Below are 57,671 nucleotides of genomic sequence, written 5' to 3' on the forward strand. Positions count from 1 at the left end.
TCTTGCGTCTCGTTCGATCCGCTTCGCAGTCCGTTGTGGTCTGCCGTGTCAGTGGGTGCGTATAATACGCATCAGGATTTTTAGTGCAAGCACTTTTTTAAACTTTTAATTAAAAAGTCATTCCCTTGTCATAAAACCTTAAGGGGATGTAAGTTTTAGTTCGTTTATTAATCAAAATCAAGAAAAAGGGGCAAAAACTTTGCCCCTTTCTAGAAATATCACAGCAATACACTGATTAGGTTGGCTGCTTTTGTTCTTTGCGCCGTTTAAGTTCATACGCAACCGCTAAAGCAACCGTGATCAGAATCAGAACTAAACCAAGTGCATTCACTGCAGGTGTCAGGCCTGTCCTTACTTTTGAAGCAATGTAAACGGTTAACGTCGTGTCATAGCCTTTCACAAACAAAGTCGTATTGTAGTTCTCGAATGACTGCAAAAAAGCAATCACTGCCGCGGAGTAAATCGCAGGATTAAGGTAAGGCAGCAAAATTCTTCTAAACGCCTGCCATTGCGTTGCCCCTAAACTGAGCGCAGCTTGCTCCAATGTTCTGTCAAAGCGTTGCAACCTCGCCAACACCATCAGCATCACATAAGCAGCAATAAATGTTGTTTGTGCAATTACAGTCAACACAATACCACCACTCACATCTAAGCTACGCCAGAATATGAGTGTTGAAATCCCGACAATTACACCTGGAGTTAACAGTGGAGACATCATTAAAGAGTAAAGGAATGTTTTCCCCTTCCCTTCAACTGTAGATAGAAAGAGCGCACAACTAACACCAATCGGAACCGCCACGATTAACACACCAATTGCCACAACAATACTATTACCCAATGCAGCCCACATAGCGCCATCTTGAGCGAGCGCTTCAAACCATTTTAAGGTGGCACCTTTCCAAGGAGATATAGTCGGAAAGCGACTATCGTTGAAGGTCGCCAATCCCATTACAATCAGTGGCGTAAACAGATATAAAAAGAAGACGCCTATATAAAAGCGTACACCTACTTTAAAAAGGGTTTCAGATTTCATCGCGCGATATCCCCCAACCCGACTTTAAAGACCTTCATGACTAAACCAATGAACCCAATACAAATCACTAGCAACAAGAATGCGTAAGCCGCACCTTGGTTCCAATCCCCCCCTTCAAAGAACCAGTTATAAATAATCTGGGTAAACCAGCGACTTCCAGGTGACCCTAACAATGCCGGCACAGCATAACTCCCCGCCGCTAACATGAATGTCATAATGCAGCCTGTTGCAATACCTGGTTTCGCATGAGGAATGATGACGCGATAGTGCGTTCTGATCCAACCCGCTCCCAAGTTACGAGCAGCTTTGATTTGATTGCCATCCAAGCTTTCAATCGCGTTATAAATAGGAAAGATCATAAACAGGATGTATGCGTACACCATCCCGATTAACACCCCGCCATCACCCGAAAGAAAGCGTATAGGTCTGTCGATCAACCCCAACCCTAGTAGCAGTGCATTCAAAGGACCTTTGTAGGCAAGAATGATGTACCACGAAAACGTACGTAATATTTCATTGATCCAGAACGGAATTAATAGCAGCAAGAGACACAATGCAGCCTGTTGTGGCGTAGCCACCTTGGCAAGATAAAAGGCTAATGGGTAACTCACAACAAGCGTTAAGAACGTCACTAGAACGCTCGACCATATCGTCTTAAAGAAAATGGTCAAATGAATCGTGTTACCGAACAGTGTTGTATAGTTTTCTAATGTGTAATGATCTTTGTCAGAACCTATTTCACTGGGCAGTAAATTAGGCTTGAAGGAGTAATCGACCATTAACAATTGCGGCAGAATAACCATGCCAATCAGCCAAACCGCAATCAATGCCACAACCCCAACAGATAAGGGCGCACCAAATCGAGCTTTGAGCTGACTAAACATCACCCACCTCCCCAGCAATCACAATAGCATCAACTGCACTATATGAAAGCGCGAGCTCTTTCCCTGAAACCATATCAGATTGATACTGATTAGCACCAAGCTGAACAGACAGCGCTCGTTGATCTAGCGTCCTACTATTAAGGGTTAGATAAGAACCTTCAAAATTAACTTCATCCAGCTGAGTCATGATTTGGCAATCACGCTGTGAATCCAAATGCAGAGATTCAGGGCGAATAAATAATGTCGCCGTATCACCAGTATTGAGCGGCTTATGCGCTTTCCCTACTAACTGCCCCAGCACACCCGCATCAATAACCGCCTCACCATTGGCATACGATACTACCTTCCCTGTGATGCCATTATTCTCTCCAACAAAGGATGCCACAAAAGCCGTATCTGGCTGCTTATAAAGAGAAATAGGATCCGCGACTTGTTGTAATTTGCCGGCGGACATCACCGCAACACGATCCGACATCGTCAGGGCTTCACCTTGATCGTGCGTTATGTAAATAAAGGTTATCCCTGTCTTACGTTGAATTTCTTTTAGCTCCGTGCGCATATGCTGGCGCAACTTTAGATCCAATGCAGACAGAGGCTCATCTAGCAGCAATACCTGCGGCTCGACAGCCAAGGCACGAGCGATAGCGATACGCTGCTTTTGACCACCAGATAACTCTGATACTTTCTTGGTTCCGCTACCTTCTAAGGCCACTAATTCAAGTAGACGATCTGAGGTTTTTCGACGCTCAGCTTTGGATACGCCACGAACCTCTAAACCAAACTCAATGTTCTCAGCAACCGTCATCAAAGGAAAAAGCGCCAAGTTTTGAAAGATCATTGAGGTTGGACGCTTATTCGCCGGCACACCACGCATGTCTTGACCACCTATGCGCACCGCTCCCTTTGTCGGCTCGAGAAAGCCACTTACCATGTTTAGAATCGTGGTTTTGCCACAACCAGAGGGGCCTAGAAAACTGAAAAACTCGCCTGACTCTATTTTAAGATCCATTTGCTGAACGGCGGTAAAGTCACCAAACTGCATAACGACATTATCTAAGTGAACACTGCTGTCCATACTTCCTCTCAATCTTATTTTTGAAACGCGAAAAGCCCGCTGAGTACTCAGCAGGCTTTATTGGGGTTAAAACAGCCTAGGCAGATAGGTAACGGTCTTGGTATTCGTTACGCAGTGCAACGTACCAAGGCTCCTGAATAGGCCACCACCACAGATTCGCCAAATCTTGTTGAGAGTATGAGTTGTTAAAGAATGCTTTCGTTGATTCAGGAAGAAGCTCTGAAGCACCTTTTGCTGTAGAGTTGTAGCCTGTTGCTTTGACGAACATCGCACCCGCTTCAGGCGTGTAATACCAGTTAATAAACTCGTACACCGCATCAACGTTGTTTGCATTTTTCGGAATAACAAAGCCTTCCATCCAGGCAAGGGCACCTTCTTTAGGCGCACCGTAGGCAATCGGCTCACCCTCTTCGCCCAATTTGAACGCAGTACTATCCCATGTTTGACCGATGACTGCCCCGTTGGTACGGAATGCACCCTGAGCTTCATTCTCTGTTGACCAGAACTGAGCAATCATATCTTTGTGGGCAACTGCCTCCTTAAGAATGACATCAAAGTTGGCACGCATGGCTTTTTCAGACTTGTATGACTCAAGCAATGGGAAAGGTAACTTACCCATTTTCTCTAACCACAAACCAATTCCAACCAAGGCAGAATGGCCACGAACTGTAACGCCACTCGCATGCTCAGGTTTCCATAGATCGCCATAACTTAAATTCTTAGGGTCTACATCAGCATAATCTTTGTGGTAAGCAATCGCCTCCGTTCCCCAATCAGATGGAGCAAAGTAACGCTTACCTTCCACAACACCGCCCACTTCTGAGCCAGACATAGCACTTTCTAGACAGCCATCCCATTTAATGCGAGTTGTATCAAGCGGCTGAACCAGGTCGTAGTCCACATAGCCAGGCACGCGGTCAACGGTCGGCATGATGATATCAAAGCCTGTACCATCCGTTGCTCGAAGGGAGTTCATCAACTCATCGTTCGTGCCATATGGTGTAAACGTTGCATTGATACCCGTTTTCGCTTTGAAATCTGCCAACATTTCATCAGTAATGTAGCCAGCCCACGCATAAATCTTCAGTTCTTTATTCGCAGCAACAGCCTTACTAATGGAAAAAGGGGTTGCGGCAACTGCGCCTGCAACAGAGGCCCCTTTGAGAAATTGACGACGAGAGATGCTCATGATTGCTCCTTGTATCCTTATGACATTCGTTTTCCAACCGGAATAAAAAGTCACCTTATTATTAAATAGTTGTTCAATTATTGGTGGCTAATGTGTCAATTTAGTGACGAAAAAATGAACAGTCAATCAAAATCTGAACCAAAAAGACAAGATTAACCCTTTCATAAGACATTAGAGAAAACTTACATAACGCTACATTAAAGGGATGAAACATACATTTCGCTACATTTAGCCGACTCTGAAACATAGCTGTCATATTTCAAGAATATTGTAGCAACCGATGTCTAAATCGCTTTAATAGAGAGTCAATCTTGAAAATATCCCACGTAACGCGCGCCACTACTGTTTGCTATCTTGTGATCGCTGTCGCTTTAGCGGCACTCTTGCTCTGGAGTACGCAAAACTACCGGATGGCTTTTGAGCAAAACAGTACGTTCAATAAAGTATGGGAAGCCTCTGCGATCAAACTAGAACAGAAAATTGAGCGTTATTTATCTTCTGGAGAAGCATCACTGCTACAAGAATCGGAAGCCTTTATCCTTGACGATATTCAGCCAATGCTTGCGACCCTTCCAGAGTCTTTGCAAACCTCTCTTAATGCTCGTTTTAGCGCCATTGTAGAGAGCCTTCAAACTGACGTACGCGCCGCAGGTAAGTTGTCAGGAAATTCATACGCTTTGATCGAGAACAATGAGCGCCAAATGCTGCTCTCTCTCGCTTATTTAAACCAAACCATTAACGATTCTGGTGATACGGTAGAGTCTTCCGTAGTGATGCAATACTTGACTAGCCAAGCTAACATTTTTGCCGCACTTGCCTCACTGCAACAGGCAACAAAGAATTACTTAAACAGCTCAACGAATGAAAACAGAGCACTTGTCGATCAAGCAAATCGCACCTTAATCGCTCAAGTGGAACGCCTTACTTCACTACCTGCTTGGCATAAAGCCAACTCGGATGAGGGCAGCGGCGCTGATGATCTTTCCGCATTAATGGGCTGGAGCAGTAACGAAGAAAGCGAGGAAGAATCCGATGCTTTTGAAGAAACAAAGAGCGAGCTAAATACTTGGTCAAACCGTTATCTAAAAGATGTTGATAACAGCCTCGCAGTCATTGAGCAAGCAAATCAAGCCAAGGCCGCCATGCGTGAGCTGATCGAAGGACTCAGTTCTGACTTAGAAAATGGCACAGCAACCATTCAAGCCGCCACTGCAGAAACTGAGCGAAACACCCTGATTGCTTTTGGTGCCTTCGTCATTGTCATGGTGCTCACCACTATTATTGCCCACCTATTCCAAAGCCGAGTGGTAGTGCAAAGTGCCAAAGACCTTTACAACGCAGTCAAAGCACTGGTTGAAAGCGACGATATTCATACGCTCACCGTCTCAAACAGTAAAAATGAATTATCTGATGTAGCACGCTACCTTAATCGCTATCTTGAGCAAATCGCTGTACAGCGTCAGCAACGAGATACTGAGCTTAAAAACATCTCAACATCGTTGAATGAAATGCTAAATGCTTTTGCGGAAGTACATAATATTAGCGTAGCGTCTAAGACTGCTTTAGAACATACAGTTGAACAAGCATCCCATGTGGATGTTCTGGCCAACAAAGCAGAGGTCAGAGCAAAAGAGGTAGAAAGCTACGCACATGATACAAGTATGGCTATGGAGTTGAGCTCTAAGCAGGTATCCACACTAGAGCAAGCAAACAAAGCCACTGTAGATCGACTGAACAATAGCAAAACTGCACTTGAAAGCTTAGAAAACTCTGTTTCAAGCGCAAACTCCATTGTCAGCGGTATCCGGGATATCGCAGAGCAAACAAACTTGCTCGCCCTTAACGCTGCGATCGAAGCAGCACGAGCTGGTGAAGCTGGACGAGGGTTCGCAGTTGTCGCTGACGAAGTACGAACGCTTTCTGGCCGTACTCAACACTCCCTAGAAGAAATCACGTCAATCTTTGACTCTCTGAATAGCTCAACCACCAATTTACGTAAAAACCTAGAGTTAATTGAATCAGCTTCTTCAGAACAACGTACACTAACATTAGAGTTAGGACATTCAGCTCAGGAAGTTCAAGAAAAGTCACATCAATCTACTGTCCTATCGCGTAAAGCATCAGGCTATGCCGAAGACCAAAAGCGCAGTGTGAGCTTATTGACTGAAGCGGTTGAAAAAGTGCGCTCACAAGCGGATGAATCAGAACGATTCTTAGCGCAAATGACCAGCAATGTAAGACAAAAAATCGATGACATCACCTCAACTCTGGGCATTCGCTAATATTTAGATATAAAAAAGCCAGCACTAATATGCTGGCTTTTTTCATCTTGCTACATAGAGTCGCTTAGAAAAGTACGCGGGCCTTAATCGTGCCGTCTACTTCTTTCACTTTCTCTAATGCAATTTCACCCATGTCCGCATCTACTTCCATCACCATGTAACCAAGTTTCTCGGTCGTACGAAGGAATTGGCCAGAGATGTTAATGCCATTGTCAGAGAAGATAGAGTTAATCTTAGACAATACACCTGGACGGTTTTCATGGATGTGAAGAATACGGTGCGTATCCGCTTGCGCAGGCAATGCCACTTCAGGGAAGTTAACTGCCGCAGTTGTTGTACCAATATCAGAGTACTGAATCAGTTTCACAGCTACCTCAACACCGATGTTTTCCTGCGCTTCCATTGTCGAACCACCAATGTGCGGCGTCAAAATCACATTATCCAAGCCACGTAGTGGTGATACAAACTCTTCCGCATTGCCTTTCGGCTCCACTGGGAATACGTCAATCGCTGCTCCAGCAATATTGCCTGCCTTGATTGATTCAGCTAATGCTTCAAGGTCGACTACCGTACCGCGAGAAGCATTTAAGAAGATTGCGCCCTTCTTAATTTGTGCAATCTCTTCCGCGCCAATCATCATCTTAGTGCTTGGTGTTTCTGGAACATGTAGAGAGATCACATCACAGGTAGACAATAATTCTTCTAGAGACTTCACTTGACGTGCATTACCTAATGGTAGCTTAGTGATGATGTCGTAGAAGCATACTTCCATCCCCAACGACTCAGCCAACACACTCAACTGAGTACCAATGCTACCGTAACCAACAATACCTAAACGCTTGCCACGTGTCTCGAAAGACCCAACCGCAGACTTCATCCAGCCACCGCGATGTGATACCGCATTTTTCTCGGGAATGCCACGTAAAAGCAAGATCAGCTCACCAAGTACCAATTCTGCAACACTACGTGTATTAGAGTACGGCGCATTGAAGACTACGATACCTTTGCTAGAAGCAGCATCTAAATCAACTTGGTTTGTACCGATACAGAAACAGCCAATTGCAACTAACTTATTTGCATGCTCAAGCACCTTTGATGTCAGTTGTGTACGGGAACGGATACCAATGAAGTGTGCTTCAGAGATTTTCTCGATCAACTCGTCTTCTGGTAGAGCTGTCTTGTGGTATTCAATGTTTTCGTAACCAGCGGCATTCAACGCCTCAATGGCTGATTGATGCACGCCTTCTAATAACAAAATTTTGATTTTTGCTTTTTCTAAAGAAGTGTTGCTCATGGCTTTTTTCGTATCTCTATGGTTTTTTGTGGGGGAATTTTAGACGCTATGGTATCACACTAGCTTGCGCCGCAAACCCAAAGATACTGGAAAGTCACTCATCTTGAGGGGAGTAATACTCAACTATACAACAATTTACACCTTAGCTACGCATTTTAACTGGCAAGAATAAGCTGGCAGCACTAGAATTGTGTTGTACAAAAGATAAGCAATGAGGTGAGCTATGCCCATCGAAGGTATTAATAACAGTTACATCAGTCCGTTTGATAATGAAACGGCGGTCACTGTCAACCCAAACACTGCAGTGTCTAGCAGTGCGTCAGAAGCCAGTGCAGCTCCTAGTTCGGTAGATGTTGCCGTTTCCTTATCGCCTCAGGCTCAGCAACTTGCACAAGATAGTATCTCTCAGCAAACTGTTGCTCAGACAGATGCATTAGATACTGGTGCAGATTTAACAACCGCCTCCCAATTTGGAGCCAATGCTACGGCTAACAATTCATCTGTTGCCGCCGGAGTCAATGGAGCGTCAGGCGACACTCTTAACGCGGCGCCTTCCAATTCCAGTCAAAGTGCTAGTGTTGCTTCGCAATACAATATTAGCCCTGAGTCAGCTTTAGGCCAAACGATTGACTTTTCTGCTTAGGACGCCGTATTTCTAGAACGTTTAGATACGTTCTAGAAATACCCCAGCTTCAACATGGTGAGTGTATGGAAACTGGTCAAACATGGCAAAGCGAGTCACCTTATGGGTAGTCGATAACGCCTCTAGATTCCGTTTCAATGTTTCTGGATTACAGGAAATGTATAGAATCTGATCAACTTTTCTCACTAGTTCTACAGTACCATCATCCAAACCAGCTCTTGGTGGATCCACTAAGACTGTTGAGGGAGACAACGTATCCATTCCCGCTTGTAATAATGCCTTTGGTAATTCACCTTCCCCATTCAATGCAGCAGACACATCTTCACTGGCCATTTTGACGACTTGAACATTATTCACACCGTTCATCGCGATGTTTAGAGAAGCTGAGTTAACGGACACTTTAGCGATTTCTGTACCAATTACTCTATCAAAGCGGCGTGCCAAAGGAATCGAAAAGTTGCCATTACCACAGTACATTTCCAGCAAATCGCCCGAGCAGCCTTGTGTAACATCAAGTGCCCACTCAAGCATTTTTTCACTGATGCCTGCGTTGGGCTGAGTGAAGCTGTTTTCAACTTGCTGGTAATGGTACTTGCGACCATTTACCGTTAGAGTTTCCATGACGAAATCGCGGGTTAAAATTTGCTTACGCTTGCGACTACGACCGATAAAGTGGCACGCAGGAAAGAGGCCATTCAGTTCGTGAGCGGCTTGGTTCCATACGTCATCAATGGGTTTGTGGTAAAGCATACTAATCAATGCTTCACCTGTTGTGGTCGTCAGAAAGTCGACTTGGAATAGTTTATGGCGCAGTACAGGAACATCTTTAATCGCGGCCAGCAACTTTGGCATCAGCTCATTGATAAGAGTAGACGCTGCTAAAAACTGGTCGACCCGAATCGGGGTACGAGGGTCTGCGGAGTCAAACATTGCATAATAGAGGTCATCCCCTTCATGCCAAACACGAAACTCAGCACGCATACGGTAATGGCTTGGCGCACTCTCAAAGATTTCCATTGATGGCAACTCTAAGTCTGCCATCAATTCAGATAAAGAAGCCTGCTTAGCCTGTAACTGTGCCGTGTAGTGTTCAGGATGTATTTGGTCGGGTCTCATGCAAAAGTCCACTAAACTAGTATTCAAAAAGGGCGCGAATTATACAAAGAGTTCGTCTATTTTGCGAACAATGCCTTTTATAAAAAGCTGGGACCCAATAACACTTCTAACGACGCAGTTAAGGATAACTCTGACTGGTAATCATTCTCTCGCTCATAGGTCACCTGAGGCTTCAACTGACCAATCAGCCAATTGCTATATAAAACTTGCTGGTATTCTACATAATATAGAAAACTTTCGGCCTTAGGCTTTGATCCTTCTTGTAGGTAACTCACTTGATAACGCAGTTTACTTCGATCAGATAAAGCATGATTTAAATAAAGGTTCTGACGCCAGTACGTTTCCGAATCCAATTCAAGATAAGTCGTACCGAACTCCGCACCAAATTCAAACCGGTCTGAAAAGGGCCTTCTTGCGGCAAGGCTATAGCGCCCCCCATAACCAAGAGAATAATAACTAAACAAAGCTTCATTTTGCTCAATTAGCCACTTACCCAGCTGATAATCTTGATCAAACTTGATACGCACAAATGGATCCATCGGCATTCGCACCAAGAGTCCCAAATCGATGTTTGCATTCCACTCGTCCTTTACGTAACGCAACATGGTCGCAAAACGCGTATTTTGAGCAGACTGTAGAATATTCTGTCCAGGCTCGTTATCCATCAAACGATTATCTTGTGTTAACTCGTCAGCGTCCGACTCGATAATTAAGTCCAATCTATTTTCGGTATTCGGCAAATGCAATCGAGCATCCAAATTAAAAAAGCCAGACACCCCATCTTCACTTTCTAAAATGGTACCAAAGCGTAGACTCACAAAACTTTTTTCATCGTTCTCATGACGTTGTCCGGAAAAAAATGCATCCAAGCCGTTGGACCATTCTCCAACTTTGTAGGACATGGTCTCATGGGTACTCAACCACCAGTCCTTGCTATCCCCGTCCTCTGGCAACACATCCGTCGCATACAGTGGAGAACTTAGCATAAGTCCCCACAGTGATGCAGTTTGCAGCTTTCCTAGGCACAAACGCCATACATGCCATTTCATAGTCCGTGCAACATTTCTCGAATCATCAATGATGAGTTCTGAGCAGCCACACTTAGATACTCCTCAAAACTAGCAGGTGATTCTTTATCGGCAACATCCGAAAGAGATCGAACCACAACAAAGGGAATAGCAAACTTATGACAGACCTGCGCCACTGCAGCGGCTTCCATCTCAACCGCTTTCAGACTTGGAAAGGCGGCGCGAACTTGAGCCACACGGCTCGCTTCACACATGAACACATCACCCGTTCCAATCAAGCCAACTTTTGCATTCACTTTACCGATTTTAGCGACAGCATTCTTGGCAGCCTCTACCAATGCAGCATCTGCAGTAAATGTTTCTGGCAAACTTGGTAATTGCCCCAAACTGTAGCCAAAAGCCGTAACATCGACATCGTGATGCACAACTTCATCCGAAATAATCACGTCCCCTACTTCTAATTCAGGGTCAAACCCTCCTGCTGAACCAATGTTAATCACGACAGAAGGAGTAAAATTTGCCATTAACAATGTCGTTGACACTGCAGCATTCACTTTACCAATACCAGATTTAAGAAGTACAACTTCCTTGCCGTCTAATTGACCAGTGAAGAAATCACAGCCTGCAATAGAGGTTTCTTGAACATTGGTCATCCACTCCTTGATTACGGCAACTTCTTCATCCATTGCACCAATTAAACCCACTACACTCATAATGATCTCACTCTAAATTTTTAATGTTTGAAGCAAAGAAGCGACCACAGTACTATCAGGGATTCGCTCATCCATATCCATAAAAAGCATTGTATCAGGTCGTCCAGAAAAGTCCTCTAGCACCACCCATCTAGTATTAACGAGTTGCACTAAATGAAGCTTGTTAGCACGTAAAGCCGTTTTATCATCCAACACTATAATAATCACAGGACTAGTATGACGTAGAACAGAGACTAAATTCTCGACATCCACCTCTCGACGCACGACATAGCCATGCGCACTTAACTCTGACTGCCAAATAACTTGGCTAATCGAAGAGCCTCCAGTGATGATAAAATTCGTCTCTTGGGTTGCCCACTCACCCATTCGAATTGCAGGTAGGTGGTTCAACGCTTTGATATGTTCTAATAAACTAAACGCCATTAGCTGATGAGAACAAAGCCAATTGTTTCCTGTATGATCTGCAAGATGATCCGCCAAATACAAGATAGGCAGCTCATCCTCTTCACTCACATGCACTAGCTTCTGCACATAAGTTTCCGCTAAATCGATATCACCAAGGCCTATAAGCAGTAAGTCATATTGACAATGGTAAGGAGCACTTGCTGAAGAAAACTCCGCAAACGAAGCATAACAGTCGTATTCAATAGCAAGCGATGTAAGCAATTGGTGGACTCGGTCAGTGTCAACAAAATCATTTGTTATAAACGCGGCGTTCACATTAAGTGCTGCTTCGGATACATCAGAAACGACAGTATCAACAGCAGACGTCATTTTAATATAACCGCCCTTCGATACTTCATATCGCCCTTTCAGCAATTTAGGGTACTCCTGACAAAGCCAAGTTACGCTGGGACTACTATCATCAGCCCCATACACTTTTATCAATAACCCCTTCTTATCCCAGCCAAATACAAGATGCCTACCCGTTGTTGAACCATGCATACAAAGTAATAATGCTGTTTTAATCATATGCGCATGGTCTGTTGTCCACCGCCCATGCAATACAGCATCTTCTAACGATAGCTCAATCTGATACTGGCGATCTTGCGCTATTAACTTCTGTTCTAGCCAATCCTGCTGCTGCAGAATTAAATGCCCTAACGAGCACTCTTGTACTAATTCCTCTGGTTGCTCTGCAATACTTTTCAGTAACTCCCCCACCACGACAAGCCAACTAACGGTTGCTTCAGGGTACTTTGTTAACAACTCAGAATGCGCAGACATTTCCTGAAAGATGAGCTGAGGAAGAGGTTGTGGGCGATCGAACGCTTGCCGGGGGAAGCGATGGGTCAGATGCCAACGCAATCTTCGAACTTCACTCACATCTTTACCTACCAACATAACACTTCGAAAACCATGCTCATTTACAAAGGTATGCGTTTGAAAAGCGTACACTTTAGGGTGATCTTTCAACTCCAGCTCAAACCCTCCACCATACTCACCTTTTAAGGCTCTTTGTATAGGCTGATGGCAGGCAATAGGCGTCATATCGAAAATAGTTTTTGCTGTCGCAGATTCGGGGAAGATCGTTGCAGCTTCTTCATTTATGTCCGTTACTCTGGCAGATTCATCGCAAAATAAAATGGCTGCTTGAAGAGAGTTTAATAATAGATCTAAGTGTTGATCTCGTGCTTTTAGCCTCACTTGAAAATGACTGAGTTGCGCTAAAAGAGGCTCAAACTCCTGATAAGTTAAGGTGTCTATACGGCCTAAAGCAGGGAGTCCTGCAATAGGCATAAAAAGTGTTCGTTGCGCATGCCATTGGACAAACCAATACAGCACCATCAGGCCAATCAAAACAGAAAGACTGCCAATGATCGCCCAACTACTAAAGGATTCAACCAGTGGCCTTGAATACCTAACTTCAACAGCTAACTTGTCTTCCAACGTTGGTAGCGACAGGGTACTTTCGTGCTTCACATACGGAGCATCATCCGAGAAGCTGTTTAACTGTTCAATCAGCAGCGGATGCCCCAACACATTATTAATTTGTAAATAGTCCGCTTCCGCGCTTCCAATTAAATCACTCGCTAATGCCAAGTTGTTATTAAGAGAAATAAAGCCATAAAAAAAGCCTTTACTGAGCCCCTCCGAATCCGCTTCAAGTGAGTACTTATATACAAGAAACTCGCCATTATCAGAGCTGGAAATATGCTGCCAAACATCTGTTCCAACGCCTTTAGTCAGGCCTGCCACCTCATCTCGAGTGTATAATCGAATCCTTGGGTCTTCCATGAATCGGCCATCCGTCAAAGAAGCATAGAAAAAGTCCAAGCCGCCAAAAAACAGCACATCATGTAACTGGAATAAACTGTCGATGGTTTCACCATCGCCAATCTGCTCTGACAAGAACTTAACTTCAAAGTTGGCACGATCGAGATAAGCAGCAAAACTTAAATGGATTGCTTCCGCACGTTGTTGTTTCATTTCCTCTGCGTAATAACGTTGAGTGAAAAAATCCATTAGCCATATCACGGCACAGATCAAAACCCCAATCAATAGAAAGGAAGGAGCAATACTACGTGAAAAGTGTTTACGTAAACTCAGCGTGGCCATAGTGCAAAGGAATATTGAAGCGCTTGTTGAAAAGTTAGTTGACGAGTTTGCTGATCCATATCGCGCGTTAAAAATGTGACCGTTTCTGTGTAGACCCTTGGAAGTAGACGCAATTCTATATCCGCTTTAATCGCTTCCGCAGCAGCTATAGCCATATAATCCTTCATATCTAGAACTGTAACCATCACAACCCCTTGCTGATGCGCTGCGTCGAGGCGCCTTTGGCCTAACCAAGCGTTTGTACTCGCTGACATTGACGGGTTCGTCATTAACACGTCAATTACACGCTCACTGATCTTAGGTGTACATGAGAAGATAAAGTGCTGGCGCTCATCAGGCTGTTTTGCAAGCAAAGCATCTAATACAGGCTCAATACCCTCTTCTAGATCCTTTACACGATAACGATATCGCACAGAACGACCTAATCCAGCTAACTCATTCAAGAACATCTGGCAATCACTTTGCCCGCTTGTCGGACTTACCTCAGATATAGCGTCAATCACAGCATTGCTATCCAAGCCTCTATCTAACAAACTCGCCAGACGATGCATCATAAGCGCCTTATCAGTCCCAATATATAGCAAAGGAGGATGTAAATGCCACGCTGGAAAAGGTGCAAAGCTATTCAAAATAATGACTTTTGACCCATCTTGGAGAAGTAAGTGCTCAATTAATGGTCGATTATAGTCATCGACACCATCTACAATGACATAATCAAAGCTGGTTGCCTGAATACTTTGATACTTATAGAACATGGCAAGCGTCCCCTCGTCACGAGGAACATAAAAAACGTCTAAACGAAAGTCCATGTTGAGCTCTTGCATGCGTCGTTTGAACGCAAAAAACCAAGCTTGGTTTTGAGGTATTTCTGGGTCAGTCCGAAGTATTACAGCAATTTTTAAGGTTTCAGGATAGATACTAGACAGGCGAATGGGCTGTGAATGAACTCGAACAGAAAGCTGTTCAATCAACGGAAGTTGGTTTGGATTATCTTCTAGATAACGCTGTAAGCTAGTAGACGGCTGATTAAAGCCATATGCCCAATCTATCGGCGTTAGCAGTAATGCAAAACAGATGAGAAGAAAACGCTTCAAATACTATCGCCTCATAAAATCTTACCTTAAAGGGACATTCTAACGATAAGACTCAACAAAGGTACATTGAAAGCATCAAAAAGGCATAAAAAAAGCCGAGTCACTAAGTAACTCGGCTTTCTTTAATTTGGTGCGGAAGGAGAGACTCGAACTCTCACGCCGTGAAGCACTGGAACCTAAATCCAGCGTGTCTACCAATTCCACCACTCCCGCTTTGGAATGGCGAGCATTATAGGTGAACCATTTTTCAGGTCAACACTTTTTTAAAATAAATTTAAAAAAGTCACTCGCTCATTCTATTTATTAGAAACGACGGCCGTTTGAGTACTCACCGTGCTCGTAACGAATTGCCATTTCTTCCAGATCAATCGTATGAATACGTGATGCTTGACCCGCTGAACCGAACGCTTCGTAACGATCAATACATACCGCCTTCATCGCTTTGATGCTTTCAGTTAAGTATTTACGTGGATCGAAGTTACCTTTGTGCTCTGCTAGGCTACGACGGATCGCACCCGTTGCCGCTAGACGCAGGTCTGTATCAATGTTGACTTTACGAACACCGTAACGAATCGCTTTCACGATTTCTTCTACTGGCACACCGTAAGTTTCTGGAATCTCACCACCGAATTCGTTGATGATTTCTAACCAGTCTTGTGGCACTGATGAAGAACCGTGCAACACAATGTGTGTGTTAGGCAGTCGTTCTGCGATGCGGTTGATACGTTCGATGTCTAGAATGTCACCGGTTGGTGGACGAGTGAACTTGTACGCACCATGACTTGTGCCGATCGCTACCGCTAGGGCATCAATACCTGTTGCTTCAACAAAATCAAACGCTTCGTCTGGATCCGTCAACATCTGTGAGTGGTCTAGAATACCTTCTGCACCCACACCGTCTTCTTCACCTGCTTGGCCAGTTTCTAGAGAACCTAGACAGCCCAACTCACCTTCTACAGAGACGCCACATGCATGGGCGAACTCTACTGTACGACGTGTCACATCAACGTTGTATTCGTAGCTTGCTGGCGTTTTACCGTCAGCCATCAAAGAGCCGTCCATCATCACTGATGAAAAACCAAGCTGGATTGAACGTTGACAAATTGCTGGGCTCGTACCGTGATCCTGGTGCATGACTACCGGGATGTGTGGGTAATCTTCGATCGCCGCTGCGATTAAGTGGCGAAGGAAGTGAGAGCCTGCGTACTTACGCGCGCCAGCAGAAGCTTGCATGATAACAGGCGAGTTTACCTCGTCTGCGGCTTCCATGATCGCTTTTACCTGCTCCATGTTGTTCACGTTGAACGCAGGTAAGCCGTAATCATGCTCTGCTGCATGGTCCAGCAATTGACGCATACTAATTAAAGGCATAAAAGTTTCCTCTGACAATGAAGTTGATTGGTGTCTTTGCAAATAACAAAGCACCCATTAATGTTTATCCATGCGCATGTGTGTCACATGTGGCTTTACGCCTTATCGTTATATTGTCATTCTGTCTAATGACAGACCGGTCACTCTCTAAGTGTTAGTTATTATAGTGATGAGATGGTCATCATGACGCATCTCATCGTGCAGGGTTTTCCCTGTCTTATTCAAGTGTAAGCTTTTAGCTTTACACTAATTTTGCGTGCGCGACTCTAACATAGCAACAGCTGGAAGCACTTTTCCTTCAACAAATTCTAGGAAAGCACCGCCACCAGTGGAAATGTAAGACACTTTTTCAGCAATGTCATATTTATCCACTGCAGCTAGCGTATCACCACCACCGGCAATAGAGAAACCAGCACTGTTAGCAATCGCCATAGAAAGTGCTTTGGTACCTTCACCAAACTGATCGAACTCGAATACACCTACTGGGCCGTTCCAAATGATCGTCTGAGCACTTTCAAGTAGACCGGCAAGCTTCGCCGCCGCTTTCGGACCGATATCCAGAATCATATCGTCTGCTGCAACATCTTTCGCATCTTTAACCGTCGCTTCCGCATCGGCAGAGAACTCGGTTGCGACAACCACGTCTTCAGGCAGTGGGATATCTACTTTTTCCATCAGAGCTTTTGCTTGCGGAATCAAATCTTCTTCGTACAAAGATTTACCGACCGGGAAACCTGCCGCCGCTAGGAAAGTATTGGCGATACCGCCACCAACGATAAGCTGGTCTACTTTGTCAGATAGAGACTCGAGTACCGTTAGCTTAGTCGATACCTTTGAACCACCGACAATCGCAGCCATTGGGCGTGCAGGTTTCGCTAACGCCTTTTCAAGGGCATCAAGTTCAGCTGCCAACAATGGGCCTGCACAAGCAAGCGGTGCAAACTTACCTACACCGTGCGTTGAGGCTTGTGCACGGTGGGCCGTTCCAAAAGCATCCATCACGTAGATGTCACATAGCTCAGCCATTTGCTTAGACAATGCTTCATCGTCTTTCTTCTCACCCTTGTTGAAACGTACGTTCTCAACTAGAACGAGCTGTCCTGCTTCAACGTCAACACCGTTTAACCAGTCTTTCACTAGTGGCACGTCTTGCCCTAGAAGACCTGCTAAATGATCGGCAACCGGCTGCATTGAATATTGTTCTTCGTACTCACCTTCCGTTGGACGACCAAGGTGAGACATTACGATCACTTTGGCACCCGCTTCTAGCGCAAGCTTAAGCGTCGGAAGCGCCGCACGAATGCGTGCATCGCTAGTCACTTTGCCATCTTTTACAGGCACGTTAAGGTCTTCACGAATCAACACTCGTTTGTTCGCAAGATCCAAATCGGTCATTTTAATTACGGTCATGCACGATTCCTCGTCGTTTTTAAAATTCATTAGTGCTTAGCACTGTCTTCCAATAATTGTCGCCAATAGCATGCCACATCTAACATACGATTCGCGTAGCCCCATTCGTTGTCAAACCAACACAGCAGTTTCACTAAGCGACCATCGACCACTTGTGTTTGAGTACCGTCAATGATCACCGAGCGTGGATCATGATTAAAGTCCACCGACGCGTGAGCCTCCTGAGTGTAACCTAATAAGCTAGCGTATTTAGAGGATGCTGCCACTTGCAACGCGGTATTCACTTGTTCCGCGGTCACATCATTCTTCGTACGCACCACCATATCGATCAAAGAGACATTGATGGTTGGAACGCGTACGGCATTCGAGCTGATCTTACCCGCTAGGCTCGGTATCAAACGTGCGATACCACGGTCAAGGCCAGTGTTCACTGGTATGATTGAACTCATTGCCGAACGAGTTAAGCGCAAATCTTTGGTATTGTAAGCATCAATGATAGGCTGATCATTCATCGCCGAATGGATCGTCTGCGTTGCGCCGTGCTCGACACCCGCTAACGCCTCCAGTGTATCTAAAACTGGAATGACACAATTGGTAGTACAAGACGCTGCGGAGACTATCGTATGCTTAGCGCTGATGTCCGTCGTGTGATTAAACCCATAGACAATCGTGGCATCGACATCTGCCGAAGCAGGCTGGGACAACAGCACTCGTGGCACTCCTGCATCGATAAAACGCTGAATCTGCTCACGTTCTGCAAAGACACCCGAGCACTCAAGCACCATATCAACGTTTAAAGCTGACCAATCTAACTCTTCAGGCGTCGCTGCACTGAAGCATTGAATCTCATCTTCACCAATCATCAGGCTATTGCCTTTAATCGACACAGGCTTAGGAAAGCGGCCATGAGTGGTATCGTAGCGTGTCAAATAACTGATCGTTTCAATATCCGATAATTCATTGATCGCCACGACATGCATTCGGTCTTGATAACCGTTTTCGTAGATTGCACGAAGCACTGATCGGCCAATGCGGCCATAGCCATTAATCGCTACTCGCAACATAGTTCTCTTAAATCAAATCAAAGCAACAAAAAAGAGGAGCCAGAAGCTCCTCTTTCGTTGTGAAGCCGTTAGGCGTTCAGCAGTTTCTCTGCTGTGGCTACTACGTTTTCTACAGTGAAGCCGAAGTGTTTTAGAAGGTCGCCACCCGGTGCTGATTCACCGAATGTACGCATACCCACCATTGCACCACCAAAGCCTACGTACTTGTACCAGTAGTCAACGTGCGCTGCTTCAATCGCAACACGTTTCGTCACACTGCTTGGCAGTACAGATTCTTGGTACGCTGCGTCTTGAGCATCGAAAGCATCTGTAGATGGCATAGACACAACACGAACTTTCGTGCCTTTTTCTGCCAATGCTTTCGCAGAGTCTAGCGCTAGAGCAACTTCTGAGCCGGTCGCAATCAGGATTAGCTCTGGCGTGCCTTCACAGTCAGACAATACGTAACCACCTTTCGCGATGTCCGCTACTTGCGCATCAGTACGAGCAAGCGCTGGCAAACCTTGACGGCTGAATACCAAAGACGTTGGACCAGAGCGACGCTGGATACCTGCTGCCCAAGCTACCGCTGTTTCCGTTGCATCCGCTGGACGCCATACTGACATGTTTGGTGTCATGCGTAGGTTCGCAAGTTGCTCGACAGGTTGGTGTGTTGGACCGTCTTCGCCTTGACCAATTGAGTCGTGGGTGTAAACGAAGATATTCTGAATGCCCATCAATGCAGACATACGTACTGCGTTACGCGCGTATTCCATGAACATCATGAAGGTTGCGCCGTAGTTGATGAAACCGCCGTGTAGCGAAACACCGTTCATGATGCCGCTCATACCGAACTCACGTACACCGTAGAATACGTAGTTACCCGCTGGATCTTCTTGAATGCCTTTTGAGCCAGACCATAGGGTTAGGTTAGAACCTGCCAGGTCAGCCGAGCCACCTAGTAGTTCAGGCAAAATTGCACCAAACGTACCGATCGCGTTTTGCGACGCTTTACGACTAGCAATGTTTTCGCCTTTTTCTTGGCACTCTTTGATGTAAGCAGCCGCTTTTTCAGCGAAGTCTGCTGGCAATTCACCTTTGATTACACGGCGTTCGAATTCTGCTGCAAGCTCTGGGTAAGCCGCTTGATACGCTTCGAATTTCGCTTCCCATTCTGTTTGAGCTGACGCCCCTTTAGATTTCGCATCCCAACCTTCGTAAACATCAGCAGGGATTTCAAATGGTGCTTCTTTCCAACCTAGGAATTCACGCGCTGCGGCGATTTCTTCATCACCTAGTGGCGCACCGTGACAGTCGTGGGAACCTGATTTGTTTGGAGAGCCAAAACCGATGATGGTTTTACAACAGATCAATGTAGGCTTAGACGTTTCAGCTTGCGCTGCTTCGATGGCTGCCTTGATGGCTTCTGGATCGTGACCATCTACATCAGCAATCACATGCCAGCCGTAAGACTCAAAACGTTTTGGCGTGTCGTCTGTGAACCAGCCTTCAACATGACCGTCGATTGAGATGCCGTTGTCATCCCAGAATGCGATCAATTTACCTAGACCTAACGTACCCGCCAGAGAACACGCCTCATGGGAGATACCTTCCATCATACAACCGTCGCCTAGGAAGCAGTATGTGTTGTGATCAACAACGCTGTGGCCTTCACGGTTAAATTGTGCCGCTAAGGTTTTCTCAGCAATTGCCATACCTACTGCGTTACTGATACCCGCACCTAGAGGACCAGTCGTTGTTTCAACGCCATCCGTATAACCATACTCAGGGTGACCAGGAGTTTTTGAGTGCAGTTGACGGAATTGCTTCAGATCTTCAATAGATAGGTTATAGCCTGAAAGGTGAAGCAAAGAGTAAATCAACATAGAGCCATGGCCGTTCGACAATACGAAACGGTCACGATCGACCCATTTAGCGTCAGTTGGGTTGTGTTTTAGAAAGTCATTCCAAAGCACTTCTGCAATGTCAGCCATGCCCATAGGCGCGCCTGGGTGTCCAGATTTTGCTTTTTGAACCGCGTCCATACTAAGTACGCGAATAGCATTAGCAAGTTGTTTACGAGACGGCATTGATTATCCACTCCTGGTTAATGTACGAAATGTCGTTTCATTCTCCATGCTAACCCCAGTTCTTGCAACGGCCTCGGGTAATGCATGCCCAATAAATGAGCAAAGAGAATGAAATTGCACAAAGATGGCAAAGATCATAGCAAAAAAGCTGCACTAACACCCTACCTTAAACGCTTAATTGCTTGAATTTTAGTCGCCATTGGTTCATTATCCGCATCACAGCGTCGATTTGTTTCGGCTTGCGGACGCTATATAAAATCAGCTAAACAGAAGCAAGGCAGCCTGTTTAGCAAATCTTTCAGCTAAGCGGGTTTTTTTATGCCTGTTTGGCGCTCTAGAATCTACATTTATAGAGGCACAAACATGTCAGAATATTCTTTATTTACTTCAGAATCGGTTTCTGAAGGCCATCCAGACAAAATCGCAGACCAAGTATCTGATGCCATCCTTGATGCCATCTTAAAAGAAGACTCAGAAGCACGTGTTGCGTGTGAGACACTCGTGAAGACGGGCATGGTATTGGTCGCTGGTGAAGTCCGTACCAATGCCTGGGTTGATATCGAGGACATCGCTCGCGGCGTGATTCGTGAAATCGGTTACAATAGCTCAGACATGGGCTTTGACTGGGAATCCTGTGCTGTACTCAATGCCATCGGTAAGCAGTCTGTTGATATCGCGGTAGGTGTTGATGAAGCGGATGCAAAAGAACAAGGCGCCGGTGACCAAGGCCTAATGTTTGGTTTTGCTACCAACGAAACCGATGTCCTAATGCCTGCACCGATCACTTACTCACACCGTTTGGTACAGCGCCAAGCAGAAGTTCGTAAAAACGGTACACTAGACTTCCTTCGTCCAGATGCGAAAAGCCAAGTGACATTCCGCTACGACGAAAATGGTAAGCCATGTGCTATCGATGCTGTGGTACTTTCCACTCAGCACAGCGCAGCGATCAAGCAGGCAGATCTTCGCGAAGCGGTAATGGAAGAGATCATCAAGCCGGTTCTGCCTGAAGAGTGGTTGTCTAAAGACACTAAGTACTTCATCAACCCAACTGGCCAATTCATCATTGGTGGCCCAGTAGGTGATTGTGGTCTAACTGGCCGTAAAATCATCGTAGATACCTACGGTGGTATGGCGCGTCACGGCGGTGGTGCTTTCTCTGGTAAAGATCCATCAAAAGTTGACCGTTCTGCAGCCTATGCAGGTCGTTACGTAGCGAAAAACATCGTTGCTGCAGGTCTTGCCGACAAGTGTGAGATCCAAGTGTCTTATGCCATTGGTGTCGCTGAACCAACTTCTATTAGTATCAACACATTTGGTACAGGTAAAGTAAGTGACGAGCTAATCTCTCAACTAGTACGTGAACACTTCGAGCTTCGTCCAGCAGGTCTAATCAAGATGCTTGATCTTAAGCGCCCAATTTACTTACCAACTGCCGCATACGGCCACTTTGGTCGTGAAGGTGAGAACTTTACTTGGGAACGCACAGATAAAGCCGACGCACTTCGTAAAGCTGCTGGTTTATAATCTCTCGGATTTCCGTTATAAAAGCCCTCTCAACAGAGGGCTTTTTTATTTATGCGCATTCCACGTATCTACGTCGATCTACCACTTGCTGAACACTCCACAATTGAGCTTCCCGACGGTGCTTTCCAACACTGCTGTAAGGTGCTCCGCCTTAAAGAAAACCACCCTATTACTTTGTTTAACGGCAAAGGCGGGCAGTTCAAAGCCGAATTAGTTAATGTCCAAAAACGCTCGGCTCAAGTCGAAGTGGGCACCTTTGAAGAGTTAACAAACGAGTCGCCTCTTAAAGTAACGATTGGACAATCGATTTCTCGAGGTGAGCGTATGGATTATGCCGTGCAGAAAGCCGTCGAAGCAGGTGTTTATAAAATACAGCCATTGTTTAGCGAACGTTGCGAAGTGCGGTTAAACGATGCCCGTTTAGAGAAGCGCGTTCAACATTGGCAACAAGTTGCCATCAGCGCAGCGGAACAATCTGGTCGCGGCATTGTGCCCGAAGTCTGCTTCCCCATCGAACTAGAGAAGTGGGTACCAGATTGTAATGATATGTTAAAACTAACATTACATCATCATAGCCCTCGTCCGCTATCGGATTTTGCAGAACCGACCAATAAACAAATAGCCTTATTAATTGGACCAGAGGGCGGTTTATCTGAGACAGAGGTTGCTTTAGCTAAACAATATGGCTTTTCGGCGATCGCACTAGGGCCTCGAGTTTTACGTACAGAGACCGCCCCTATTGTGGCGTTAACCGCATTAAACATACGCTGGGGCGATATTTAGCGTTTACATTTTGTTACATTTTAATGTCCTATGTAACGTGAAGACCTTATTAAGCCACTAGCCCGTTTTCTAAACTATATTTTAGAATTGTGTAAAAAATCAGCTAGCATATATTTCTTACTCTTTATTTTACTACTTACATCAGGTGGAGCTCATGTTTCGACAAAAATTCTTGGCAAGTAGCATTGTGTTGGCTACGTCACTATGCGCCCTTCCAGCCATGGGCATCACCCTTGAAGAAGCCACATATCGAGCGGTTGAAAGCAACCCAAGCATTAGACAAGCCATCGCCTTGTACCAAGAAAGCCTAGAGAATACTGAAGTCTCTCGTCGAAACGGTTACTACCCATCTGTAGACCTTAATGCTGGGATTGGACACGAAACCACTTACGACTATCAGGGCAGTGGCGAAGATGTTTCTTTGACAAGAAGAGAGTTAGCGCTCACTTTGACTCAACCCATTTTTAGTGGTTTTAGCACTTCAAATGACGTAAAGCGCTTGAAAGCTGAAGCTGAAGCCAATCGCTGGAATGCGTTAATACAAGTTGAAAACAAAGCCTTAGAAGTTGCTCAAGCTTATACTGACGTTTTGCGTAATCGTGAACTTTATGAGTTAGCACAATCCAACTTAGAAACTCACAATCGTATTTATCAGCAAATCCGAACGGCCAGTGAGTCTGGTGTTGGTCGTCAATCTGATTTCAGCCAAATCACTGCACGACTAGCTAAAGCGGAAGCGAACCGCTTATCTGCAATTGACAACTTAAGAGCAGCTGAAGCAAATTACGTCAACGTTGTAGGTGAAATGCCCCCAGCAGAGCTGATCTATCCTGAACCAGATCGCTCCATGTTACCTAAGAGTTTACAAAGCGCCATAGATCAAGCTATTAAGAATAATCCTGCAATTGATTCAGCTCAATGGGATGTAACGGCTACAGAACACGTGGTAAGTGGCGCAAAATCTAGTTTTTACCCAGAGCTTAACTTTGTTGTAGAACGAACATTTGATAACAATATTGATGGCGCGGAAGGTAGCGATGAAGACCTTACAGCCATGCTTCGTTTAAGCTATAACCTATTCAGTGGTGGTGCAGATAAGCGAGCACAAGAAGCCGCGACGCAGCAGAACATCCAAGCATCAGAGATCAAACGAAACACAGTTCGTGAGACAGAACTGACTGCACGCCTAGCATGGGCGGCATATGAAGCGTCACTAGGTTCAAAAAGCTACTTGCAACAATATGTTACTGCAACAAAAGAGTCTCAGCTTGCTTACGCACAACAATTTAATTTAGGCCGCCGTACATTGCTTGATGTACTTGATAGTGAGAATGAGCTTTTTGAGGCTCGTCAAGACTACGTTAATGCAGACTACGATGAGCTATATGCTGAGTTTAGATTGTTCAATAGCAAAGGGGACCTAATGCGTGCTCTTCGCATATACCAACCAGAAGAGCTTGGATTTGAGCAAGAGGTCATTCCTAGAGAAAGAACAGCAGCAATGGCCACGGAAATCACAGCCCCGATTGCCTCTCCTGCAGTGACTTCTCCTGCTGCAGCACCTTACACGCCAGTCGAAACGGTCAGTGACTCTGCAACAGCAGGCACGCAGAATGTTGCTCCTAGAACTAGTTACCAAGTACCCGAAACAACTGCAGTACAACCAGCTACTACAGTCGTAACGCCTAGCTACCAAGCACCTGCAACAACAGCAGTACAGCCAGTAACGCCAGTTGCTACAACGAGTTATCAAGCCCCAACCACATCAACAACACCAAGCTACAATAGCAACTTTCCAGAAGGAAGTACGAGCGTTAGCGAAGATGGTGTCATATTCATTGATGCAACAGACAGCGCCAATGGTTGGTAAGCTTTCACCGTTCGAGCACAGCCATTAGGCTGTGCTCTTTCCTTTGTCCGATATTTTCTCACTCGATACTTATCTTTCCTGCTTTTAGTCCTTATACTCTTGCTTATATACCTTTCCATAGGCTCCTTTCATGCCTATTAGCCGAAACAGGAAACGAATTTTATGACCATAAAACTCGGCATTGTGATGGATCCAATCCATACGATTAACTATAAAAAAGACACTTCGCTCGCTATGCTTTGGGCCGCTGCTGATAAAGGCTGGTCAATCTATTACATGGAAGCGAAAGACCTATATCTTCAAAATGGCAAAGCACACGCTTTTACTCAGCTTCTAGACGTCTACAAAGACCCCGATCACTTTTATGATTTGGGTGCTGAGCAATGTATCGCACTGGGAGACCTTGACGTGATTCTAATGCGTAAAGACCCACCATTTGATATTCCGTTTATGCACGCTACCATGATTCTTGATCAAGCGCAGCGTGATGGCGCAATGGTGGTGAATAACCCTAAGGCTTTACTTGAGTGCAACGAGAAGTTGTTCGCTACTCAGTTTCCGCAATGCTGCCCAGAAGTATTGGTGACACGTCGCTCGGACTTACTAAAAGCGTTCCATAAAGAACATAAAGACGTTATTTTCAAACCGCTTGATGGAATGGGTGGTAGCTCTATCTTCCGCGTCAAAGAAGATGATAGTAACGTCAGCGTTATCATCGAAACGCTGACCAATATGGGTGCAGAGCAAATCATGGCGCAAAAATACATTCCTGAAATCAAGGATGGCGATAAGCGAATTTTGATTGTCGATGGTGAACCGATCCCTTACGGCTTATCGCGTATACCTGCATCAGGAGAAACTCGCGGCAACCTTGCGGCAGGCGGACGAGGCGAAGGCCGTCCACTAACAGAGCGCGAACGATGGATCTGTGATCAAGTCATCCCTACGTTAAAAGAGAAGGACTTAATGTTTGTCGGGTTGGATGTGATCGGTGACTATCTAACTGAAATCAACGTCACTAGTCCAACCTGTGTACGCCAATTGGATGAGCAGTTTGGTTTAAACATCGGCATGACATTATTAGATGCCATTGAGGCTCGCTTAACGGCACACTAATTCCTTTATGCGTACAGCCGATCGTTTCTCCATAACCTTGTTTATTGCCATCAGTTTACACCTGCTGGCGATAACATTGGTTAATTTTGACTTCTCTCTAGGACAATCTGCATCGAGAAAAGCACTCGAAGTAACTTTAGTTCAGCATAAGTCAGAAGCCCCCAGAGAGGCAGACTTCATCGCACAAGTGAACCAACAGGCCAGCGGCACAGAGTTACGCAAGCAAAAGTTAACCACAACGGAGACGGCTCAGTTCCGCGCTGATACCGTACAAGATATAACGCCACCCGTTCAGCCTGAGCTAGCCTCAGCTGAGCCGGTAAACGATCCAGATTTAATAGCAAGCCAGAATCAAAACGATGTCTTTCAAGTTTTAAAAGAACCTGAACAGCAAAATAAAACGCTGGAAGAACAGTTCATTGGAAAGACTCAAGTACCTAGTCGTTTATCCAGCGATATTGCTACCCTTGAAGCACTTTTAGATCAACAACGTCAGGAATACGCCAAACGTCCTCGCATTCGTCGCCTGACTTCAGTGTCAGCCAAGTCAGCCATCGATGCAAAATACCTAGATGACTGGCGCCGCCGAATCGAACGCATAGGTAATATTCACTACCCTTCAGAGGCGAAGCAAAAACATCTCTATGGGCAACTAAGGCTCGCAGTATCGATCTTACCCAATGGCTATGTGGACAATATTGAGATTCTGCACTCATCTGGTGTCCGTGTGTTAGACGATGCTGCAATGCGCATTGTCCGTTTAGCAGAGCCTTTCGACACCTTCCCGACGGAGCTGAAAAAAGAAGTGGATCAATTAGAGATCATTCGTACTTGGCAATTTATGCCTGGGGATCGTTTGCGTAGCCAGTAGCCTTTAAACTAGCTTTACCACTTTATACTCTCTAAAACTAAGCTGTTCTCAGAGCTTTAGATGGGGTCAGCACTTGTAGATACACTTAAGTCACATACAAAAAAAGCCCTCACAAAGGAGGGCTTCTTCAGTATCTGTAGACACGGTGACGATTAATGAAACTCCGCTTCACCCATGGCCAGACGGATTTTCTTCATAGCGTTCTTCTCAAGCTGTCGAATACGCTCAGCAGAAACACCGTACTCATCCGCTAGATCATGCAAGGTTGCTTTATTCTCATTCAACCAACGCTTAATTAGGATGTCTCGACTACGGTCGTCAAGCTCAAGCATCGCGCTCTCAAGGCGACGGTTGGAATCCGCTTCCCAGTTACCATGCTCAAGCACAATCGCTGGGTCGTAGCTTGAATCTTCTAAGAAGTTAGCAGGTGCTTGGAAAGCATTATCATCATCGTCATCGCTGCCAGCGTCAAATGCCATATCAGTGGAACTCATACGGCCTTCCATCTGACGTACCACTTCAGGGGTCACCCCTAAGTCGCTGGCAACCGATTCAACCTCGGAATTACTCAACCAAGTTAGACTCTTTTTGGCACTACGAAGATTAAAGAACATTTTGCGCTGCGCTTTCGTAGTTGCCACTTTCACAATACGCCAGTTCTTAAGAATAAATTCATGAATTTCTGCTTTGATCCAATGCACAGCAAAAGACACCAAGCGCACCCCAACTTCAGGGTTGAATCGCTTCACTGCTTTCATTAGACCTACGTTACCCTCTTGAATCAGATCACCCTGATTCAGACCGTAGCCCGAGTAACTTTTCGCAATATGCACAACAAAGCGTAGATGAGACATGACCAGCGAGCGCGCGGCTTCTAGATCGCCCTGATAGTAAAGGCGTTCGGCTAATTCATGTTCCTCTTCCGCTGACAAAATCGGAATGGTACTAACGGCCTGCACATACGACTCAAGATTCTGTCCTGGAGTCATCATGTCAATTGGCTGGAGAGCTTTACCCATTTCTATTTCACCTCTTCGTGTTCATACTGAGTATGAGAAATACTAGCAACAAAGTTCACACTATGTGTGCCGTAAATGTGGAGATTTTCGCGTTATTCGTCAATGCCAACGCGCCATTTCTTCCTCATTTACTGTAATTCAATATCGCGAATATGGCGACTTACGGCAATCCAAGAACCGATCACACCAATAAACGCGCTAATAGTTAAACACATTATAATTTCGACTGCATTAAAACTTTGCAACTCAAAGCCTGCATGGTATAGCTCAATCAAACGTTCAGCAGGTGTACTCACCCACCACGCTAATATCATAATACATATACATGCAAACACGCCCCCTAGTACACCAAACCAAAAGCCCATGTAAAGGAAAGGGCGACGGATATAACTGTTCGTCGCCCCAACAAGCTTCATCACGAGGACCTCATCACGACGACTTTCGACCGCCATACGTATGGTATTACCTACGATCAATAGCACGGCAATGACTAATAGTGCAGAAATGGCGTATACAAAGCGCTGACCAAAATTGATCATAGTCGCCAAACGCTGCAACCACTCGGCATCCAATTGCGCATATTCAACCTGAGGCAAGCTTTGTAGGTGGTCACGTAAAGACTGCAGCTCAGGCAGTGTATTCAAGTCTACGATCGCTTTGGGAATGACTTTGAGCACTATCGGCAAAGGGTTTTCAGGCAGAGTCGACATTATCTGCTCGTAACCGCTGGACTGCTCAAAATAGCGCAGGCCCTCTTCTTTAGATATGTATTCAACTGACTCTACATCTGCACGGCTGGAGAGTTGGTGAGACAGAGATAAGGCCTCTGTGTCCTCTAAATTTGAAAACAGGTATAGGGAAATGACAGACTGCTGCTCCCAACGATCTGTCACAGACTGCACGTTCTTCAGTAGAACAAAAAGTCCACCAGGCAATGACAAGGAGATAGCCAATACCATCACCGTCATTAGACTGGCAAGAGGATGTCCTAGCAATCGAGTAAAGCTTTCAATCAGAAAAGCTTGATGCTGACGTAAATACAACTTGAAATCAAAGCTTGGCGCCCCCCATGCCGATTGGCGGCTATTACTAAGGCTTTGTCGAGTTGCACCTCTTTGTATAGGACGCTGTTGTGGAGGTTTAGCCATTTAAGCAAACCCTCCATCATTAACCATACGCCCTTGATTAAGAGTCAAGACTCGATGGCGCATTCTCGCCACTAAGGCTAAATCGTGGCTAGCGACCAATACCGTCACACCTACACGATTAAACTCTTGGAATAGATTCATAATCTCCGCTGAGAGACGTGGATCTAGGTTACCGGTCGGCTCATCCGCCAACAGCAGTTGTGGTTTGTTCACTACCGCTCGTGCAATACCTATACGCTGTTGTTCACCGCCGGATAACGCCATAGGATTGAGCTTCTCTTTGCCTAGCAACCCCACTTTATCTAAGGCCGCACGAACGCGCTTGCCCGTCTGCTCATCGTCAGCACCACTCACCTGTAACGGTAACGCAACGTTGTGAAACACGCTTCGGTCAAACAGGAGTTGGTGGTTTTGGAAAACAACGCCCACTCGGCGACGATGATAAGGGATAACACTTTTAGCGAGAGTTCGTAAATCAACACCATCGACCAGAATCTTGCCTGTTGTCTGACGCTCGATCATCATAATGAGCTTCATCAGAGTGCTTTTGCCAGCCCCCGAGTGACCGGTTAGAAAGGCCATCTCGCCTTGCTGCAAATGAAAACTCACCTGCGACAGTGCATCATGACCGCTTTCATACTTCTTACCTACACGCTGAAACTCAATTTCCACGCCAACATCCCCTGTGGTTGATCGATTAAATCTACCTGTTACTCACTATCAAATAAAGCGTCGATAAACTCTTGGGATTTAAACGGGCGTAAATCATCAGCTTGCTCACCGACACCGATGTAGCGAATCGGCAAACCAAACTGCTTCGCAATGGCAAAGATAATCCCACCTTTGGCAGTACCGTCTAACTTAGTCAAAGTAATACCCGATACACCAACCGCTTCAGTAAACAGCTTCGCTTGGCTGAGTGCATTTTGCCCAGTCGCCGCATCCAGCACCAACATCACTTCATGTGGTGCTTCAACATCTAGCTTTTTCATGACGCGAACCACTTTTTCGAGCTCAGTCATTAGGTTTGCTTTGTTCTGTAAACGCCCAGCGGTATCTGCAATGACGATATCAACACCTTTGGATTTAGCCGACTCAATGGCGTCATAAATCACCGAAGCAGAATCCGCACCGGTATGCTGTGCGACCACGGGTACGTTGTTACGTTCACCCCATACTTGCAATTGCTCAACCGCTGCAGCGCGGAATGTATCGCCCGCTGCAAGCATGACGCTCTTGCCTTCCGCTTGGTATTTCTTCGCTAACTTACCGATCGTAGTGGTTTTACCAACACCGTTCACGCCCACCATTAAAATGACAAATGGTCCTTGCTTAGCAGTAGGGTCTAATGGCTCTTCAGAATTCACTAGAATGTCTTTTAGCTCTCCTTTTAGTGTCGCCATCAAAGCATCGGTGTCTTTCAGCTCTTTACGATTTAGTTTCTCGGTTAGCGTATTAATCAACGATTGCGTTGCCTCGACACCCACGTCAGCCATTAATAGCTGTGTTTCGAGGTCTTCCAAAAGATCATCATCGACCTTTTTACTGCCCATCAGTAATGATGACAAGCCAAAGCCACCACGAGTACGTGAAAGGCCTGCCTTAATGCGTTGAGACCAAGACAAAGTTGGGGCGGGCTCCGCTGCTTTTGGCGTTTCAACTTCGACTACGGGCTCAGGTTGGGCTGATAGCTCAACGGCTACGTCCGGCTCAGAGACTTCTGTGGTTTGCCCTTCGTCAGTCGACACACTAGTCTGTTCTGTTGAATCCGCTTCAGCTTGGACCGAGGTCTTGCTTACAGTTTCTTCATCGGCTGGCTCCTTTGCTTCGGCAACAGATTCTGTGGGCTTTTGTTTCGCTGCTTTGATATCGGCATCCATGCTCTTCATCACTGAACGCTTGATGTAAAAAGCAATAATGGCCAGTAAAACACCCAAGCCAATTGGTGCAAAACGAGCATATTCACCAAAGTAAGGGGTTAAATAAGCGATAATCTGATCTACAAGTTCCATTCACATCTCTCTAAATTGATCCCAATGGATGGGTAACTAAATCGCGACGTCTCAAGCAGGTCTAGCCGTTTTAGACGATGGGTGCGTTAAAAGCGGTGATTTTAGCATCATTCCTATTGGCAAAAAGCCCCACTTTCGTGGAAAAATGTACCTAATCTTTCTCATTCAGCGACTTTTACCATGTTTAATCGCGATAAACCGTTATTTAGCCGCCCTGTTCTAGCCGTCATCATCGTTGTAACGACCCTGGCTGTTTGGCTACTCAATTTAACTGATCCTAGGACCGTACTCGAACAACCCTCCGTAGAGTCATGGAAAACCGACAGTGGTATACCTGTTTATTGGGTCACACAGAACTCTTGGTCTGGCAGCGATAAAGTCGAGATGGCGATCGTGTTTCATGCTGAAACATCAACCCCCTCTTTAACACAAGCCACCTGGGAACGCCTCACCGGCGCAACACTGCCTCTGAGCACAGCAACGATCAATCAGCGTCTCACGCCCTTGGCTGCGAAAGCAGATAGTCATTACGACCCTCAACAGCAAACACTTCAAGTTTCATTTAGTAATCAAGAACAATATCTTGGCGCTACTATGAGAGTTTTAGACGCCTGGCTTAATCGGACCCAGTTTAAGTACTCCTCTTTGCAAAATAACATCCGCTTAACCAACCAAAATATGGCCAACCAGCAACTTCTGCTTCAGCTTTGGCCTGAATATAATGCCTCTCAGACAAACAACTTAGAGGGCCTTTCTCCAGATTTATTGAGTCAACACCTCCAAACCATAAAGCAGGCTGTTTCTCATATAACGCTTGCAGGAACGCTAAATGACACGTCTAAAGCACAGCTTAAAAGCGCCTTAAATAGATTAACAGCCCATATGGCACTTAAAGCACCGCCCTCCAATTGGGAAAGTAGCGTGCAAAGCAGCGTAAGCATACTTGGGCAGCAAGAGTTACAGGCATTTTATGGCGCAATGACAATTACCCCCCTACTATCTGTAACCGATTGGCTGGCCTTACAAATTTTGGCAAAAGACTCCTTAGATCGCCAAAAGCAAGCGCTTAACAGTACAGTTGGCCAATGGCAGCTTCATTTATCCCCTTGGCAGCCCTATGTCACTTGGCAATTACAGGCACCACAATCTGTTTTAGCCTCTGCTAGCCAGTCATCAGACCCAGAATCCAGCTGGGTTGTACCAAGCTCTCTGCCTAGCTACCAAAACGCTGACGCTTTTATTGAGTTAAAGCAGCAGCTTTTGGCACAGCTATCCCAATTGAGTCAAAATCCTACTTGGTGGGCTGCAATAGGAAGTCGAGTGGCTTACCCTAATTCTGCACTAGACTTAGAGTCTTTTGCTGAGCACTACAGTGATGCAGCAAACTCTTTTACAATGTCGCAATACCAAGCTGCAATCGACCGATTGCTCATTATTTCATCTCGCCAAGAAGTGTTAGTTAAATTATGAAGAAACCTTCCTCTCACGCCCGTCCGAAACCTGCAACCAAAGGCGGTGCGTCCAAACTTCGTATTATTGGTGGAGAGTGGCGTTCAAGGCAGCTCCCAATTCTAGAGCTTGAGGGCCTGCGACCTACAACAGATAGAGTGAGAGAAACCGTATTCAACTGGTTGAACTTCGAGGTGCCTGGAGCAAAATGCTTAGACTTGTTCAGTGGCTCTGGTGCATTAGGTTTAGAAGCGCTCTCTCGCGGTGCAAAAGAGTGCACCTTCGTGGAGCTAAACAAAGCTGTCGCCAGGCAAATTCAAACAAATTTAAGTACCTTGAATGCACATAATGGTCATGTTCTAAACATGGACGCTTTAAGCTTCTTACAAACGGAAAAAACACCTTACGACATTATTTTCCTAGACCCTCCATTTCGTAAGGGGCTGCTAGAGCAAATCTTGCCTAAGTTAGAGGGTAACTGGTTGTCTGATAAGGCATATATTTACATTGAAAGGGAAAGTGAAAACCCACTAACAGAGCTCCCAGAACATTGGCAACTGAAAAAAGAAAAGCGTGCAGGTCAATTGACGTTTGCGCTTTATCAAGTTTTGGTTTAAGTCCATTGACAAAATGTGCACGATGCTTGCATATAGGTGTTCAGTTGCTCTATTTTTGAGCAGAGCTGTACAAAATTGGTCGAGGGTGCTGTATGTTGAACAACTTGTCTTTTAGAGCCAAACTCATGCTGCTGCTGGCATGTGCTATTGCTGGCTTCATTTTGGTTACATGGGTTGCTGTTCGCGGCATGAATGCACAACAAGATGCAAATCAGCAACTACGCGTCTACGGAGATGTTGGATCGGGAGTAGACAAAATCAGCTTAGGCATTTTGGAAGCAGCCGATCAGTTGCGCAGCTTAAGCAATGAAAACTTTGCTCAATACCAAACCATGCTTAGCAAGCAAAAGTCGGAAGATTTAGATATCTTAGAAAAAGATATCCAACTCATTGACCAGCCAGAACTAGATCAAGCCCTGCAAGACTCTAAAGTGAAGCTCTCTGCTTATGCGGACTCCTTATTGCTCATTGCCGAAAATTTAAACACGACAGGGTTTAATAACCAGTCAGGGCTTAAAGGAGACATTACACGTTTAGGTGATGAGATCTCTACTAGCATTGAGCGTCTTAGCTTACTCAAAAAAGAATTTATCAATGCTCGCAAGTTCGAAGCAGTGTATCTAAGTGAGCCTTCAGAGACCGTATTACAAGACTTTGAGAAGAGCTTTGCTCGCTTTCAATCAAAAGTAGAGAACTTTGGCTTTAACGACACCATCGGTGCCGTCGCGCAGCAATACTACGACGCCATCATGAGCTATGGCCCAGCGTTCGCAAGCTTAAAAAGTGCTGAGGCACAATTTGATGAGAGCAAAAATGCTTTCGCAGAAGCGCAATTCCAGCTCGCAGAGCTGATCGGCCAATATGTTAAAGAAGCAGAGCTAGCGTCAGATCAGCAGAGTCAACAATCGTTGGTGACACTTTTAATCGTCAGCGTTGGTGTATCAATCGTTTCTATTTTGCTTATGCTAAGCATTGGTCGTAGTGCCCGTAACACCCTAATGAAAGTCATCGCTGACTTAACCAAGGTGAAAGAAGGTGATATGACGGCACAGGCATCGATTAACCATAAACGAAACGATGAATTTGATGCCTTAAGCCAGTCGTTAAATGAAATGACTGGGGGCCTAGGCGGCGTATTGTCAGAAGTGGTCAACACTACCTCAAACGTCAGCACCATGATCGACGAACTGAATGGCGCCATTACCAATATTGCTGACAATAACCGCTCAGTAACCGATAGAACAAAATCACTCGCCGTCGCCACCGACGATATATCCAGCCGAATCACACACCTATCCTCCACGACAGACGAATTACGAGAGCACTCAAGCGAAACTTACGAGTCCGCTAAAGCAGGTGCGAAAACCATTCGCGTGGTATTAGATAACCTCAACGGAACAGTCGAAGCTGTGAACCTAACAGGTAAACAGCTAGATGAACTGGGCCGGTTGTCTTCGGACATTGATAACGTCATCGGCATGATTAATGATCTTGCGAATCAAACTAACCTACTGGCGTTGAATGCTGCCATCGAGGCCGCTCGTGCAGGGGAAGCAGGCCGTGGTTTCTCGGTCGTTGCGGACGAAGTGCGCTCTTTGGCGGAGAAAACCGTCGACGCCACTTCAAAAATTACCGAGATTGTTGGAACGATTCAAAGCTCAACTCAGACCGCTATCAGCACCATGGAGCAAGGCCAAGAACGCCTTCGCGTCATTGAACAAAACGGTGGCGAGGCAGAAGAAGCCATTCGAGTCATTGAAAACAATGCCCAAACCAGCTCTCAAGCTTCAGACCAAATGGCGACATCAATCCAAGATGTGGCCAGTACTGCGGTGCAAATGAGCACTGAAATGGACCAAATCGCCCAACAGTTAGGTGAAGACAGCCACTCGATTGAATTGATAGTAAATAGCGCACATCAGATTCATGGTTTGGCCAGCACACTGGCCGACAAAACTCGTGTGTTCACTCTTAAAAACTCATAGCAATATTGCCGCCCCGAGGCCTCGGGGCGGCTTTTACCCACATCCGCTTGAAGCCCTCTTGCGCAAACGCTAGACTGTGCCTCCATTTAATTAAAATGCGTTAGACCGCGGTTCTGCGGTATTCAAACTTTCATTAGGACACGCTACACCTATGCCGGAAACCATTCCTGTCGATTCAGTCGGGCTTGTCACACCTCAGGTGGCACATTTTGATGAGCCGCTTGTGCTTGCGTGCGGACAAACCCTGCCAAATTATCAGTTGATCTACGAAACGTACGGTCAATTGAACGCTGACGCCAGCAATGCAGTGCTTATCTGCCATGCTTTAAGTGGCGACCATCACGCGGCAGGATACCACAGCATGGAAGATAAAAAGCCAGGCTGGTGGGATACAGCAATAGGCCCAGGTAAACCTATTGATACCAATACCTTTTTCGTCATCAGCCTAAACAATCTAGGAGGCTGCTGTGGCAGTACGGGACCAACGACCGTTAACCCAGCTACGGGTAACGTGTGGGGGGCCGAATTCCCAATGGTGACCGTGGAAGACTGGGTTGAAACCCAAGCTCGCCTTGCCGATCGTTTTGGCATTAAGCAGTTTGCAGCGATCGTTGGCGGTAGCTTAGGAGGTATGCAAGTGCTTGAGTGGAGTATTCGCTACCCTGATCGTTTACGTGGAGCAGCGATCATCGCCTCAGCACCGAAGCTTTCAACACAGAATATCGCCTTTAACGAAGTGGCACGTCAGTCGATCCGCCGAGATCCTGAGTTCCATGGCGGTAACTATCAAAGCCATGACACTATCCCGACGAACGGTTTAGGTTTAGCGCGCATGTTAGGGCACATCACCTATTTGTCAGACGACTCCATGGGTAATAAGTTTGGCCGACAAATGCGTCACGATACTTACCAGTACAACTACGAAGTCGAGTTCGAAGTAGAAAGCTACCTGCGCTACCAAGGCGAGGCCTTTACCAAACGCTTTGATGCCAACACCTACATGTTGATGACCAAAGCGTTGGATTACTTTGACCCTGCTGCCCGAGAAGGCGGTGATTTGGCTAAGGTGCTGAGCAAAGCGCAATGTGAATTCCTACTGGTGTCGTTCACGACGGACTGGCGTTTCTCACCAGAGCGCAGCGAAGAAATTGTCGATGCCTTAATCCGCTCAGGAAAACATGTAAGTTACACCAAAATCGAAGCGATTGAAGGCCACGATGCATTCCTATTTCCGATTCCTCGTTACATGGCAGCCCTGCGTGGCTTCTTAGGTCGAGCAGCAAAACACCTTCCGAAGGAGAATGCCTAAATGCGCGCGGATCTCGAATTAATCAGCGATTGGGTCGCTCCCAATACACGTGTGCTTGACTTGGGTTGTGGTAACGGTGCGTTATTAAGCCACCTATCAGAGCATAAAAATGTCACCGGCTATGGCCTTGAAATCGATGCAGAGAACATTAACGTCTGTATCGAAAAAGGCATTCCAGTGCTTGAGCAAGACATTGATGAAGGCCTAAAGAACTTTGAGAATCAAAGTTTCGATGTGGTGATTATGGCCCATGCGCTACAGCAATTCCGTCGTCCTGACCTACTGTTAGACGAAATGCTACGTATTGGTAAAGAAGCGATCATTACCTTCCCGAACTTTGGTCACTGGCGCAACCGTGTGCACTTAGGTATCAAAGGTCACATGCCGGTGTCTGAGTTTTTGCCATACAACTGGTACGACACGCCCAACATCCACTTCTGTACTTTTAAAGATTTTCGCGACTTATGTCAGTCAAAAGGCTTAAAAGTACAACGCTGGGCCGCGGTTGACGGACAATTACGCGATCACTGGTGGACTCGCTTAATGCCCAACTTATTTAGCGAGACTGCTATCTTTAAAGTCAGCCGCTAAATTAGGAGCTCTGTTATGAAATGGTTATTAGGCGTTGTTAGCGCCTTGATGATGTCCGCTGTGCAAGCCGATCAAGTGACGCAGTTTGGTGACTACCAACTACACTACAACACCTTTGAGTCCACTTTCCTAACGCCCGAGATAGCCCACCAATATGGTCTGACCCGCACCAAGGGTCAGGCGTTATTAAATGTTGCGGTAACCACCCAAACCGAAGGTGAGCTACCACAATCGCAACGCGCACTGGTCAGTGCTAATGTAAAAAACTTATTAGGACAAATTGTCTCACTATCTTTTATAACCATCGAAGAAGGCGATGCGGTGTACTATTTAGCACCGTTTACCAAGACCGATGATGAAATCTTAACGTTCACGGTTAACGCTAAATTAAGTGCCGATAGCGCACCGATGACTGTGAATTTCCAACGCCACTTTTACGTGGACTAAAGGTATTCCAATGAGCCAAACCATCGTGCTTGCCAGCAACAATGCCGGCAAAATCAAAGAGTTTAACGCCCTGTTAAGCCAATTTAACTTTGAAGTAAAACCACAAGGTAACTTCCAAGTAGCAGACGCGGATGAAACCGGCTTAACGTTCGTTGAAAACGCCATATTAAAAGCACGTCATGCCTGTGCCGAAACCGGTCTTCCTGCGTTGGCTGACGATTCCGGTATCGAAGTAGACTTTTTAAACGGTGCGCCGGGCATCTACTCGGCGCGCTTTGCTGGAGAGCACGGTAACAACGAAGCCAACAATGCATTGCTACTCGAAAAGCTTGCAGGTGTTCCTGAAGAACAACGTACGGCTCGCTTCCATTGTGTGCTAGCGTTTATGCGCCATAAAGACGATCCAACGCCGATCATCGCCCACGGCACATGGGAAGGCCGTATTTTGGAGTCCGCAGAAGGTGTGGAAGGGTTTGGCTACGACCCAATCTTCTATGTACCAGAAAAAGGCTGTAGTTCAGCGAGTTTGCCAAAAGAAGTGAAAAACCAACTTAGCCATCGTGCTAAAGCGCTAACGGAACTGGTTGAGGCGTTTAAAGCCCGTCAAATGCTATGAGCCAATTGCCGCCTTTAAGCCTATACATTCATGTACCTTGGTGCGTACGCAAGTGCCCCTACTGCGACTTCAACTCACACCAAGCCGACCGCTTTGAGGACCAAGGCAAGCTACCTGAGCAAGCCTACCTTGATCAGCTGATTGCCGATTTAGAGGTAGATCTGCTCTATGTGGCGGATCGCCCTATTCAAACCGCGTTTATTGGTGGCGGTACGCCAAGCTTGATGAGCGCCGATTTCTATTACCAATTGTTTGACCGCTTACGAGATAAGCTGAACTGGGTAGAAAACGCAGAAATCACCATGGAAGCCAACCCTGGTACGTTCGAGCAAGAAAAGTTCGCACACTTTCGTAAGGCAGGCATCAATCGGTTATCGATTGGTATCCAAAGTTTTCAGCCAAACCTGTTGAAAACCCTAGGAAGAATCCACAATCGCGAAGAAGCAATCGCCGCTGTGGATAAGTCTCGTCTCGCAGGCTTTGAAAATATCAACCTAGATTTGATGCATGGCCTACCTGATCAAAGCGTAGCAATGGCACTTGAAGATCTAAAACTGGCCATTGAATTGAACCCTGAGCATTTGTCTTGGTATCAATTAACCATCGAACCGAACACCGAATTTTACCGCCGCCCACCAACGCTTCCTGAAGACAATACGCTGTGGAACATTCAAGACGAAGGCCTCGCTTTGCTCGAGCAAAACGGTTATTCACAGTATGAAATTTCAGCTAATGCCAAAGTCGAGCGCCAAGCACAACACAATTTGAACTACTGGCGTTTTGGCGATTATCTAGGCATCGGTGCGGGCGCACATGGCAAAATCACGCTAAATAATGGGGAAATATTTCGTACACGAAAAACCCGACACCCCAATCATTACCTTAACAATCTACCCGAAGCACTTTGCATTAAAGAAGCGATTGCGCCAGAAGATTTGCCGCTAGAATTTATGATGAATCGCTTACGTTTGTTTGAGGAATTTCCGCTTAGCGACTATGAAAAATATGCCTATCACACTGTTCCAAAAGAACTTTTTGAATCTTGCCAGAAAGCGGTCAGACTAGGTCTATTGGAACAAAACGCTTGGCGACAGGGCGTCATCCGTACCAGCGAAAAGGGCAAACTGTTCTTGAACGAATTGCTCGAATTATTCTTAGAGAGCTAACATTCTTACTCCTTACAATTGTTTGACATCAAATTAATATACTGCCATTCTCCCTTCAAATTGCTTAGAGCGCCTCTTATTGAGGCGCTTTACCGCCAACAAAGTACTTCTACCTCAAAGTAGAAACGTGATTCAAATAAGGGTCCATTCAAACGAATAGACACTGCGACAATTGGAATGCAGACACAAATCCGGCCCTAGGGCTCGGCCTTTATTCCAATTGTTACTGCCTTAACCATTTGGGAGTAACTAACACTATGAGTAAAGACAAACCGGCAGTTGGTCGGGACGAGTATCAGACGGACTATAAAGCAGGTCAGGACAACGTACAGTTCCTGGGTTTAGATGTGCATAACCCTGTATTTGGTATTTCTGCCTTCATTATTTTTGCGTTCGTCATTGGCTCTATTGCCTTCCCTGATAGCGCAAAAGATATGCTTATGGCGGCGCGTGGTTGGTCGATCAATAATTTTGATTGGTTCTACATGATTGCCGGCAACATTTTCGTGCTCTTCTGTTTGGCACTCATCTTCTTACCAATGGGTAAAATCCGTCTTGGAGGCACTGATGCCAAGGCTGAGCATTCCACGATTGCTTGGTTCTGTATGCTGTTCGCAGCGGGTATGGGTATCGGCTTAATGTTCTGGAGTGTTGCTGAGCCTGTGGCTTACTATACAGGCTGGTATGGCACGCCACTTAATGTTGAAGCCCGTTCACCCGAGGCAGAGTCTCTCGCCATGGGCGCAACCATGTTCCACTGGGGTCTCCACCCTTGGGCCATCTATGCCGTTGTTGCCTTAGCACTGGCTTTCTTTGCTTACAATAAAGGCCTACCGCTCACGATCCGCTCAGCGTTTTACCCTCTTTTTGGTGAACGTGTATGGGGTGTTCTTGGTCACTTTGTTGATATTCTCGCAGTGATTGCAACGATTTTTGGTTTGGCCACTTCACTAGGCTTTGGTGCACAGCAAGCCACCAGTGGTCTGCATTTCCTATTTGATATTCCGAATACGCTGACCACTCAAATCGTTGTGATCGCAGTGGTGACAGGTGTTGCGATTATCTCTGTAGCGCGTGGTTTAGATGGCGGTGTAAAACTGCTGTCCAATATCAACATGATCATTGCTGCGTTGTTGGCTATTTTCGTATTAATCGTTGGTCATACTGGTGCGATCTTTGGTGCCATGGGCACCACGTTAGTGGGTTATATCGAAAATATCCTACCGCTAAGTAACATGGTGGGTCGTGAAGATGAAACCTTCTACCACGGCTGGACAGTATTCTACTGGGCATGGTGGATCAGCTGGTCACCATTCGTAGGTATGTTTATCGCACGTGTTTCACGTGGTCGTACGGTTCGTGAATTCATCATCGCTGTACTACTTGTACCAACCTTAGTATCGGTTGTTTGGATGGCCATCTTCGGTGGTTCTGCAATTGAGCAAGTGCAACAGGGCACAGGTGCACTAGCAGATGGTATTGGTGAGGTCTCTTTGGCAATGTTCCAAATGTTTGAAAACCTGCCACTGACGTCTGTGATTTCTTTCATCGCAATCGTGTTGGTCTTGGTGTTCTTTGTTACATCTTCTGACTCGGGTTCTTTGGTCATTGATGGCATTACCGCAGGTGGTAAAACCGATGCGCCTATGTCACAACGTATCTTCTGGGCTGTTCTAGAAGGCATCATCGCCGTGGCTCTGCTAGTAGGTGGTGGTTCAGAAGCACTGACTGCCATCCAAGCCGCAGCAATCACCATTGGTCTACCATTTACCCTACTGCTTCTAGTGATGTGTGTAAGCTTGTTTATCGGACTTAAATCGGACCTTAAGTTCGTAAAATAACGTTTCTTAGGTAAGCCTAAATACCATCGGAGGGCGGCATAACTTGGTTGAGTTGTGCCGCCCTCTTGGTTATACTGGCCGCCTCTTAAGGGAGTAATCTTCTTCGTTTACGAAGATTCTATGTCAACATAATTGAGCCTCAAGCTCATGGCATAGAAGTCCAAAGCGCCAGCGTTGGATTGATGAGACTTAAGACGAGTACTTGGCTCAGGTGGGCACAAGTGTGTCGTCTTATGTTTAATCGCCCACCGTAGGATACGACTAGTGGAAGCCGTCCTTACCTCTATCTCTACTGTTGCTTTGGCTGAAATGGGCGATAAGACCCAACTTCTAGCCTTATTCTTGGCAGCACGCTTTTCTTCTAAATTTCAAATTGTATTGGGCATTGTCGCTGCGACAATCATCAACCACCTTATTTCGGCATGGTTTGGTGTTCAACTCACTAACTGGATTCCAGGTGCATGGTTAAACTGGCTAATTGGTGCTAGCTTTATTGCTGTAGGTCTTTGGATTTTAATCCCTGATAAAGACGACAGTGAAGAAAGCAACGTACTAAAATCTGGTGCTTTGGTCGCTACGTTTGTCTTGTTTTTCATTGCGGAAGTAGGTGATAAAACTCAGATCGCTACCGTATTATTAGGGGCCAACTACCACTCAGTATTTTGGGTCACAGTAGGCTCTACAATAGGCATGTTGTTGGCTAATGTACCTGTTGTTTACGCAGGACAATGGCTGATGAAACGGATCGACCCTAAGAAAACCCGTATTGCAGCCTGCGTATTATTTATCCTGATGGGTATAGCTGCCATATTCTACCCAGCCGTCTAAACGAGGATTTTAATGGACGTCGAACTCTCTGAAATTTTGGATACCTTGTGCGAATACGCGCCCTTCTCAGACCTGAAGGACGAGCCTATTCTGCAGGATATGGTCAAAGATATTGAGATCCAATATGTGCGTGCAGGTGAGTGGGTCATCGCACCCGAAGCACGCAATGACACCCTGTTTTTTATTCGCTCGGGCGCCATCGAGAACAAAAGCAAAAGTGATAAGCTACTGCGTCGTATGCATGAAGGGGATATTTTTGGCTCCTCTTCTTTACTACGTGGCGGGCGCTCATCACAAACCATGCGAGCACTCGAAGACTCTTTGTTGTATCGCATCCCCGCTCGATGGTTCATTCAGTTTTACAGCGAATTCGACGCATTTTCTGACTTTTTCGAGCTGTCTCGCGAAGTGCGACTGAAAACCGCCATGGACAATCAGTCTTCTGATTTGTCTCTTATGACGTGTCCGGTGCACTCTCTGCTGCGTCGTCCCCCTATTACTGCCAGCCATACGGTGGACATTAAAACCGCAGCCAATATCATGGCCAACGAGCGTGTCTCTTCTTTGTTAATCACCGAAGACGATGCGCTTGTGGGCATTTTGACCGACCGAGATTTACGTAACCGAGTGGTCGCGCAAGGACTGCCTCTCGATGTTCGTGTCGATATGATTATGACGCAAAACCCCATCACCATTGATGCAGGGGATTTTGCCGCGGAAGCCGTATTGAAAATGATGGCCACCAACATTCACCACTTACCTGTCATCAAGAATGACCGACCAGTTGGAGTGATCAGTACTGGCGATCTGGTTCAGCGTGAAAGCCACGGTTCAGTCTATGTGATCAGCGATATCTACAAACAAGAAGACGTTGAAGGTTTGGTCGCGATCAGCAAGAAAATGTCGCACATCTTCACGCAGTTGGTGAATGCAGATGCCAACACACAAATGATTGGCAACGCCATGTCCCATATTGGGGTCGCATTTGTGAAGCGTTTGATTCAACTGGCGGAAAGACAACTGGGACCCGCGCCGATTCCCTACTGCTTCTTAGCGTTAGGCTCACAAGCTCGTGAAGAGCAAATCATCAGTACAGACCAAGACAATGCGCTGATTCTGCATGACCGTTATGATCCAGCACTTCACGGGGATTACTTTCGTGAATTAAGCGACTTTGTCTGTGACAACCTAGATCGCTGTGGCTACCCTTTGTGTACTGGCGATATCATGGCGAAAAACCCGAAGTGGCGCTTATCTTTATCGGATTGGAAACGCACGTTTGGCGAGTGGATCGAAAAGCCCAAAGCCGAAGCCTTGTTACATGTGTCTATTTTCTTCGATTTGCGCGGCATCTATGGCGATAAAACCCTAGCTCGCCAATTAAACAGCCATATCCGTCAATTGGCGAAAACCCATAAGGGCTTCTTATCCGCTCTGGCACGTAATGCGAACCAACGTACGCCACCGCTGGGCTTCTTCCGTCAATTTGTACTAGACGGTGAAGGTAAACAATCCCGAACGTTCAACTTGAAGTCTCGTGGCATCGCTCCCATTGCAGATTTAGTCCGTGTGCACGCTTTGGCACTGGGCTCCAATAAGCTCAATACATTTGAGCGATTAGAAGACATCGAAGAGGCAGGCGTGATGCCAGATGGGCGCGCTCGTGATCTCATCCTCGCCCTAGAAATGATCGGCATGGTGCGCATTAAAAACCAGAAAACTCAGGTCGAAGCAGGAGAGGAGCCAAATAACAAAGTGGACCCAGAAACCCTGTCCGAATTTGAGAAGCGCCATTTACGCGACGCGTTTAATATCGTTTCTAGACAACAAGAGTTCTTAAAATACCGTTACCCAGGAAAAGGCTAATCACAGCGTATGACGCTCGACAATCTTCCAGAAAACTGGCAGCAAGCTTACCAAGAGATGGCGAACAACACCCAATCCGACGCCTTAAAGCGCTTTTATCAGGCCGGTGTAAAAGGCCTTGATTGCCCTTTAGAGGAAGCGCCATTGGTCGCCTTGGACATTGAAACCACTGGGCTTGATTCGGATGAGAATGAAATTGTCAGCATTGGTTTAGTGTCCTTTTCATTGCAAGCCATCAAGCTGCGCAGCGCCCAATATTGGTTAGCCAAACCGCATTCTGCGTTGACCGCGGAATCGGTCACCATTCATGAAATCACCCATTCTGAAATCCAAGATGCACCACGCTTGTCGAGCTTTCTGGATGAAGTATTGGATGCAATTGCAGGGAAAATCGTGGTGGTGCACTGTGCCGCCATTGAGCGACCGTTTTTGTATCGCGCCGCCATGAAGCACTATGGGGAGCCGTTATTATTTCCGATGATCGATACCATGGCACTGGAGGCGAACATCACCTACAAACCTTGGTGGAAACGCTTTGGTCGACAGCCTTCGCTGCGCCTAGATGCCTGCCGCCAACGCTATCACTTACCGCGCTATCGCGCCCATCAAGCATTGATGGACGCGGTCTCCTGTGCCGAGCTGTTTCAAGCGCAAGTGGCACATCAACATTTAAACAAACAAGATTTGACTAAGCTGTACTGCTATTAACAGCAGGGCAGCTCAACCCTACTTTCAACTTAGTTTGTAGTTCCACATTACACGAAGGACGCAAGCCCAAAAACATTTCTGCTGCGATACGCCCCTTCTCTACCGTTTGCTGATGCACGGTTGTGATGGAAGGGTGAAAGGTATCACTCTCTGGAATACCGTCGAAGCCAACCACATGCAACTCTTCTGGTACACGCACTCCCATATGTAATGCGGCTTGGACTGCTGCTAAAGCAATCCGGTCACTCATACAAAGCAGCAGTTGAGGGCGATTAGCCATCATTAACGCCTCTCGCGCCGCTTGATAAGCTAACTTATGAGTATTATGAGGAATATTCCAAATCTGTTCCGAAGAGATTTGCATACCGTTCTGTTCGAGGGCTCGGCGATAGCCATGCAAACGCTGGATCGAAATCGATGTATCAGCGTCCAATAATTCATCATCAAAAATACGACAAACACGATCGGTCTCTAATAGCTCAAGCCCCATGATCGCTACCGATTTGGGACGATGCTGTAATGCATGAACCGCAATATCAAAAGCCCCTTGCTCATTCGTCACGTTTACGGATGAGGCACCAGGAATATGACTGTCGACTACCACCACATTCTTGCTCTTATCTAGCCAAGGCGCATCGCGATATTGTTGCGATTTATAACCATAAACGATGAATCCATCGACCATGGAAGACTGCATACGCCTTTGCGAGTCGGACGATAGCTCTGATGCAGAGAGCAGCAGCATATTGTAATTGTTCTTTTCTAATACCTCTGCCATGCCCGTAATAAACTGGTTGGCAACAGGATCTGAAAGTGAGTAGCTCAACTCATCAGACAGAACAATGCCGACAATGCCCGTTCGCCCGGTTCTCAAACTGCGTGCCGCGGCGTTGGGTCCGTAATACCCCATCTCCTTACAGCGAGAGAGAATACTCTCCTTAAGCTTGGCAGACAGCTGGTCGGGGCGATTAAACGCATTGGAAATCGTTGCTGTCGAGACGTTCAATTGCTCAGCAACATCTTTAAGTGTTAATTTCTTTTCATTTTTCATAAACGCACAATATCAGGCGCCATAAGCGCCTGATATCCATTTTTTAAGCTAATCGAACATAGCACGCCTGATAAGGTGGTAGCTCCAGCTCTCCTGCCTTTAGTGCCGATAAGAAACCATGGCCTTGCAATACTTCGCCGTATGGCACTGTCAGTTGGGCTGCTTGAGTCTCGCCCGTCATATTGAGCACGACTGCTACGTTACTGCCTTCATAGCTACGCACAAACGCAACCAATTGCTCATTGTTCACATCTAACAACTGCAAATCACCATTCACCAACTCAGGTTGTTGCTGACGCCATTTAATCAGGTTACGTACTTTATGTAACAAAGAGTCTGCATTGGCTTCCTGCTCGGCCACACTCATTGGCAAATGACGCGCATCCACTGGCAACCATGGCTCCACAGAAGAGAAGCCGCCTTGAGCACTGTTTTCCCACACCATTGGCGTACGACAACCATCACGCCCTTTAAAAACGGGCCATAGAGGAATGCCATAAGGGTCCTGAATACGCTCAAAAGGCACATCAGCCTCTGGCAACCCTAATTCTTCACCTTGATATAAACACACGCTACCACGTAAGGACAGAATCAGCGCCATGGCGATCAAAGGATACGCTTGGGCATCTTGGCCTTCTCCCCAGCGAGTACTCACACGCACCACATCATGGTTAGATAGCGCCCAACAAGGCCAACCATCGCCCACTATCTCATTCATATTCTTCAGTACATTACGAATGTACTCCGGTGAGTGAGGCTTATTGAGCAGGTCAAACGTATAAGCCATATGAAGCTTATCGCCGCCAGAAGTATATTGCGCCATTCGCTCTAAGGGAAAGTCATCACCAATTTCACCCACGGTAGTGGTACCAGGATACGCATCCATCATGCGGCGCATTTCTTTCAGGAAGCCTAAGTTTTCAGGGCGGCTTAAATCGTATACATGTCGCTGGTAGGTGTATGGGTTGTCATGAGGCGCTCCCATCGTCTTAGGTTCACCTGGTGGCACAGGAGGGTTATCCTCCAAGCCCTGACTGTGGAAGTAAAAGTTCACGGTATCAAGTCGGAAACCATCCACACCAAGATCTAGCCAAAAGCGCATATTATCTAAACTTGCTTGACGCACTTCGGGGTTATGGAAGTTCAAATCAGGCTGCGATTCGAGAAAGTTGTGCAAGTAGTACTGCAAACGACGGCTGTCCCACTTCCATGCACTCCCCCCAAAGATAGATAACCAATTATTTGGCGGCGAACCATCAGGCTTAGGATCCGCCCAAACATACCAATCCGCTTTAGGGTTCGTCTTATCTTGGCGACTTTCTTCAAACCATGGGTGTTGATCCGATGAGTGACTAATCACTTGATCGACCATTACTTTCAAGCCTAGCTCGTGAGCACGATTAACCATGTTCTTAAAATCGCTCAGCGAGCCAAACATAGGGTCAATATCGCGGTAATCTGAGACATCGTAACCAAAATCTTTCATCGGAGAAGTAAAGATTGGTGACAGCCAAATCGCATCAACACCTAGCGACGCAACATAGTCGAGCTTGCTTGTGATCCCTTTTAAGTCACCCACACCATCGCCGTTGGAATCCATATAGCTACGGGGATAAATTTGGTAAATAATTCCGCCTTTCCACCAATTCAGATTGCTCGTCATAACTGTCTCCAATAAATGATTAATCAAAAAGCTTACAAACAGCGATAAGATTGCTGGTCTTGATTAAAAAGATGTAGTTTTTCGGGTAGTGCTGTTAGGCGTACTTTGTCGCCTTTATGGATATTAACCGTGCCTTGTTGCTTAGAAATCACAGCGTCTGTCACACCAGGAACATGAACATAAAGCAATGTCGCTTCGCCAAGTGATTCGACAAATGAGACTTCACCTTCTAGAAGCGCAGCGTCCCCATCCTGCACCATAACAAGATCCTCAGGACGAACACCTAAGAAACCTGATTTGCCATTGTCTTCGGTAGGAGAAGCGATAGGTGATTGTATCGTGAATTTGTCAGCGACTTTCACTGCTGTTCTTTCACCCGTGGACTCGATCACACATGGCATAACATTCATGGCAGGAGAGCCAATAAACTTCGCAACAAAGACGTTTTCTGGGTTCGAATACAACTCAAGTGGCGAACCGACTTGCTCAATATTACCCGCAGACAAGAGAACGATACGATCAGCAAGCGTCATCGCCTCAATCTGATCGTGGGTCACATAGATCATGGTCGAATCGGGCATACTTTCTTTCAGGTTGGCAATTTCCATACGCGTTGCAACACGCAATGCCGCATCTAGGTTGGAAAGCGGTTCATCAAATAAGAACACTTTTGGTCGACGCACAATCGCACGGCCGATTGCAACGCGCTGACGCTGACCACCCGATAGCGCTTTCGGTAAACGATCTAGATAAGGCGTTAACTGAAGCATCTCAGCGGCACGGCGAACCTGTGCATCGATTTCTTGTTTATTCATCTTCGCAATTTGAAGACTGAATGCCATGTTGTCGTACACCGTCATGTGTGGATATAGCGCGTAGCTTTGAAACACCATCGCCACACCACGTAGAGAGGGAGGCACATGCGTTACGTCTTGGTTATCGATTTCCAGCGTACCATCAGAGATTTCTTCCAAACCAGAAATCATTCGTAGTAGCGTGGATTTACCACAACCTGATGGGCCGACGAATACGATGAATTCACCTTGTTGAATATCGAGGTTAATGTCGCGCATGACTTCGACATTGTTCGAGTAGACTTTTTTTACATTGGTTAGCTTTACATTTGCCATCTTAATCTTGCTCCGTTGTCGCCCTACTTGGGCGTCATGCCTTCCGTTCTCGTTACTAATCGAATCCAATAGAAGGAAGGCACAAGTTATTTTTTGCTGTTTTCTACTTAACAGAACCCGCTAGCAGGCCGCGAACCAAATAACGTTGCAGGCCAAAGAACACCATCAGTGGGATAATAATTGTGATAAACGCCGATGCTGTGAGGATTTCCCAGTTGCCCCCCCGTGATCCAAGCAATTCACGCAAGCGCCCTGTTAAGACCAAACTTTCTTCGGTGTTACCCAAGAATACCGTTGCAATCAGCAGATCATTCCAGACCCAAAGGAACTGAAAGATCGCAAACGAAGCCAACGCAGGAAACGACAAAGGCAGAATAATCTTGCGGAAAATCACAAAATCCGACGCGCCATCTACTCGTGCCGATTCGATAATTTCACCCGGCAAGCCCGAGATATAATTACGCAAAAGGTAAATAGCAAGAGGCAAGCCAAAACCGGTATGGGCGAGCCATATACCCACATAGCCTTTCGCCTCAATACCGAAAATTGCGCCAATCTTACTGTAAGCCGTTAACAGTGGAATCAAAGACATTTGCAATGGTACGACCAGCAAGCCAACAACACCTGCGATCAACAAAGCACGGCCAGGAAATTTCATCCAAGCCAAGGCATAAGCAGCAAATGCGGCAATCAAAATAGGAATCACAGTCGCCGGAATCGTGACCGTTAGCGAGTTAATGAATGATTGCCCTAACCCCTCGGAGTTTAGCACCGTACGGTAGTTATCAAGCGTAAAACGCGGTGGCACTTCGGCGGTATAGAAGATACGTACACCACGACGGAATGACTTCTCTGACGTTACTTCGTAATCGCCATTCGCCATAATCTTGAAGGTAACATCGCGACGATCTTGGGTTTCAGTTCCTGGTTCAAATGCCTCTGGTTTAAGTGAACTAATACCAAACTTAACGACTTTGCCGCTTCCACCTTCTAGCAGGTTGCCGCGAAGCACGTATAAACCATTTTCTTGAATCTCTGAGTCAGCATCAGGCGTTCGGTACACAATTTTCTGCTCAGAAGAAGACAACGCCGTCCACCAACCAGAAACTGACAGCTGGTCTTTGTCTCGGATAGAAGAAATAAACAAGCCAGCAGTCGGAATCGTCCACATAATCACGAGGAAAAGCACCGTTGCATGAACCACCATGGTTAATGCAGAGCCTTTTTTTGACGTCACCATGATTATCGGCCCTCCATTTCAGCGTTTGCATTCTTAATGTTCCAAACCATAATCGGTAAAACAAGGATCATAATGACCAACGCAATAACCGCGCTTCGACCATAGTCTCCTCCTCCTTGGAAAAGCCAACTAAACATTTGATTCGCAAGGACTTGCGTGCCCCATTGCCCATTAGTCATGGCCAATACAATATCGAACACCTTGAGCACAAGAATGGTAATAGTTGTCCAGACTACCGCGATCGTGCCCCAAATTTGCGGCACCATGATACGGAAGAAAATCTGTAACCCGCTTGCACCGTCTAGTACCGCCGCTTCAACGGTTTCATCAGGGATACCTCGAAGCGCCGCAGACAAAATCACCATAGCGAAACCGGTTTGAATCCAAACTAAAATAACCATCAAGAAGAAGTTGTTCCAAAATGGAATCTGAATCCAAGTCTGAGGCTCGCCACCAAAGAACACGACGAGTGCATTGAGCAAACCAATTTGCTCATCGCCGCCGCTACGGTATTCGTAGATGAACTTCCAAATAATGGAAGCACCAATAAATGAAATCGCCATCGGCATAAAAATAAGCGTTTTTGCGATGTTGCCCCACCAAATACGGTCAGTCATCGTCGCAATAATCAAACCAAAAAAAGTCGACAACGTGGGAACGACGATCAACCACAACATGTTGTTGCGAAAGGACTCAAGAAATTCACCGCTTTGAAAAAGCCATAGATAGTTATCTAGTCCAACAAACTCTTCACCCGTACGGCCATAAAAAGAAAGGATCACAGACTGGACGACAGGGTAAAAAAGGTAAAAGAACAAAAGCAACAATGCTGGTCCTAAAAACAACCACGGACGCACTTGATTGACGATACGCAGATTACGCGCAACCACTTCAGGTGGGCGATTTTTTGAGGGAAAGATAACGTCCAAGAGTGCATTTGAGCCATAGAAGTAACCAGCACAAGTCAGCACACCTAGGGTCATGGTCAAAAACGCTACAGCGAGCTGTCCCATAGAGACTCCGTTTTACTATATTGATGGATGGTATCGAGTGACAAAAACAGGGTAAGAAGTGACTAACTTCTTCAAAAAGGCGAGAAGAATGCGCCAAACCAAGAGGATCTGACGCAAACGCTCTAACGCAATTACTTCAGTGCATCCCAAGTTTTTTGAATCTCTTGTGCAACCGCTTCGGCACTGTCACCATTTGAGTAATTGACCATACCGGTCCAGAATGCACCGGCACCGATTTTGCCAGGCATCAGATCAGAGGCATCAAAACGGAATGTCGTTGCATAACGCAGGATCTCGCCTTGTTTCTTAGCCGTTTCCGTTGCGTAGAGCTCTGGATTCGCGCCAAGGTGCGCACTTAAGAAGCCTTTTTGAGCCATCCAAAGTTCGTGAGCGATCGGAGAGCGCATGAAGTCGATGAACTCGCGAGCCGCTTCAGAGTCATTCGTGATACTGACCAAGGTACCTGCGCCAAGAACGGGATTACCCAAATCTTTTGAAGCGTAAGACGGGAAGTAGAAGAAATCTGCGTCAATACCCAGCTCAATTTCATCAGGGAAGAACGCTGGCACGAAAGACGCCTGACGATGCATGTAACATTTTGGCGGAGATGCGAATAAACCTTTAGGGCTGTCACGGAAGTCTGTCGCCGCAACCGCTTTAATACCACCGTCTACAAATGCGTCATTGTGAGCAAACCAGCCGAACTCTTCGATTGCACCCACCACACGAGGGTCATCAAATTTGACCTCATTTTTTACCCACTGATCGTAGACATCGGCAGGCTGTGTACGAAGCATAAGATCTTCCACCCAATCGGTCGCAGGCCACCCAGTTGCTGCACCGGAACCCAAGCCAATACACCAAGGTGTGCCGCCGTCTGCAGCGATTTGCTCGGTCAAGGCTTTCAAGTCTTCCATGGTTTCAGGCACGTCGTATCCTGCATCATAGAAATTATCAGGTGAGTACCAAACCAAAGACTTTAAGTCAGCACGGTAAAAGACACCGTAAAACTCGTTATTGCCATCTTGATCCTTAAACGTAGCAAGGTCGACCCAAGATTGACCTGCAGCGTAGTCTTTCTTAACTGCCGCTTCGTCTTCCGCATCAAGTGGCGTTAATAGACCTTTAGCTGCTAAATCTGCCGCTAAGCCAGGTTGTGGAAAGATTGAGATATTTGGTGCACTACCTGCTTGAGCATCAATGACAATTTGTTGTTCAAAGGAGTCCGAGCCTGCGTAGCTAACTTTTGCACCGGTTGCTTGGGCAAAATAGGCAATAACGTTATCGAAACGCTCTTTCTCTGAGCCTAACCATGGGCCAAAAACTGTGAGTTCTTGACCTGAAAGATCAACTGCCTTCAGTTGCTCAAAACTCGCCCAATTAAACCTTGTATCAGCACCTGGCTTAAAGATGAGTTCATCTTGATTAGCCCAAGTATTGGTCGTGCTAGCAAGTGATAAAGCGATAAGCATAGAGAGGGTGGACTTCTTCATTTTCACTCCTTTAAGGGCACCATATGTTGAATGCCCTATAGTTTTTATTATCAGTTAGGATTGAATCGTCTTAATTTAAAAAACATCTTTAAGGATTAAGATTGTGCAAATTATTGTCAAAGTCACATATAACTTCAAGGCGACAACTATCTTAAAAACAACTTAAATATAGACTTATAACGAAGATATGCAGGAAAAAGTATTACTTTTACTACTTTTTATATGGGTTCCCAAAGGATTAGTATAAAAATCAAACAAGAAAACACGTAGTGTGAAACGGTAGAACAAGAGAGGAATGTAGCCTCTTATCGGGCCCATCCCCCTCTTATTTAAATTTTTCTTAATGGATTAAGTGTGGTTAGAAAGTCTCTAAACGGGCGTTCGCTTCTGCTAACGTCGGTAATGATGGGTACGCGCCAGGCTTGGTCACGGCTTGCGCACCACAGGCCACCGCAAAGCGAATACACGCTTTCAGTTCCTCTTCGCTAAAGCGAGATAAAGACTCACGATCACCACCGTGCTCCGCCAATTGATACAGCAAACCACCGACAAATGCATCACCTGCTGCGGTGGTATCTTTTACATCCACTTTAGGTGCCGCTATTTCACCTTGCCCAGAGGCAGTGAAGTAACGTACTGGCTGGCCGCCATCCGTTAGTACAAATAAAGCAACGCCACCTTTTAATAGCTCTTGAATCAGTGCCAACGGCTCACTTGATAACACCTCAAGCTCTTCCAAGCTGGCTTTGATAACGTCTCCTTGGCGCATCCACGCAATCACTCGGTCAGTATCGACCTGATGATCTGGCCATAGGTTGATGCGCAGGTTTACGTCAATACTGACAATCCATCCGGCTGCTTTTGCCATCACGATCCCAGCCATCGTTGCCGAGCTGATATCGCTGTCTGTCAGTGTGTTTGAACAGGTGTGGAACACGCCACGAGGCGCGTAGAACCATTCGCTTTTAAAGTCTTCTCGACGAAACAGCATGTCCGCCGATGGGTTACGGTAGAACTCAAAACTACGTTCGCCCGTTGCATCCAAGCTCACAAACGCCAAAGCGGTTTTCGCCTCCTTGGTCATCAGCATGCTGTCTGTTTTTACACCGTAATGTTCCAGCGACTCTTTAAGGAAGTGGCCAAACGAGTCGTCTCCAACTTGGCCTGCAAAGTGGCTATCGCCACCCAATCGCGCAACGGCCACAGCAACGTTAGCTGGTGCACCGCCAGGGTATTTCGCAAATGACTCCAACCCATCAAGACCAGTGCTCCCGTTCGATAGGAAATCAATCAGGGCTTCCCCAAATGCCATTACTTTTGTTGTCATCGTATTATCTCTCTTCAATTGTTACGATACACTCAGTTGTCTTGCTGTGGTTGTATGAAGACAATCTGGTAATTATTCATTATACCTTGCTGAGGCTATTACAAACTGCCACTCACTCTATTATCAAGGTCGTTGGTTAACAAACGGTTTCTTGTTAGACTCTTTCCCTTATCTGCTTATTTACTATTCAAAATAGGTTTTTATGACAAAAACGAAATGCGTCTATGTTGTAGATGACGATGATGAGATCCGCTCACTTCTTCAGTCCTACTTAGAGAAAAACCAGTATCAGGTTCTGACAGCAGATTCTGGTGAATCCTTTCTGGCCGCATTTAGCCCCAATTTGGGTGTCGACTTAGTGATTCTAGATGTTCGTTTGCCCGGCGCTGACGGCTTCTCTGTATGTCGAACCTTACGCACTCAGTCTAATGTTCCCGTCATTATGCTAACGGCTAACTCAGATGAGATGGACCGTATCATTGGCCTAGAAATTGGTGCAGATGACTACCTTGCCAAACCCTTTAATCCTCGGGAACTTTTAGCACGCATCAAAGCCATTCATCGGCGTATGGAGCAGATCGCTGAGATCCCCGAAGCGCCTCTTGAACCGATACAAGAGTCTTACCGTTTTTACCGTTTCGCACAGTTTATTTTAGATACGTTAACGCGCGAATTATGGGTTGATGGTGTAAAAGAGCCACTAAGCGGAGCGGATTACAATTTACTGATGCTTTTTGTTACCAACCCAGGCATGGTTCTTTCTAGAGATTATATTGCGGAGAATACTCGAGGTCGTGATACCTCTCCACTAGACCGATTCATTGATGTACATGTTAGCCGATTACGACAACGTTTACGCGAAGATGCACGTCAACCGCAGCTTATTAAAACAGTACGGGGTCAAGGCTACATTTTGACGGTACACGTTGAAGCAAATAACCATGACCACACTATTGAGGGTTAAGCGATGGTTTCAGTCCCTCACCGGACAAATCGTGATCATTATGACCTTCGGCGTAGCCTCCGTGCAGTTAATTGGCTCAACCATTTGGTTACATCAGGTCGAGGCTGATACCCGTGAAAATGTCCGTGAGGTATCCAAGCATATGGCATTTCGGATTGCCGCCACGGTTAGCTATTTTTCGTCCTTACCACAAAACTATCGCCATGTAGTCATTGATCAGTTACAAGACATGGGGGGGACTCGTTTTTTTGTCACGTTGAATCGGGAAGAGATTCTGATCAATCCAATCCCTGATTCACCTCTCAAAAATATTGTTAAAGAAGAAGTACAAACGACTCTTGTCAATCAATTGGGCATCAGTAATGCGAAAATCGCCTTCTCAAGCCCCGAAGACTTACATGTTATCAATAATCATACTCGGCTAGTTGATCTTCCTGAACGATGGGGACACCACAGCCTGCTAGTAAAACCTCTAACGCCTCCCATCATTGTTATTCAGATCCCTATAAACGATTCTGATTGGCTGTATTTAGCGAGCCTAATGCCCGACCCTTACTTTCTTGAAGATACCTCGCCATTGAGCCAAGACCGTGTCTTTTCACTGGTGGTTTCGGTAACAACGGTTCTGCTTTTGACACTGCTTATTTTACGACGTACCACACGCCCACTGGCGGTGTTGGCACGCGCTGCAGAACGCTTTGGCCAGGGCGACTTTAAACCACTACGGGAAGTCGGCGCATTAGAAGTGCGCCATACAGCTCACGCCTTTAACGATATGCAGGCACGTATACAGCGTTATCTAAACGATCGCGAGAAACTGTTCGCGGCCATTTCCCATGATTTAAAAACCCCCATTACTCGACTAAGACTACGTGCAGAAATGCTCGATGACGATGATAGTCGTGAAGCCATGATTCGGGATCTTGAGGATCTTGATATGTTAGTAAAAGGGGCAATTCAGAGCGTTAAAGAGACAGATATACACGAAAATCGCGTAGAAATTGATTTGATTCGCTTTCTGCATGATATTCAGAAAAGCACCCAGCATTCATCGCAAACACTGGTGATTCAAGGAACGCTAAAAGCACCTTACATTGGTAAACCCTTAGCCATCAGACGCTGTCTAGGCAATCTTATTGATAATGCCTTGTATTATGGGCACAAAGCCGAAGTCATTATTGAAGACAGTGATAATGAGTTATGCATCAGAATTTGTGACAACGGGCCAGGTATCCCTGATGCTAAAATTGACCATGTGTTTGAGCCATACACTCAACTGGCTTCCACTCGTGGTGGCCGCCCCGGCAGCGTTGGACTTGGTTTGAGTATTGCACGCAATATTGCACGAGCACATGGTGGAGAGGTATCGCTAATCAACCGTATACAAGGTGGTTTAGAAGTTCGTTTACGCTTACCCCGACACTGATAGCGCTTGCTGTTGCTCTACCAATGCCAATAAATGCTCGCTAGATTGCGGTTTTGCAAACAAAAAACCCTGTCCGTTATGACATCCCTGTGCAGACAACGCGGCAGCCTGCTCGGCGGTTTCTATGCCTTCCGCGACAAGGTCTAGACCAAGCCCTTCAGCTAAAAAGCCAATGGCTTGGGTAATCATAGGATCGGATAATTGCTCATCTCCACTTCCTGAGACAAAGCAACGGTCAATCTTGATACGATCTATCGGAAGGCTTTTTAAATAACGCATAGATGAGTACCCAGTACCAAAGTCATCAATTGCTATTCGTACACCCACTCGGCGGATTTCATTCAGCACATACAGGCTGGAAATACCACTGTCGACAAACACCTCTTCGGTCAACTCCAACATTAAATAACCTTCTGGTATCTGATAGCGTCTAACAGTATTAATTACCAGTTCATCAAAACCAGTTTGCCTCAAGTGCCTAGGAGAGATATTAATCGACATGGTTAATTCTACTCTCATATCTAACCAAGCACGAAGCTGCTTACAAGCAGCTTCTAAAACCCACTCACCCAGCGCACCGATCAAACCGACTCGATTCACTTCCTCAATGAATTCGCCTGGCAATAAAAGTTTTCCGTCAGGCTGTCGCCATCTTATCAAAGCCTCCACCCCTTTTATGCGGTGGGTATCCAACGATACAATTGGCTGGTAATACAGTACAAATTCGTCATTCGCGAGCGCTTGTTGCAAGCCGTTTTCGACACGAGTTTCTTTTTGAAGCCGCGCCTGCAAACTATCGCTGAACACCATATGATGACAGCTACCTTCTTGCTTTTTACTCTCGTAAAGCGCCATATCTGCTTTGCGCATTAATTCAGAGACCGTTTCGCCTTGATCAGGGTACAACGCAATCCCCATGCTGGCAGAGACTTCTAAATGTTTGCAGTCTAATATTGCATGGCGAGTGACTTCGGAAAGAACCTTATTGGCGATAGCATTAAGACTTTCAACATCCTGCACGTTGTCCAACAATAAAGTGAATTCGTCCCCTCCTATCCGTGCCACAAAATCACTCGCACGAATGGCATCTTGTATTCGTTTACCTACTAAAGTGAGCAGTAAATCGCCCACATGATGGCCCAATGTATCGTTGACGTTTTTAAAACGATCAAGATCTAAAAATGCGACAGCAAGCCGAGACTTATTACGCTTAGCGCGAGCAATAGCCAACTCCGCATGCTCTTCGAATATTAGACGGTTGCCTAAACCGGTAAGCGGGTCACGTTTAATTAATTGGGAAATTTGTTGTTCGGCGCGTTTGCGTTCAATGGCATGACGAATACTACGCTCAAGCAACGCTGTGGTGAGTTCATCTTTAGGAATAAAGTCCGATGCACCTAATTGCATCAACACGTCATCCAGTTCGGTTGCTGCCATACCTGTCAGAACAACAATTGGCGTATCGACACCAATCAGCTTTACATGCTTAAACAGGTCTGTTGCCGTATGCCCATCGAGAAAATAATCCGCTAAAATCACGTCGAACTGATGCTCAACCAAACACTTAACCGCTTCCTGAAAGTGCTGCACATGTGTCAGTTCAAAATGGGAACGTGTGGCGCGCGATAAATATGTCCTTAAAAGAATGTAATCCTCTAGATCATCTTCAATCACTAGAACGGATAAATTCGCCTTCTCCATCTTCCTACAGCCCCCTCTGTTTCACACAGCGGTGATACAATGCATTCAGTTTACTCGCCAACTCGGTCAC

General features: G+C 46.1%; 48 protein-coding genes, 1 tRNA gene and 1 riboswitch (1 of these 50 running past the window's edge). Of the genes, 21 read left to right on the forward strand and 28 right to left on the reverse strand.

Going from position 1 to position 57,671, the window contains the following annotated elements; genetic code table 11:
* Positions 1 to 235: 235 nt before the first annotated feature.
* The 4 genes from JHD44_RS10320 to JHD44_RS10335 form a co-directional block, all read right to left on the reverse strand.
* On the reverse strand, positions 236 to 1,033 hold the full coding sequence (locus JHD44_RS10320; protein ID WP_199462678.1) for an ABC transporter permease: 798 nt from the start codon (positions 1,031 to 1,033) through the stop codon (positions 236 to 238).
* On the reverse strand, positions 1,030 to 1,917 hold the full coding sequence (locus JHD44_RS10325; protein WP_199462679.1) for an ABC transporter permease: 888 nt from the start codon (positions 1,915 to 1,917) through the stop codon (positions 1,030 to 1,032). Before JHD44_RS10325 ends, JHD44_RS10320 begins: the two co-directional genes overlap by 4 nt.
* Positions 1,910 to 2,992 carry an ABC transporter ATP-binding protein gene (locus JHD44_RS10330; protein ID WP_199462680.1) on the reverse strand — a complete coding sequence of 361 codons (1,083 nt, stop codon included), beginning with the start codon at positions 2,990 to 2,992 and terminating at the stop codon, positions 1,910 to 1,912. Before JHD44_RS10330 ends, JHD44_RS10325 begins: the two co-directional genes overlap by 8 nt.
* A 76-nt stretch (positions 2,993 to 3,068) precedes the next feature.
* Positions 3,069 to 4,181, reverse strand: coding sequence for an extracellular solute-binding protein (locus JHD44_RS10335; protein WP_199462681.1), 1,113 nt, complete (start codon positions 4,179 to 4,181; stop codon positions 3,069 to 3,071).
* 311 nt (positions 4,182 to 4,492) lie between these two features.
* On the opposite strand from JHD44_RS10335, the gene JHD44_RS10340 reads away from it, so the two are divergent.
* Positions 4,493 to 6,463, forward strand: coding sequence for a methyl-accepting chemotaxis protein (locus JHD44_RS10340; RefSeq protein ID WP_199462682.1), 1,971 nt, complete (start codon positions 4,493 to 4,495; stop codon positions 6,461 to 6,463).
* Between the two features lie 64 nt (positions 6,464 to 6,527).
* Here the strand turns inward: JHD44_RS10340 and serA are convergent, their stop codons facing one another.
* The gene (gene serA, locus JHD44_RS10345) at positions 6,528 to 7,757 is read right to left on the reverse strand and encodes a phosphoglycerate dehydrogenase (RefSeq protein WP_199462683.1); all 1,230 of its coding nucleotides are present in this window, start codon (positions 7,755 to 7,757) and stop codon (positions 6,528 to 6,530) included.
* Between the two features lie 223 nt (positions 7,758 to 7,980).
* On the opposite strand from serA, the gene JHD44_RS10350 reads away from it, so the two are divergent.
* Positions 7,981 to 8,400 carry a hypothetical protein gene (locus JHD44_RS10350; RefSeq protein WP_199462684.1) on the forward strand — a complete coding sequence of 140 codons (420 nt, stop codon included), beginning with the start codon at positions 7,981 to 7,983 and terminating at the stop codon, positions 8,398 to 8,400.
* Positions 8,401 to 8,421: 21 nt separating this feature from the next.
* On the opposite strand, the gene trmA is transcribed toward JHD44_RS10350, so the two are convergent.
* The 10 genes from trmA to tkt form a co-directional block, all read right to left on the reverse strand.
* Entirely contained in the window at positions 8,422 to 9,516 is a 1,095-nt protein-coding gene (trmA, locus tag JHD44_RS10355) for a tRNA (uridine(54)-C5)-methyltransferase TrmA (RefSeq protein ID WP_199462685.1), read from the reverse strand.
* Between the two features lie 77 nt (positions 9,517 to 9,593).
* Complete coding sequence (locus JHD44_RS10360) at positions 9,594 to 10,502, reverse strand: hypothetical protein (protein WP_199462686.1); 909 nt, start codon at positions 10,500 to 10,502, stop codon at positions 9,594 to 9,596.
* Positions 10,503 to 10,561: 59 nt separating this feature from the next.
* Positions 10,562 to 11,257, reverse strand: coding sequence for a 5'-methylthioadenosine/S-adenosylhomocysteine nucleosidase (mtnN, locus tag JHD44_RS10365; RefSeq protein ID WP_199462687.1), 696 nt, complete (start codon positions 11,255 to 11,257; stop codon positions 10,562 to 10,564).
* A gap of 12 nt (positions 11,258 to 11,269) precedes the next feature.
* Positions 11,270 to 13,723 carry a hypothetical protein gene (locus JHD44_RS10370; RefSeq protein WP_199462688.1) on the reverse strand — a complete coding sequence of 818 codons (2,454 nt, stop codon included), beginning with the start codon at positions 13,721 to 13,723 and terminating at the stop codon, positions 11,270 to 11,272.
* Positions 13,724 to 13,803: 80 nt separating this feature from the next.
* Positions 13,804 to 14,910: a hypothetical protein gene (locus JHD44_RS10375; RefSeq protein WP_199462689.1), complete on the reverse strand. Its 1,107-nt coding sequence runs from the start codon at positions 14,908 to 14,910 to the stop codon at positions 13,804 to 13,806.
* Between the two features lie 128 nt (positions 14,911 to 15,038).
* Positions 15,039 to 15,123 (reverse strand) — tRNA-Leu (locus JHD44_RS10380).
* Positions 15,124 to 15,213: 90 nt separating this feature from the next.
* A complete protein-coding gene (fba, locus tag JHD44_RS10385; RefSeq protein WP_133561815.1) occupies positions 15,214 to 16,281 on the reverse strand; it encodes a class II fructose-bisphosphate aldolase in 1,068 nt (355 codons plus the stop codon).
* A 246-nt stretch (positions 16,282 to 16,527) separates the two neighbouring features.
* Positions 16,528 to 17,691, reverse strand: coding sequence for a phosphoglycerate kinase (locus JHD44_RS10390; protein ID WP_199462690.1), 1,164 nt, complete (start codon positions 17,689 to 17,691; stop codon positions 16,528 to 16,530).
* Between the two features lie 29 nt (positions 17,692 to 17,720).
* On the reverse strand, positions 17,721 to 18,755 hold the full coding sequence (locus JHD44_RS10395) for a type I glyceraldehyde-3-phosphate dehydrogenase (protein ID WP_199462691.1): 1,035 nt from the start codon (positions 18,753 to 18,755) through the stop codon (positions 17,721 to 17,723).
* A gap of 68 nt (positions 18,756 to 18,823) precedes the next feature.
* Complete coding sequence (gene tkt, locus JHD44_RS10400; RefSeq protein WP_199462692.1) at positions 18,824 to 20,824, reverse strand: transketolase; 2,001 nt, start codon at positions 20,822 to 20,824, stop codon at positions 18,824 to 18,826.
* A gap of 363 nt (positions 20,825 to 21,187) precedes the next feature.
* On the opposite strand from tkt, the gene metK reads away from it, so the two are divergent.
* From metK to JHD44_RS10425, 5 genes are all read left to right on the forward strand, one after another.
* Positions 21,188 to 22,351, forward strand: coding sequence for a methionine adenosyltransferase (gene metK, locus JHD44_RS10405; protein WP_133561807.1), 1,164 nt, complete (start codon positions 21,188 to 21,190; stop codon positions 22,349 to 22,351).
* 51 nt (positions 22,352 to 22,402) lie between these two features.
* Positions 22,403 to 23,134, forward strand: a complete 732-nt coding sequence (locus JHD44_RS10410) for a 16S rRNA (uracil(1498)-N(3))-methyltransferase (RefSeq protein WP_199462693.1) — start codon at positions 22,403 to 22,405, stop codon at positions 23,132 to 23,134.
* A gap of 154 nt (positions 23,135 to 23,288) precedes the next feature.
* Positions 23,289 to 25,004 (forward strand): TolC family outer membrane protein, encoded by a 1,716-nt coding sequence (locus JHD44_RS10415; protein ID WP_199462694.1) that lies wholly within the window; start codon positions 23,289 to 23,291, stop codon positions 25,002 to 25,004.
* A gap of 162 nt (positions 25,005 to 25,166) precedes the next feature.
* Entirely contained in the window at positions 25,167 to 26,120 is a 954-nt protein-coding gene (gshB, locus tag JHD44_RS10420; protein ID WP_199462695.1) for a glutathione synthase, read from the forward strand.
* Between the two features lie 7 nt (positions 26,121 to 26,127).
* Positions 26,128 to 26,991: an energy transducer TonB gene (locus JHD44_RS10425; RefSeq protein WP_199462696.1), complete on the forward strand. Its 864-nt coding sequence runs from the start codon at positions 26,128 to 26,130 to the stop codon at positions 26,989 to 26,991.
* 152 nt (positions 26,992 to 27,143) lie between these two features.
* Here JHD44_RS10425 and rpoH read toward each other — a convergent pair whose 3' ends face one another.
* The 4 genes from rpoH to ftsY form a co-directional block, all read right to left on the reverse strand.
* Complete coding sequence (rpoH, locus tag JHD44_RS10430) at positions 27,144 to 28,010, reverse strand: RNA polymerase sigma factor RpoH (RefSeq protein ID WP_133561797.1); 867 nt, start codon at positions 28,008 to 28,010, stop codon at positions 27,144 to 27,146.
* Between the two features lie 128 nt (positions 28,011 to 28,138).
* Positions 28,139 to 29,158, reverse strand: a complete 1,020-nt coding sequence (gene ftsX / locus JHD44_RS10435; RefSeq protein ID WP_199462697.1) for a permease-like cell division protein FtsX — start codon at positions 29,156 to 29,158, stop codon at positions 28,139 to 28,141.
* The gene (gene ftsE / locus JHD44_RS10440) at positions 29,159 to 29,830 is read right to left on the reverse strand and encodes a cell division ATP-binding protein FtsE (protein WP_199462698.1); all 672 of its coding nucleotides are present in this window, start codon (positions 29,828 to 29,830) and stop codon (positions 29,159 to 29,161) included.
* 38 nt (positions 29,831 to 29,868) lie between these two features.
* Positions 29,869 to 31,170, reverse strand: a complete 1,302-nt coding sequence (ftsY, locus tag JHD44_RS10445; RefSeq protein ID WP_199462699.1) for a signal recognition particle-docking protein FtsY — start codon at positions 31,168 to 31,170, stop codon at positions 29,869 to 29,871.
* Positions 31,171 to 31,350: 180 nt separating this feature from the next.
* Here ftsY and JHD44_RS10450 point away from each other — a divergent pair, with 180 nt between their 5' ends.
* The 12 genes from JHD44_RS10450 (at position 31,351) to JHD44_RS10505 (ending at position 44,593) form a co-directional block, all read left to right on the forward strand.
* Entirely contained in the window at positions 31,351 to 32,640 is a 1,290-nt protein-coding gene (locus tag JHD44_RS10450; protein WP_199462700.1) for a hypothetical protein, read from the forward strand.
* Positions 32,637 to 33,236: a 16S rRNA (guanine(966)-N(2))-methyltransferase RsmD gene (rsmD, locus tag JHD44_RS10455; RefSeq protein WP_199462701.1), complete on the forward strand. Its 600-nt coding sequence runs from the start codon at positions 32,637 to 32,639 to the stop codon at positions 33,234 to 33,236. The genes JHD44_RS10450 and rsmD overlap by 4 nt, the downstream gene beginning before the upstream one ends.
* 92 nt (positions 33,237 to 33,328) lie before the next feature.
* Positions 33,329 to 35,221: a methyl-accepting chemotaxis protein gene (locus JHD44_RS10460; protein ID WP_199462702.1), complete on the forward strand. Its 1,893-nt coding sequence runs from the start codon at positions 33,329 to 33,331 to the stop codon at positions 35,219 to 35,221.
* A 151-nt stretch (positions 35,222 to 35,372) separates the two neighbouring features.
* On the forward strand, positions 35,373 to 36,530 hold the full coding sequence (gene metX, locus JHD44_RS10465) for a homoserine O-succinyltransferase MetX (protein ID WP_199462703.1): 1,158 nt from the start codon (positions 35,373 to 35,375) through the stop codon (positions 36,528 to 36,530).
* Complete coding sequence (metW, locus tag JHD44_RS10470) at positions 36,531 to 37,121, forward strand: methionine biosynthesis protein MetW (protein ID WP_199462704.1); 591 nt, start codon at positions 36,531 to 36,533, stop codon at positions 37,119 to 37,121.
* A gap of 15 nt (positions 37,122 to 37,136) precedes the next feature.
* A complete protein-coding gene (locus tag JHD44_RS10475; RefSeq protein WP_199462705.1) occupies positions 37,137 to 37,568 on the forward strand; it encodes a DUF4426 domain-containing protein in 432 nt (143 codons plus the stop codon).
* Positions 37,569 to 37,578: 10 nt separating this feature from the next.
* On the forward strand, positions 37,579 to 38,184 hold the full coding sequence (gene rdgB, locus JHD44_RS10480) for an RdgB/HAM1 family non-canonical purine NTP pyrophosphatase (RefSeq protein ID WP_199462706.1): 606 nt from the start codon (positions 37,579 to 37,581) through the stop codon (positions 38,182 to 38,184).
* Positions 38,181 to 39,350 carry a radical SAM family heme chaperone HemW gene (gene hemW, locus JHD44_RS10485; protein ID WP_199462707.1) on the forward strand — a complete coding sequence of 390 codons (1,170 nt, stop codon included), beginning with the start codon at positions 38,181 to 38,183 and terminating at the stop codon, positions 39,348 to 39,350. The genes rdgB and hemW overlap by 4 nt, the downstream gene beginning before the upstream one ends.
* A gap of 257 nt (positions 39,351 to 39,607) precedes the next feature.
* Entirely contained in the window at positions 39,608 to 41,191 is a 1,584-nt protein-coding gene (locus tag JHD44_RS10490) for a BCCT family transporter (protein WP_199462708.1), read from the forward strand.
* 89 nt (positions 41,192 to 41,280) lie between these two features.
* Positions 41,281 to 41,371: riboswitch (yybP-ykoY riboswitch) on the forward strand.
* Between the two features lie 84 nt (positions 41,372 to 41,455).
* On the forward strand, positions 41,456 to 42,019 hold the full coding sequence (locus JHD44_RS10495) for a TMEM165/GDT1 family protein (RefSeq protein WP_199462709.1): 564 nt from the start codon (positions 41,456 to 41,458) through the stop codon (positions 42,017 to 42,019).
* 12 nt (positions 42,020 to 42,031) lie between these two features.
* A complete protein-coding gene (locus tag JHD44_RS10500; RefSeq protein ID WP_199462710.1) occupies positions 42,032 to 43,885 on the forward strand; it encodes a DUF294 nucleotidyltransferase-like domain-containing protein in 1,854 nt (617 codons plus the stop codon).
* 9 nt (positions 43,886 to 43,894) lie between these two features.
* The gene (locus JHD44_RS10505; RefSeq protein ID WP_199462711.1) at positions 43,895 to 44,593 is read left to right on the forward strand and encodes a 3'-5' exonuclease; all 699 of its coding nucleotides are present in this window, start codon (positions 43,895 to 43,897) and stop codon (positions 44,591 to 44,593) included.
* Here JHD44_RS10505 and JHD44_RS10510 read toward each other — a convergent pair.
* The 7 genes from JHD44_RS10510 to JHD44_RS10540 all read right to left on the reverse strand — a co-directional run bounded on the left by JHD44_RS10510 (position 44,574) and on the right by JHD44_RS10540 (position 53,510).
* A complete protein-coding gene (locus tag JHD44_RS10510) occupies positions 44,574 to 45,644 on the reverse strand; it encodes a LacI family DNA-binding transcriptional regulator (RefSeq protein ID WP_199462712.1) in 1,071 nt (356 codons plus the stop codon). The two genes, JHD44_RS10505 and JHD44_RS10510, sit on opposite strands and share 20 nt — an antisense overlap.
* 43 nt (positions 45,645 to 45,687) lie before the next feature.
* The gene (locus JHD44_RS10515; RefSeq protein ID WP_199462713.1) at positions 45,688 to 47,307 is read right to left on the reverse strand and encodes an alpha-glucosidase family protein; all 1,620 of its coding nucleotides are present in this window, start codon (positions 47,305 to 47,307) and stop codon (positions 45,688 to 45,690) included.
* A 32-nt stretch (positions 47,308 to 47,339) separates the two neighbouring features.
* Positions 47,340 to 48,437, reverse strand: coding sequence for an ABC transporter ATP-binding protein (locus tag JHD44_RS10520; RefSeq protein ID WP_199462714.1), 1,098 nt, complete (start codon positions 48,435 to 48,437; stop codon positions 47,340 to 47,342).
* 103 nt (positions 48,438 to 48,540) lie between these two features.
* Positions 48,541 to 49,677 carry a carbohydrate ABC transporter permease gene (locus JHD44_RS10525; protein ID WP_199462715.1) on the reverse strand — a complete coding sequence of 379 codons (1,137 nt, stop codon included), beginning with the start codon at positions 49,675 to 49,677 and terminating at the stop codon, positions 48,541 to 48,543.
* A 2-nt stretch (positions 49,678 to 49,679) separates the two neighbouring features.
* The gene (locus JHD44_RS10530) at positions 49,680 to 50,690 is read right to left on the reverse strand and encodes a carbohydrate ABC transporter permease (protein ID WP_199462716.1); all 1,011 of its coding nucleotides are present in this window, start codon (positions 50,688 to 50,690) and stop codon (positions 49,680 to 49,682) included.
* A gap of 131 nt (positions 50,691 to 50,821) precedes the next feature.
* A complete protein-coding gene (locus JHD44_RS10535) occupies positions 50,822 to 52,183 on the reverse strand; it encodes an ABC transporter substrate-binding protein (RefSeq protein WP_199462717.1) in 1,362 nt (453 codons plus the stop codon).
* A 358-nt stretch (positions 52,184 to 52,541) separates the two neighbouring features.
* On the reverse strand, positions 52,542 to 53,510 hold the full coding sequence (locus JHD44_RS10540; protein ID WP_199462718.1) for a carbohydrate kinase family protein: 969 nt from the start codon (positions 53,508 to 53,510) through the stop codon (positions 52,542 to 52,544).
* Between the two features lie 202 nt (positions 53,511 to 53,712).
* On the opposite strand from JHD44_RS10540, the gene JHD44_RS10545 reads away from it, so the two are divergent.
* Together JHD44_RS10545 and JHD44_RS10550 are read left to right on the forward strand one after the other, a co-directional pair.
* On the forward strand, positions 53,713 to 54,474 hold the full coding sequence (locus tag JHD44_RS10545; RefSeq protein WP_199462719.1) for a response regulator: 762 nt from the start codon (positions 53,713 to 53,715) through the stop codon (positions 54,472 to 54,474).
* A complete protein-coding gene (locus JHD44_RS10550) occupies positions 54,452 to 55,900 on the forward strand; it encodes an ATP-binding protein (protein ID WP_199462720.1) in 1,449 nt (482 codons plus the stop codon). The genes JHD44_RS10545 and JHD44_RS10550 overlap by 23 nt, the downstream gene beginning before the upstream one ends.
* Here JHD44_RS10550 and JHD44_RS10555 read toward each other — a convergent pair.
* Positions 55,886 to 57,601: a GGDEF domain-containing response regulator gene (locus JHD44_RS10555; RefSeq protein WP_199462721.1), complete on the reverse strand. Its 1,716-nt coding sequence runs from the start codon at positions 57,599 to 57,601 to the stop codon at positions 55,886 to 55,888. The two genes, JHD44_RS10550 and JHD44_RS10555, sit on opposite strands and share 15 nt — an antisense overlap.
* A 4-nt stretch (positions 57,602 to 57,605) precedes the next feature.
* Positions 57,606 to 57,671 carry the final stretch of a response regulator gene (locus JHD44_RS10560; RefSeq protein ID WP_199462722.1) on the reverse strand. 369 nt of this gene lie beyond the right edge of the window, so only the last 66 of its 435 coding nucleotides appear in the window; its start codon lies beyond the right edge, outside the window; the stop codon is at positions 57,606 to 57,608.

This window comes from Marinomonas ostreistagni, assembly GCF_016461785.1.
GTDB lineage: Bacteria > Pseudomonadota > Gammaproteobacteria > Pseudomonadales > Marinomonadaceae > Marinomonas > Marinomonas ostreistagni_A.

What these genes read in the sequence shown, in the direction of transcription:
- JHD44_RS10510 (WP_199462712.1), bottom strand. Translation starts at nt 45,644, where the DNA reads ATGAAAAATGAAAAGAAATTAACACTTAAAGATGTTGCTGAGCAATTG.
- tkt (WP_199462692.1), bottom strand. Translation starts at nt 20,824, where the DNA reads ATGCCGTCTCGTAAACAACTTGCTAATGCTATTCGCGTACTTAGTATG.
- JHD44_RS10460 (WP_199462702.1), top strand. Translation starts at nt 33,329, where the DNA reads ATGTTGAACAACTTGTCTTTTAGAGCCAAACTCATGCTGCTGCTGGCA.
- JHD44_RS10330 (WP_199462680.1), bottom strand. Translation starts at nt 2,992, where the DNA reads ATGGACAGCAGTGTTCACTTAGATAATGTCGTTATGCAGTTTGGTGAC.
- JHD44_RS10520 (WP_199462714.1), bottom strand. Translation starts at nt 48,437, where the DNA reads ATGGCAAATGTAAAGCTAACCAATGTAAAAAAAGTCTACTCGAACAAT.
- JHD44_RS10475 (WP_199462705.1), top strand. Translation starts at nt 37,137, where the DNA reads ATGAAATGGTTATTAGGCGTTGTTAGCGCCTTGATGATGTCCGCTGTG.
- JHD44_RS10525 (WP_199462715.1), bottom strand. Translation starts at nt 49,677, where the DNA reads ATGGTGACGTCAAAAAAAGGCTCTGCATTAACCATGGTGGTTCATGCA.
- JHD44_RS10325 (WP_199462679.1), bottom strand. Translation starts at nt 1,917, where the DNA reads ATGTTTAGTCAGCTCAAAGCTCGATTTGGTGCGCCCTTATCTGTTGGG.
- JHD44_RS10515 (WP_199462713.1), bottom strand. Translation starts at nt 47,307, where the DNA reads ATGACGAGCAATCTGAATTGGTGGAAAGGCGGAATTATTTACCAAATT.
- rsmD (WP_199462701.1), top strand. Translation starts at nt 32,637, where the DNA reads ATGAAGAAACCTTCCTCTCACGCCCGTCCGAAACCTGCAACCAAAGGC.
- JHD44_RS10500 (WP_199462710.1), top strand. Translation starts at nt 42,032, where the DNA reads ATGGACGTCGAACTCTCTGAAATTTTGGATACCTTGTGCGAATACGCG.
- JHD44_RS10410 (WP_199462693.1), top strand. Translation starts at nt 22,403, where the DNA reads ATGCGCATTCCACGTATCTACGTCGATCTACCACTTGCTGAACACTCC.
- JHD44_RS10555 (WP_199462721.1), bottom strand. Translation starts at nt 57,601, where the DNA reads ATGGAGAAGGCGAATTTATCCGTTCTAGTGATTGAAGATGATCTAGAG.
- JHD44_RS10425 (WP_199462696.1), top strand. Translation starts at nt 26,128, where the DNA reads ATGCGTACAGCCGATCGTTTCTCCATAACCTTGTTTATTGCCATCAGT.
- JHD44_RS10540 (WP_199462718.1), bottom strand. Translation starts at nt 53,510, where the DNA reads ATGACAACAAAAGTAATGGCATTTGGGGAAGCCCTGATTGATTTCCTA.
- JHD44_RS10535 (WP_199462717.1), bottom strand. Translation starts at nt 52,183, where the DNA reads ATGAAGAAGTCCACCCTCTCTATGCTTATCGCTTTATCACTTGCTAGC.
- JHD44_RS10350 (WP_199462684.1), top strand. Translation starts at nt 7,981, where the DNA reads ATGCCCATCGAAGGTATTAATAACAGTTACATCAGTCCGTTTGATAAT.
- JHD44_RS10505 (WP_199462711.1), top strand. Translation starts at nt 43,895, where the DNA reads ATGACGCTCGACAATCTTCCAGAAAACTGGCAGCAAGCTTACCAAGAG.
- serA (WP_199462683.1), bottom strand. Translation starts at nt 7,757, where the DNA reads ATGAGCAACACTTCTTTAGAAAAAGCAAAAATCAAAATTTTGTTATTA.
- trmA (WP_199462685.1), bottom strand. Translation starts at nt 9,516, where the DNA reads ATGAGACCCGACCAAATACATCCTGAACACTACACGGCACAGTTACAG.
- rpoH (WP_133561797.1), bottom strand. Translation starts at nt 28,010, where the DNA reads ATGGGTAAAGCTCTCCAGCCAATTGACATGATGACTCCAGGACAGAAT.
- mtnN (WP_199462687.1), bottom strand. Translation starts at nt 11,257, where the DNA reads ATGAGTGTAGTGGGTTTAATTGGTGCAATGGATGAAGAAGTTGCCGTA.
- JHD44_RS10320 (WP_199462678.1), bottom strand. Translation starts at nt 1,033, where the DNA reads ATGAAATCTGAAACCCTTTTTAAAGTAGGTGTACGCTTTTATATAGGC.
- JHD44_RS10550 (WP_199462720.1), top strand. Translation starts at nt 54,452, where the DNA reads ATGACCACACTATTGAGGGTTAAGCGATGGTTTCAGTCCCTCACCGGA.
- ftsX (WP_199462697.1), bottom strand. Translation starts at nt 29,158, where the DNA reads ATGGCTAAACCTCCACAACAGCGTCCTATACAAAGAGGTGCAACTCGA.
- JHD44_RS10370 (WP_199462688.1), bottom strand. Translation starts at nt 13,723, where the DNA reads ATGGATTTTTTCACTCAACGTTATTACGCAGAGGAAATGAAACAACAA.
- fba (WP_133561815.1), bottom strand. Translation starts at nt 16,281, where the DNA reads ATGCCTTTAATTAGTATGCGTCAATTGCTGGACCATGCAGCAGAGCAT.
- JHD44_RS10335 (WP_199462681.1), bottom strand. Translation starts at nt 4,181, where the DNA reads ATGAGCATCTCTCGTCGTCAATTTCTCAAAGGGGCCTCTGTTGCAGGC.
- metW (WP_199462704.1), top strand. Translation starts at nt 36,531, where the DNA reads ATGCGCGCGGATCTCGAATTAATCAGCGATTGGGTCGCTCCCAATACA.
- JHD44_RS10530 (WP_199462716.1), bottom strand. Translation starts at nt 50,690, where the DNA reads ATGGGACAGCTCGCTGTAGCGTTTTTGACCATGACCCTAGGTGTGCTG.
- metX (WP_199462703.1), top strand. Translation starts at nt 35,373, where the DNA reads ATGCCGGAAACCATTCCTGTCGATTCAGTCGGGCTTGTCACACCTCAG.
- JHD44_RS10360 (WP_199462686.1), bottom strand. Translation starts at nt 10,502, where the DNA reads ATGCTAAGTTCTCCACTGTATGCGACGGATGTGTTGCCAGAGGACGGG.
- JHD44_RS10415 (WP_199462694.1), top strand. Translation starts at nt 23,289, where the DNA reads ATGTTTCGACAAAAATTCTTGGCAAGTAGCATTGTGTTGGCTACGTCA.
- rdgB (WP_199462706.1), top strand. Translation starts at nt 37,579, where the DNA reads ATGAGCCAAACCATCGTGCTTGCCAGCAACAATGCCGGCAAAATCAAA.
- metK (WP_133561807.1), top strand. Translation starts at nt 21,188, where the DNA reads ATGTCAGAATATTCTTTATTTACTTCAGAATCGGTTTCTGAAGGCCAT.
- JHD44_RS10395 (WP_199462691.1), bottom strand. Translation starts at nt 18,755, where the DNA reads ATGTTGCGAGTAGCGATTAATGGCTATGGCCGCATTGGCCGATCAGTG.
- JHD44_RS10545 (WP_199462719.1), top strand. Translation starts at nt 53,713, where the DNA reads ATGACAAAAACGAAATGCGTCTATGTTGTAGATGACGATGATGAGATC.
- JHD44_RS10490 (WP_199462708.1), top strand. Translation starts at nt 39,608, where the DNA reads ATGAGTAAAGACAAACCGGCAGTTGGTCGGGACGAGTATCAGACGGAC.
- ftsY (WP_199462699.1), bottom strand. Translation starts at nt 31,170, where the DNA reads ATGGAACTTGTAGATCAGATTATCGCTTATTTAACCCCTTACTTTGGT.
- gshB (WP_199462695.1), top strand. Translation starts at nt 25,167, where the DNA reads ATGACCATAAAACTCGGCATTGTGATGGATCCAATCCATACGATTAAC.
- JHD44_RS10390 (WP_199462690.1), bottom strand. Translation starts at nt 17,691, where the DNA reads ATGACCGTAATTAAAATGACCGATTTGGATCTTGCGAACAAACGAGTG.
- JHD44_RS10450 (WP_199462700.1), top strand. Translation starts at nt 31,351, where the DNA reads ATGTTTAATCGCGATAAACCGTTATTTAGCCGCCCTGTTCTAGCCGTC.
- hemW (WP_199462707.1), top strand. Translation starts at nt 38,181, where the DNA reads ATGAGCCAATTGCCGCCTTTAAGCCTATACATTCATGTACCTTGGTGC.